The organism is Pseudomonas sp. A25(2017) (genome assembly GCF_002001065.1).
Taxonomy (GTDB): domain Bacteria; phylum Pseudomonadota; class Gammaproteobacteria; order Pseudomonadales; family Pseudomonadaceae; genus Aquipseudomonas; species Aquipseudomonas kilonensis.
Window position 1 is genome coordinate 56,011 of sequence record NZ_MUOA01000121.1, and the last position, 55,944, is coordinate 111,954.

The 55,944-nt window shown below is 61.0% G+C and carries 53 protein-coding genes and 1 pseudogene (2 of these 54 cut by a window edge); 17 read left to right on the top strand and 37 right to left on the bottom strand.

All coding sequences use genetic code 11. From position 1 onward, the window contains the following. A protein-coding gene (locus B0E42_RS27560; RefSeq protein WP_077508542.1) for a copper resistance system multicopper oxidase crosses the window boundary here: on the bottom strand, nucleotides 1-289 show its 5' end (the start). Its footprint begins 1,487 nt before the window's first position; the window shows 289 of its 1,776 coding nt (coding positions 1-289); it begins with the start codon at nucleotides 287-289; the stop codon falls past the left edge of the window. A 496-nt stretch (nucleotides 290-785) separates the two neighbouring features. Here B0E42_RS27560 and nadA point away from each other — a divergent pair, with 496 nt between their 5' ends. Next, the gene (nadA, locus tag B0E42_RS27565; protein ID WP_003205010.1) at nucleotides 786-1,844 is read left to right on the top strand and encodes a quinolinate synthase NadA; all 1,059 of its coding nucleotides are present in this window, start codon (nucleotides 786-788) and stop codon (nucleotides 1,842-1,844) included. A gap of 146 nt (nucleotides 1,845-1,990) precedes the next feature. Here the strand turns inward: nadA and B0E42_RS27570 are convergent, their stop codons facing one another. From B0E42_RS27570 to B0E42_RS27610, 8 genes are all read right to left on the bottom strand, one after another. Continuing rightward, entirely contained in the window at nucleotides 1,991-2,479 is a 489-nt protein-coding gene (locus B0E42_RS27570) for an RDD family protein (RefSeq protein ID WP_014339905.1), read from the bottom strand. 94 nt (nucleotides 2,480-2,573) lie between these two features. Further along, nucleotides 2,574-2,786: a cold-shock protein gene (locus tag B0E42_RS27575; RefSeq protein WP_003175786.1), complete on the bottom strand. Its 213-nt coding sequence runs from the start codon at nucleotides 2,784-2,786 to the stop codon at nucleotides 2,574-2,576. 396 nt (nucleotides 2,787-3,182) lie between these two features. Further along, nucleotides 3,183-4,307, bottom strand: a complete 1,125-nt coding sequence (gcvT, locus tag B0E42_RS27580; protein ID WP_077508544.1) for a glycine cleavage system aminomethyltransferase GcvT — start codon at nucleotides 4,305-4,307, stop codon at nucleotides 3,183-3,185. 39 nt (nucleotides 4,308-4,346) lie between these two features. Beyond that, nucleotides 4,347-5,723 (bottom strand): L-serine ammonia-lyase, encoded by a 1,377-nt coding sequence (locus tag B0E42_RS27585; protein WP_018614215.1) that lies wholly within the window; start codon nucleotides 5,721-5,723, stop codon nucleotides 4,347-4,349. Nucleotides 5,724-5,909: 186 nt separating this feature from the next. Then, complete coding sequence (gcvP, locus tag B0E42_RS27595) at nucleotides 5,910-8,759, bottom strand: aminomethyl-transferring glycine dehydrogenase (protein ID WP_077508548.1); 2,850 nt, start codon at nucleotides 8,757-8,759, stop codon at nucleotides 5,910-5,912. Nucleotides 8,760-8,769: 10 nt separating this feature from the next. Continuing rightward, nucleotides 8,770-9,153 carry a glycine cleavage system protein GcvH gene (gcvH, locus tag B0E42_RS27600; RefSeq protein ID WP_077508550.1) on the bottom strand — a complete coding sequence of 128 codons (384 nt, stop codon included), beginning with the start codon at nucleotides 9,151-9,153 and terminating at the stop codon, nucleotides 8,770-8,772. Nucleotides 9,154-9,581: 428 nt separating this feature from the next. Beyond that, on the bottom strand, nucleotides 9,582-11,090 hold the full coding sequence (locus B0E42_RS27605) for a sigma-54-dependent transcriptional regulator (protein WP_046062616.1): 1,509 nt from the start codon (nucleotides 11,088-11,090) through the stop codon (nucleotides 9,582-9,584). Between the two features lie 220 nt (nucleotides 11,091-11,310). After that, on the bottom strand, nucleotides 11,311-12,216 hold the full coding sequence (locus B0E42_RS27610; protein WP_018614206.1) for a LysR family transcriptional regulator: 906 nt from the start codon (nucleotides 12,214-12,216) through the stop codon (nucleotides 11,311-11,313). A gap of 115 nt (nucleotides 12,217-12,331) precedes the next feature. Between B0E42_RS27610 and B0E42_RS27615 the strand changes: the two genes are divergently transcribed. Both B0E42_RS27615 and B0E42_RS27620 read left to right on the top strand, forming a co-directional pair. After that, nucleotides 12,332-13,210, top strand: a complete 879-nt coding sequence (locus tag B0E42_RS27615) for an MBL fold metallo-hydrolase (RefSeq protein ID WP_077508552.1) — start codon at nucleotides 12,332-12,334, stop codon at nucleotides 13,208-13,210. Between the two features lie 201 nt (nucleotides 13,211-13,411). Continuing rightward, entirely contained in the window at nucleotides 13,412-14,026 is a 615-nt protein-coding gene (locus tag B0E42_RS27620) for an NAD(P)-dependent oxidoreductase (RefSeq protein WP_053181297.1), read from the top strand. Nucleotides 14,027-14,035: 9 nt separating this feature from the next. Here the strand turns inward: B0E42_RS27620 and B0E42_RS27625 are convergent, their stop codons facing one another. The 11 genes from B0E42_RS27625 to B0E42_RS27675 form a co-directional block, all read right to left on the bottom strand. Continuing rightward, the gene (locus B0E42_RS27625) at nucleotides 14,036-14,365 is read right to left on the bottom strand and encodes a GlpM family protein (RefSeq protein WP_168188548.1); all 330 of its coding nucleotides are present in this window, start codon (nucleotides 14,363-14,365) and stop codon (nucleotides 14,036-14,038) included. Between the two features lie 24 nt (nucleotides 14,366-14,389). Further along, entirely contained in the window at nucleotides 14,390-15,718 is a 1,329-nt protein-coding gene (locus B0E42_RS27630; RefSeq protein ID WP_018614199.1) for a sigma-54 dependent transcriptional regulator, read from the bottom strand. Continuing rightward, nucleotides 15,715-17,619, bottom strand: a complete 1,905-nt coding sequence (locus B0E42_RS27635) for a sensor histidine kinase (RefSeq protein WP_018614197.1) — start codon at nucleotides 17,617-17,619, stop codon at nucleotides 15,715-15,717. The genes B0E42_RS27630 and B0E42_RS27635 overlap by 4 nt, the downstream gene beginning before the upstream one ends. 172 nt (nucleotides 17,620-17,791) lie before the next feature. Beyond that, nucleotides 17,792-18,526 carry an amino acid ABC transporter ATP-binding protein gene (locus B0E42_RS27640; protein WP_018614195.1) on the bottom strand — a complete coding sequence of 245 codons (735 nt, stop codon included), beginning with the start codon at nucleotides 18,524-18,526 and terminating at the stop codon, nucleotides 17,792-17,794. Next, on the bottom strand, nucleotides 18,523-19,194 hold the full coding sequence (locus B0E42_RS27645) for an amino acid ABC transporter permease (protein ID WP_018614193.1): 672 nt from the start codon (nucleotides 19,192-19,194) through the stop codon (nucleotides 18,523-18,525). Before B0E42_RS27645 ends, B0E42_RS27640 begins: the two co-directional genes overlap by 4 nt. Next, nucleotides 19,194-19,940: an amino acid ABC transporter permease gene (locus B0E42_RS27650; RefSeq protein ID WP_018614191.1), complete on the bottom strand. Its 747-nt coding sequence runs from the start codon at nucleotides 19,938-19,940 to the stop codon at nucleotides 19,194-19,196. Before B0E42_RS27650 ends, B0E42_RS27645 begins: the two co-directional genes overlap by 1 nt. A 190-nt stretch (nucleotides 19,941-20,130) precedes the next feature. Next, the gene (locus tag B0E42_RS27655; protein WP_018614189.1) at nucleotides 20,131-21,045 is read right to left on the bottom strand and encodes a glutamate/aspartate ABC transporter substrate-binding protein; all 915 of its coding nucleotides are present in this window, start codon (nucleotides 21,043-21,045) and stop codon (nucleotides 20,131-20,133) included. 446 nt (nucleotides 21,046-21,491) lie between these two features. Then, complete coding sequence (gene glpD, locus B0E42_RS27660; protein WP_077508556.1) at nucleotides 21,492-23,030, bottom strand: glycerol-3-phosphate dehydrogenase; 1,539 nt, start codon at nucleotides 23,028-23,030, stop codon at nucleotides 21,492-21,494. Nucleotides 23,031-23,346: 316 nt separating this feature from the next. Further along, nucleotides 23,347-24,102: a DeoR/GlpR family transcriptional regulator gene (locus tag B0E42_RS27665; protein WP_003204973.1), complete on the bottom strand. Its 756-nt coding sequence runs from the start codon at nucleotides 24,100-24,102 to the stop codon at nucleotides 23,347-23,349. Nucleotides 24,103-24,187: 85 nt separating this feature from the next. Next, nucleotides 24,188-25,693 carry a glycerol kinase GlpK gene (gene glpK, locus B0E42_RS27670; protein WP_018614184.1) on the bottom strand — a complete coding sequence of 502 codons (1,506 nt, stop codon included), beginning with the start codon at nucleotides 25,691-25,693 and terminating at the stop codon, nucleotides 24,188-24,190. 73 nt (nucleotides 25,694-25,766) lie between these two features. Further along, the gene (locus B0E42_RS27675; RefSeq protein ID WP_053181288.1) at nucleotides 25,767-26,618 is read right to left on the bottom strand and encodes an MIP/aquaporin family protein; all 852 of its coding nucleotides are present in this window, start codon (nucleotides 26,616-26,618) and stop codon (nucleotides 25,767-25,769) included. A gap of 323 nt (nucleotides 26,619-26,941) precedes the next feature. On the opposite strand from B0E42_RS27675, the gene ybaK reads away from it, so the two are divergent. Together ybaK and B0E42_RS27685 are read left to right on the top strand one after the other, a co-directional pair. Next, a complete protein-coding gene (gene ybaK, locus B0E42_RS27680) occupies nucleotides 26,942-27,412 on the top strand; it encodes a Cys-tRNA(Pro) deacylase (protein WP_018614180.1) in 471 nt (156 codons plus the stop codon). 172 nt (nucleotides 27,413-27,584) lie between these two features. Further along, on the top strand, nucleotides 27,585-28,367 hold the full coding sequence (locus tag B0E42_RS27685) for a PhzF family phenazine biosynthesis protein (protein WP_024619180.1): 783 nt from the start codon (nucleotides 27,585-27,587) through the stop codon (nucleotides 28,365-28,367). A 172-nt stretch (nucleotides 28,368-28,539) separates the two neighbouring features. On the opposite strand, the gene B0E42_RS27690 is transcribed toward B0E42_RS27685, so the two are convergent. Beyond that, nucleotides 28,540-29,643: an ABC transporter ATP-binding protein gene (locus B0E42_RS27690; RefSeq protein ID WP_053181286.1), complete on the bottom strand. Its 1,104-nt coding sequence runs from the start codon at nucleotides 29,641-29,643 to the stop codon at nucleotides 28,540-28,542. Then, entirely contained in the window at nucleotides 29,640-30,560 is a 921-nt protein-coding gene (argF, locus tag B0E42_RS27695; protein ID WP_018614175.1) for an ornithine carbamoyltransferase, read from the bottom strand. The genes B0E42_RS27690 and argF overlap by 4 nt, the downstream gene beginning before the upstream one ends. A gap of 402 nt (nucleotides 30,561-30,962) precedes the next feature. Between argF and B0E42_RS27700 the strand changes: the two genes are divergently transcribed. The 3 genes from B0E42_RS27700 to grxD all read left to right on the top strand — a co-directional run bounded on the left by B0E42_RS27700 (nucleotide 30,963) and on the right by grxD (nucleotide 33,921). Next, entirely contained in the window at nucleotides 30,963-31,250 is a 288-nt protein-coding gene (locus B0E42_RS27700; protein ID WP_014339882.1) for a hypothetical protein, read from the top strand. A gap of 131 nt (nucleotides 31,251-31,381) precedes the next feature. Beyond that, a complete protein-coding gene (locus B0E42_RS27705) occupies nucleotides 31,382-33,490 on the top strand; it encodes a molybdopterin oxidoreductase family protein (RefSeq protein WP_077508558.1) in 2,109 nt (702 codons plus the stop codon). An 89-nt stretch (nucleotides 33,491-33,579) separates the two neighbouring features. After that, on the top strand, nucleotides 33,580-33,921 hold the full coding sequence (grxD, locus tag B0E42_RS27710) for a Grx4 family monothiol glutaredoxin (protein WP_018614171.1): 342 nt from the start codon (nucleotides 33,580-33,582) through the stop codon (nucleotides 33,919-33,921). Nucleotides 33,922-34,102: 181 nt separating this feature from the next. On the opposite strand, the gene bfr is transcribed toward grxD, so the two are convergent. Both bfr and B0E42_RS27720 read right to left on the bottom strand, forming a co-directional pair. Further along, nucleotides 34,103-34,576, bottom strand: a complete 474-nt coding sequence (gene bfr / locus B0E42_RS27715; RefSeq protein WP_018614169.1) for a bacterioferritin — start codon at nucleotides 34,574-34,576, stop codon at nucleotides 34,103-34,105. A 198-nt stretch (nucleotides 34,577-34,774) separates the two neighbouring features. Then, entirely contained in the window at nucleotides 34,775-34,993 is a 219-nt protein-coding gene (locus B0E42_RS27720; protein ID WP_003178704.1) for a bacterioferritin-associated ferredoxin, read from the bottom strand. A 313-nt stretch (nucleotides 34,994-35,306) separates the two neighbouring features. Between B0E42_RS27720 and B0E42_RS27725 the strand changes: the two genes are divergently transcribed. Beyond that, nucleotides 35,307-35,909 (top strand): peroxiredoxin, encoded by a 603-nt coding sequence (locus B0E42_RS27725; protein ID WP_018614166.1) that lies wholly within the window; start codon nucleotides 35,307-35,309, stop codon nucleotides 35,907-35,909. Nucleotides 35,910-36,126: 217 nt separating this feature from the next. Here B0E42_RS27725 and rnt read toward each other — a convergent pair whose 3' ends face one another. Together rnt and pyrC are read right to left on the bottom strand one after the other, a co-directional pair. Continuing rightward, on the bottom strand, nucleotides 36,127-36,804 hold the full coding sequence (gene rnt / locus B0E42_RS27730; protein WP_024619184.1) for a ribonuclease T: 678 nt from the start codon (nucleotides 36,802-36,804) through the stop codon (nucleotides 36,127-36,129). Further along, the gene (gene pyrC / locus B0E42_RS27735) at nucleotides 36,801-37,847 is read right to left on the bottom strand and encodes a dihydroorotase (RefSeq protein WP_053181280.1); all 1,047 of its coding nucleotides are present in this window, start codon (nucleotides 37,845-37,847) and stop codon (nucleotides 36,801-36,803) included. Before pyrC ends, rnt begins: the two co-directional genes overlap by 4 nt. Nucleotides 37,848-38,037: 190 nt before the next feature. On the opposite strand from pyrC, the gene B0E42_RS27740 reads away from it, so the two are divergent. Further along, complete coding sequence (locus tag B0E42_RS27740) at nucleotides 38,038-39,039, top strand: OmpA family protein (protein WP_077508560.1); 1,002 nt, start codon at nucleotides 38,038-38,040, stop codon at nucleotides 39,037-39,039. A gap of 128 nt (nucleotides 39,040-39,167) precedes the next feature. Beyond that, nucleotides 39,168-40,385: an argininosuccinate synthase gene (locus tag B0E42_RS27745; protein ID WP_003204943.1), complete on the top strand. Its 1,218-nt coding sequence runs from the start codon at nucleotides 39,168-39,170 to the stop codon at nucleotides 40,383-40,385. Between the two features lie 316 nt (nucleotides 40,386-40,701). Here the strand turns inward: B0E42_RS27745 and B0E42_RS31290 are convergent. Further along, nucleotides 40,702-40,959: pseudogene (locus B0E42_RS31290) on the bottom strand (hypothetical protein); the annotation flags it as partial. A gap of 470 nt (nucleotides 40,960-41,429) precedes the next feature. Between B0E42_RS31290 and B0E42_RS27755 the strand changes: the two are divergent. Further along, entirely contained in the window at nucleotides 41,430-42,056 is a 627-nt protein-coding gene (locus tag B0E42_RS27755) for a response regulator transcription factor (RefSeq protein WP_018613141.1), read from the top strand. A 55-nt stretch (nucleotides 42,057-42,111) separates the two neighbouring features. Here B0E42_RS27755 and B0E42_RS27760 read toward each other — a convergent pair whose 3' ends face one another. The 8 genes from B0E42_RS27760 to metG all read right to left on the bottom strand — a co-directional run bounded on the left by B0E42_RS27760 (nucleotide 42,112) and on the right by metG (nucleotide 48,914). Then, nucleotides 42,112-42,294 (bottom strand): PA3496 family putative envelope integrity protein, encoded by a 183-nt coding sequence (locus B0E42_RS27760; protein WP_014339874.1) that lies wholly within the window; start codon nucleotides 42,292-42,294, stop codon nucleotides 42,112-42,114. 107 nt (nucleotides 42,295-42,401) lie between these two features. Continuing rightward, nucleotides 42,402-43,040, bottom strand: a complete 639-nt coding sequence (nth, locus tag B0E42_RS27765) for an endonuclease III (RefSeq protein ID WP_018613139.1) — start codon at nucleotides 43,038-43,040, stop codon at nucleotides 42,402-42,404. Next, nucleotides 43,037-43,570, bottom strand: coding sequence for an Rnf-Nqr domain containing protein (locus tag B0E42_RS27770; protein WP_018613137.1), 534 nt, complete (start codon nucleotides 43,568-43,570; stop codon nucleotides 43,037-43,039). Before B0E42_RS27770 ends, nth begins: the two co-directional genes overlap by 4 nt. Further along, complete coding sequence (locus B0E42_RS27775; RefSeq protein WP_077508562.1) at nucleotides 43,563-44,174, bottom strand: RnfABCDGE type electron transport complex subunit G; 612 nt, start codon at nucleotides 44,172-44,174, stop codon at nucleotides 43,563-43,565. Before B0E42_RS27775 ends, B0E42_RS27770 begins: the two co-directional genes overlap by 8 nt. After that, nucleotides 44,171-45,157: an RnfABCDGE type electron transport complex subunit D gene (locus B0E42_RS27780; RefSeq protein ID WP_077508564.1), complete on the bottom strand. Its 987-nt coding sequence runs from the start codon at nucleotides 45,155-45,157 to the stop codon at nucleotides 44,171-44,173. The genes B0E42_RS27775 and B0E42_RS27780 overlap by 4 nt, the downstream gene beginning before the upstream one ends. Beyond that, entirely contained in the window at nucleotides 45,144-46,169 is a 1,026-nt protein-coding gene (gene rsxB / locus B0E42_RS27785; protein ID WP_077508566.1) for an electron transport complex subunit RsxB, read from the bottom strand. The genes B0E42_RS27780 and rsxB overlap by 14 nt, the downstream gene beginning before the upstream one ends. Then, nucleotides 46,166-46,738 (bottom strand): Rnf-Nqr domain containing protein, encoded by a 573-nt coding sequence (locus B0E42_RS27790; protein WP_077508568.1) that lies wholly within the window; start codon nucleotides 46,736-46,738, stop codon nucleotides 46,166-46,168. The genes rsxB and B0E42_RS27790 overlap by 4 nt, the downstream gene beginning before the upstream one ends. 130 nt (nucleotides 46,739-46,868) lie before the next feature. After that, nucleotides 46,869-48,914 carry a methionine--tRNA ligase gene (metG, locus tag B0E42_RS27795; protein WP_046062593.1) on the bottom strand — a complete coding sequence of 682 codons (2,046 nt, stop codon included), beginning with the start codon at nucleotides 48,912-48,914 and terminating at the stop codon, nucleotides 46,869-46,871. A gap of 342 nt (nucleotides 48,915-49,256) precedes the next feature. Here metG and apbC point away from each other — a divergent pair, with 342 nt between their 5' ends. Then, nucleotides 49,257-50,351 (top strand): iron-sulfur cluster carrier protein ApbC, encoded by a 1,095-nt coding sequence (apbC, locus tag B0E42_RS27800; RefSeq protein WP_003204921.1) that lies wholly within the window; start codon nucleotides 49,257-49,259, stop codon nucleotides 50,349-50,351. A 234-nt stretch (nucleotides 50,352-50,585) separates the two neighbouring features. On the opposite strand, the gene B0E42_RS27805 is transcribed toward apbC, so the two are convergent. Next, nucleotides 50,586-51,344, bottom strand: coding sequence for an SDR family oxidoreductase (locus B0E42_RS27805; protein WP_018613125.1), 759 nt, complete (start codon nucleotides 51,342-51,344; stop codon nucleotides 50,586-50,588). A 164-nt stretch (nucleotides 51,345-51,508) separates the two neighbouring features. Between B0E42_RS27805 and B0E42_RS27810 the strand changes: the two genes are divergently transcribed. The 4 genes from B0E42_RS27810 (at nucleotide 51,509) to groL (ending at nucleotide 55,012) form a co-directional block, all read left to right on the top strand. After that, nucleotides 51,509-52,240, top strand: coding sequence for a HugZ family protein (locus tag B0E42_RS27810; RefSeq protein ID WP_018613122.1), 732 nt, complete (start codon nucleotides 51,509-51,511; stop codon nucleotides 52,238-52,240). 66 nt (nucleotides 52,241-52,306) lie between these two features. Next, complete coding sequence (locus B0E42_RS27815; protein WP_014339863.1) at nucleotides 52,307-52,783, top strand: FxsA family protein; 477 nt, start codon at nucleotides 52,307-52,309, stop codon at nucleotides 52,781-52,783. 242 nt (nucleotides 52,784-53,025) lie between these two features. After that, complete coding sequence (locus tag B0E42_RS27820; RefSeq protein WP_003178744.1) at nucleotides 53,026-53,319, top strand: co-chaperone GroES; 294 nt, start codon at nucleotides 53,026-53,028, stop codon at nucleotides 53,317-53,319. Nucleotides 53,320-53,368: 49 nt separating this feature from the next. Next, a complete protein-coding gene (gene groL / locus B0E42_RS27825; RefSeq protein ID WP_014339862.1) occupies nucleotides 53,369-55,012 on the top strand; it encodes a chaperonin GroEL in 1,644 nt (547 codons plus the stop codon). Nucleotides 55,013-55,224: 212 nt separating this feature from the next. On the opposite strand, the gene B0E42_RS27830 is transcribed toward groL, so the two are convergent. Continuing rightward, on the bottom strand, nucleotides 55,225-55,944 hold the 3' portion of the coding sequence (locus tag B0E42_RS27830) for a phosphatase PAP2 family protein (protein ID WP_077508570.1). 24 nt of this gene lie beyond the right edge of the window; the window shows 720 of its 744 coding nt (coding positions 25-744); the start codon falls outside the window, past its right edge — the gene reads right to left on this strand; it ends in the stop codon at nucleotides 55,225-55,227.

A 55,944-nucleotide genomic window follows, 5' to 3' on the forward strand; every position in this document is an offset into this window, starting at 1 on the left:
TGGTGTCCTTCAAGCGATTGCGCACCCGCAGGGTCACGGTGTCGCCTTCACGCCAGCGCAGCAGCGGGCCGGGAATGCCGCCGTTGATGGTCTGGGCGGTACGTGGGTTGCCGGTGAAGTTGACCGGGCTTTCGCCGATGAACAGGTCGAACTCGGTGCCGCTCAGGACGTTGGGCTGGCCCGGGCCGGTGACCGCCCAGACAGGCGCGCGCCACAAGCCCAGGCCGCCGAGGATGCCACCGGCAGTCAGGCCCTTTACGAAGGTTCGCCGGGAAGTTTTTGTTTGCATACGATGGAAGTCCGTCAGTCGATTCGCAGCGAACACGGGGGCAATCCCCCGGCGTCGCTTTGAAAAGAAGATGACATAAGCCGGCCGGGCAGGTGATTACATTTCGGTCAGCTTGCCGGAGGCAGAAGCCACTATTGCCTTGGCTAACGCAAAACCTGTGGCGAGGGGATTTATCCCCGCTGGGCTGCGAAGCAGCCCCAAAGAAGGTGAATGCAACATGCCTGATACACCACGGTGTCAGGGTTTAGGGCTGCTGCGCAGCCCAGCGGGGATAAATCCCCTCGCCACAAGGTTTGTGTTCGACTCAACTGCCTGTGACAGGTTGGTCGGGCACAGGTCAGAATGATCTTTTGCATCGACGGGATATTCTGTAGCCTTGCCGGCTTCACGCTGTCCCGTGCCTGATTGATACCCACTTTCCCGGCGGTACCCGAGTGGTCCGGAGCCGGGTGTATACTCGACTTTCGCGCTAAACGCGCTTGCAGGTCTTGCGAACATGACGCAAATTTCCGAACGCCTTCTGGTCCAGGCCCACCTCGACGCCAAGCAGCCCAAGCCGCTGACCGCCGAGCAAGAGGCCTGGTACCGCGCCGCCATCGCCGCCGAGCTCAAGGCTCAGGACGCGGTGCTGGTCGCGCACTTCTACTGCGACCCGATCATCCAGGCCCTGGCCGAAGAGACCGGTGGTTGCGTGTCCGACTCCCTGGAAATGGCCCGCTTCGGCAATGCCCACCCGGCCAAGACCGTGGTGGTGGCGGGGGTCAAGTTCATGGGCGAGACCGCCAAGATCCTCAACCCCGAAAAACGTGTGCTGATGCCCACCCTGGAAGCCACCTGCTCCCTGGACCTGGGCTGCCCGGTGGACGAATTCTCGGCGTTCTGCGACCAGCATCCGGAGCGCACCGTGGTGGTGTATGCCAACACCTCGGCGGCAGTGAAGGCCCGGGCCGACTGGGTGGTGACGTCCAGTTGCGCGCTGGAAATCGTCGAGAGCCTGATGGACAACGGCGAGACGATCATCTGGGGCCCGGACAAGCACCTGGGCACTTACATCCAGCGCAAGACCGGCGCCGACATGCTGCTCTGGGACGGTGCCTGCATCGTCCACGAAGAGTTCAAGTCCAAGCAGTTGGAGGACATGAAGGCGCTGTACCCGGACGCCGCGATCCTGGTGCACCCGGAGTCGCCGACGTCGGTGATCGAACTGGCGGATGCCGTGGGCTCCACCAGCCAGTTGATCGCCGCGGCCCAGACCCTGCCGAACAAGACGCTGATCGTCGCCACCGACCGGGGCATTTTCTACAAGATGCAGCAGCTGTGCCCGGACAAGGTCTTCATCGAAGCCCCTACCGCCGGCAACGGCGCGGCGTGCCGCAGTTGCGCACACTGCCCATGGATGGCGATGAATACCCTGGAGCGCACGCTCAAGAGCTTGCAGGAGGGCGCCAACGAGATCTTCGTCGACCCGGCGCTGATCCCCCAGGCGATTCGCCCGCTCAAGCGCATGCTGGACTTCACCCAGGCGGCGCGGATGAAGCTGGCGGGCAATGCCTGATTGGAGGCGTGAGCTTGATCGTTCCCACGCTCTGCGTGGGAACGCCTCTGCGGACGCTCCGCGTTCGGCTTTTTGGGACGCAGAGCGTCCCGGGCTACATTCCCACGCAGAGCGTGGGAACGATCAAACCCACTGACGTGGTGTTCTTACTTGGTCTTCTTGGGAATCCGCACCAACTGCGTATCCGAGTAGATGTCATGCCAGCTGCGCTTGCGCTTGTCGAACAGCGCCCAGATGAAGCCCAGCCCCACCAGCAGCAGTGACGCAATCGATACCACGAACCGCAACAGCGCCTGCCACAGGCTGATGGCCGTGCCATCGGCGTTCTGTACGCGGATGCACCACACCTGCATGCCCAGGGTCTGGCCGTTGTGGGTCCAGAACTTGGCGAAGAAGCCGAACAGCACGAACAGCAGCACGGTGGACAGCAGCGGGTCACCGTCCAGTGCGCCAGCTTCGGTCAGGGCACGCATTTTTTCTTCGCCGATGATCGCCATCTGGATCATCTTGTAGGCGCCACTGGTGACGATCAGCAGCGCCGTGCACAGCAAGAAGTCATAGAACATCGCGGCCAGGCGACGGCCCAGGCCGGCGGGAGGAAAGTCGCCCTGGGGGGTGAGCAGGTGTTTCGGCATGACGGCCTCGGACGAAAAAAGAAGCCATTTTACGGATTTACGCCCATAAAAAAGCCCCTGATATCAATCAGGGGCTTTTTAGTGTGCGAAAGCCTTAGGCTTCTGCTTGAACCTCGTCAGCCTGCATGCCTTTCTGGCCTTGCACAGCAACGAAAGTGACTTTCTGGCCTTCTTTCAGGCTCTTGAAGCCGTTGCCCTGGATGGCGCGGAAATGCACGAACAGGTCCGGACCGCTTTCAGGCGTGATAAAACCAAAACCCTTCTCGTCGTTGAACCACTTGACGGTACCGCTCTGACGTTGAGACATTTTCTTATTTCCTTTGACGCTAAAATTGATGACAGCCTCTTTCGCATGAAAGAGTACTGGGGCTGGGTTGCAGGAAAGTAAGAGACGTCGAACGGGATGTAGCGAACTTCATAAGCTACTGCCCAGGTCACGATTCCAAGCGACCCATGCAAACACAGTGACCAAACTCTACGCCAACTACGAATGAAAAAACAACCCCCCGGGGAAGCCCCGTATTTGCTCAGCTTGCAAGCATTTACATACACCACCGGGCGGAGCTTATTCGATAGGCTAGTTCAATTGTTAGCGACCGTTATAAGCGTTGTTCAATGTCTAAAGATATGCACCTTTTTATGGCGGTTGCGTTACACATTAGTGCACGTATAACGCAATCGCGTTACTTATAGAAACAGTCAATCAACCGCGGTAGTAGCGCTGTGGGACGAATGGCATTTTGCTTACAAGTAAAGGCACCTTTTTCCCACGCACGATGGCCCAGACTGGCGTATCCAGTGCGACATAGGCGCTGTCCAGGTAACCCATCGCCAACGGACCGCCCAGGGTCGGGCCGAAACCGCCGCTGCACACCGTCCCGATAATCTCGCCCGCTTCGTTGACGATCTCTGCGCCTTCGCGCACCGGTGTGCGTTCCTGGGGCAGCAGGCCGACGCGTTTGCGCTTCACGCCGCCCTGTTGTTGGGCGAACACGCTTTCAGCGCCGGGGAAACCGCCAGCGCGGGCGCCGTCGGCACGACGTACTTTGGAAATCGCCCACAACAGGCTGGCTTCGATTGGCGTGGTCTCGGTGTTCATGTCGTGGCCGTAGAGGCACAGGCCGGCTTCCAGGCGCAGGGAGTCACGGGCACCGAGGCCGATGGCCGCGACTTCCGGCTCGGCCAGCAGGGCGCGGGCCAGTTTTTCCGCATCGGCGGCGGGTACCGAGATTTCGAAACCGTCTTCACCGGTGTAGCCCGAACGGCTGACAAAGCAGTCCATGCCCAACAGCGTGACGCGCTGGAACTGCATGAAGGTCATCTTCGCCACGTCCGGCGCCAGGCGTGCGAGCACGGTGACGGCGGCCGGGCCTTGCAGGGCGAGCAGGGCACGGGCTTCGAACAGTGGCTCGATGCTGCACTGCGCGCCAATGTGGGCCCGCAGGTGGGCCAGGTCCTGGTCCTTGCAGGCCGCGTTGACCACCAGGAACAGTTCGTCATTGCCCAGGTTGGCGACCATCAGGTCGTCGAGGATGCCGCCGTTCTCGTGGGTGAACATGGCGTAGCGCTGCATGCCCACCGGCAGGTCGATGATGTCCACCGGCACCAGGGTTTCCAGGGCCTTGGCGACGCCTGCGCCGGTCAGGCGGATCTGGCCCATGTGGGACACGTCGAACAGCCCGGCCTGATCACGGGTGTGCTGGTGTTCCTTCATCACGCCCAGAGGGTACTGCACCGGCATGTCGTAGCCGGCGAACGGCACCATGCGGGCGCCGAGTTCGAGGTGCAGCGCGTGCAGCGGGGTCTTCAGCAGTTGTTCGGTGGACATATCAGCTCCTGGAAAAAATGTAGAAGTGAGGCAAGCGCATCAGCATTCGATGATGTTGACCGCCAGACCGCCGCGGGCGGTCTCCTTGTATTTGCTTTTCATGTCGGCGCCGGTCTGGCGCATGGTGCGGATGACTTTGTCGAGGGAGACGAAGTGATGCCCGTCGCCGCGCATGGCCATGCGTACCGCGTTGATGGCCTTCACCGAACCCATGGCGTTGCGTTCGATGCATGGCACCTGCACCAGGCCGCCAATCGGGTCGCAGGTCAGGCCGAGGTTGTGTTCCATGCCGATCTCGGCAGCGTTTTCCACTTGCTGCACGCTGCCACCGAGCACTTCGCAGAGGGCGCCGGCGGCCATGGAACAGGCCACGCCCACTTCACCCTGGCAACCGACTTCGGCGCCGGAGATGGAGGCGTTTTCCTTGTACAGGATGCCGATGGCGGCGGCGGTCAGCAGGAACCGCACCACGCCATCCTCGCTGGCCCCGGGGATAAAGCGCATGTAGTAATGCAGCACGGCCGGGACGATACCCGCCGCCCCGTTGGTAGGTGCGGTGACGACGCGCCCGCCATAGGCGTTTTCTTCGTTGACCGCCAAGGCGTACAGGTTGACCCAGTCCAGCACCGACAGCGGGTCGCGCAGTGCTGCTTCGGGGTTCTTGCACAGTTGGCGGTGCAACGCCGCGGCCCGGCGCTTGACCTTCAGCCCGCCTGGCAGAATCCCTTCGTTGCGACAGCCCGCCGCCACGCAATCCTGCATCACCTGCCAGATTTTCAGCAGGCCGGCACGGGTCTCGGCTTCGGGGCGCCAGGCGCTTTCGTTGGTCAGCATCACCTGGCTGATGGACAGGCCATAGGTGCTGCAATGGCCCAGCAGGTCCTTGGCACTCTTGAACGGGAAGGTCAGGGGCGTGGCATCTTCGACGATGCGGTCGGCGCCAGCCGCGTCTTCATCGACGACAAAGCCGCCGCCGACCGAGTAGTACTCGCGGCTGCGCACTTGCAGTCCTGCGGCATCGAAGGCGCGGAAGATCATGCCGTTGGGGTGAAAGGCCAACGGCTTGCGGATCATCGCCAAGTGCAGCTTTTCATTGAATTCGATGGAGTGTTCGCCGAGCAGGTTCAGGCGACCGCTGCTGCGGATCGCTTGCAGGCGGGCGTCGACGGTTTCGGTGTCCACGGTGTCGGGATGCTCGCCTTCCAGGCCCAGCAGCACGGCCTTGTCGCTGCCGTGGCCCTTGCCGGTGGCGCCGAGCGAGCCGTAGAGCTCGACCTTGACGCTGGTGGTGCAATTGAGCAAGTCATCGCGACGCAGCCCTTCGGCAAAACGGGCAGCGGCACGCATCGGGCCGACGGTATGGGAGCTGGAAGGGCCGATACCGATCTTGAACAGGTCGAACACGCTTAACGACATGGTGTTTCTCCGGTTTCTTTTTATGAGGATCGACGATTTAAGGTCTGACATGGATCCTTGTGGGAGCGAGCCTGCTCGCGATAGCGGAGTGTCAGGCAACGTCTCTATTGGCTGTTACGCCGCTATCGCGAGCAGGCTCGCTCCCACAGGGGATTCGGAGGGCTGGAAGATCGCCCTCCGTTCAGGTCAAGCGTAGCTTTCGATCGACGGGCAGGCGCAGACCAGGTTGCGGTCGCCGAACACGTTGTCGACCCGGCCCACAGGCGGCCAGTATTTGCCTTCGATCAACGACGCTACCGGGTACACCGCCTGTTCGCGGCTGTAAGGGTGGGTCCACTCGCCGACGATTTCCGCCGCAGTGTGCGGGGCGTTCTTCAGCGGGTTGTCGTCCTTGTCCAGACTGCCGTTTTCCACCGCGCGAATTTCTTCGCGGATGCAGATCATGGCGTCGCAGAAACGGTCCAGTTCTTCCTTGGATTCGCTTTCGGTCGGCTCGATCATCAGCGTGCCGGCCACCGGGAACGACATGGTCGGCGCGTGGAAACCGAAGTCGATCAGGCGCTTGGCCACGTCATCGACGCTGATGCCGCTGCTGTCCTTGAGTGGACGCAGGTCGAGGATGCATTCGTGGGCCACCAGGCCGTTGCTGCCGGAGTAGAGCACTGGATAGTGCTCTTCCAGGCGACGGGCGATGTAGTTGGCGTTGAGGATCGCCAGTTGCGAAGCGCGCTTGAGACCGGCGCCGCCCATCATGCGGATGTACATCCAGGTGATCGGCAAGATGCTCGCGCTGCCGAACGGCGCCGCGCACACCGCGCCTTCCTTGCGTTCCATGTTGGCGTGGCCCGGCAGGAACGGTGCCAGGTGCGACTTGACGCCAATCGGGCCGACGCCCGGGCCGCCACCGCCGTGGGGAATGCAGAAGGTCTTGTGCAGGTTCAGGTGCGACACGTCGCCGCCGAACTTGCCTGGGGCGCAGAGGCCGACCATGGCGTTCATGTTGGCGCCGTCGATGTACACCTGGCCGCCGTTGTCATGAATGATGCCGCAGATTTCGCGGATGCCTTCTTCGAACACGCCGTGGGTGGACGGGTAGGTGATCATCAGCGCGGCGAGGTGTTCGCGGTGCTCGATGGCCTTGGCCCGCAGGTCTTCGATGTCGACGTTGCCGCGGGCATCGCAGGCGGTCACGACCACGCGCATGCCGGCCATGTTGGCGGTGGCCGGGTTGGTACCGTGGGCCGAGGACGGGATCAGGCAGATGTCGCGACGGTCTTCGCCACGGCTCTGGTGATAGGCGCGGATCGCCAGCAGGCCGGCGTATTCGCCCTGGGAACCGGCGTTGGGTTGCAGCGACACCGCGTCATAGCCGGTGGCGGCGCAGAGCATGGCTTCGAGCTCGTCGGTCAGTTGCTGGTAGCCAGCGCTCTGTTCGGCCGGGGCGAACGGGTGCAGGGCGCCGAACTCGGCCCAGGTCACCGGAATCATTTCGCTGGCGGCGTTGAGCTTCATGGTGCAGGAACCCAGCGGGATCATGGTGCGATCCAGGGCCAGGTCCTTGTCGGCGAGCTTGCGCAGGTAGCGCATCAGCTCGGTTTCGGAGTGGTAGCGGTTGAACACTGGGTGGCTGAGGATCGCCGATTGACGCACCAGCTCGGCCGGAATGCGGCTTTGCACGCTGGCGGCCAGTGCCGCGAAGTCCGGCAGCGCCTTGCCGTCGGCCAACACGTTCCACAGGGCTTCGACGTCAGTCTGGCTGGTGGTCTCGTCGAGGGACAGGCCCAGGCGTTCGGCGTCCACCACACGCAGGTTGATGCGCTGTGCGCGGGCCTTGTCGTGCAGGGCCGCGGTTTGCGCGTCGGTGCGCAGGGTCAGGGTGTCGAAGAAGTACTCTTGCTCGACGCTCAGGCCCAGCGCGCCCAGGCCCTTGGCGAGGATCGCGGTCAGGTGATGGATGCGATTGGCAATTTGCACCAGGCCCTTGGGACCGTGGTACACGGCGTACATGCTGGCGATGTTGGCCAGCAGCACCTGGGCGGTGCAGATGTTGCTCGTGGCTTTCTCGCGGCGGATGTGTTGCTCGCGGGTCTGCATCGCCAGGCGCAGGGCCGGCTTGCCGAAACGGTCCACGGAAACGCCGACCAGGCGGCCCGGCATGTCGCGCTTGAACGCATCCTTGGTGGAGAAATACGCCGCGTGCGGGCCACCGAAGCCCAGCGGCACACCGAAGCGCTGGGCGCTGCCGATGGCCACGTCGGCGCCGAATTCACCTGGCGGGGTCAACAGGGTCAGGGCCAGCAGATCAGCAGCCACGGCCACCAGGGCGTTGGCCGTGTGGAAGCGTTCGGTCAGTTCGCGGTAGTCGAACAGGTCACCGTTGCTGGCTGGGTACTGCAGCAGCGCGCCGAAGAAGCCGCTGACGTCGCTCAGTTCGCGCTCATCGCCCACCACCACGTCGATGCCCAGGGGCTCGGCACGGGTGCGCAGCACGTCGAGGGTTTGCGGGTGGCTGTGCACGGAGGCGAAGAACGCGTTGCTGCCTTTGTTCTTGCTCAGGCGCTTGCAGAAGGTCATGGCTTCGGCGGCGGCGGTGGCTTCGTCGAGCAAGGACGCGTTGGCGATCGGCAGGCCGGTAAGGTCGCTGATCAAGGTCTGGAAGTTCAGCAGCGCTTCGAGACGGCCCTGGGAAATTTCTGGCTGGTACGGGGTGTAGGCGGTGTACCAGGCCGGGTTTTCCAGCAGGTTGCGCAGGATCGGTGCCGGCGTATGGCAGTTGTAGTAGCCCTGGCCGATGTAGGTCTTGAACAGTTGGTTCTTGGCGGCGATGGCCTTGATCGAGGCCAGTGCGTCGGCTTCGCTCTGGCCGTCGCCCATGTCCAGCACGCTGGTGCCCTTGATGCTTTCCGGGATGACGCTGGCGCTCAGGGCTTGCAGGGAGTCGTAGCCCAGGCGCTCGAGCATGGCTTGCTCGTCGCTGGCACGCGGGCCGATGTGGCGGGCGATGAATTCGTTGGCGGTGCCGAGATTAACGGTCATATGGCGCTCCTCAGGCTTGGGCGTTGGCTTTGATCAGGCGATCGTAGGCGTCTTGATCCAACAGCTTAGCCACTGCGTCGACGTCGGTCGGTTTAAAGCGGAAGAACCAGCCTTCGCCCATCGGATCTTCGTTGACCAGTTCCGGGCTGCCGTCGAGTTTGTTGTTCACTTCGAGCACTTCACCGTCCAGGGGCATGTACACACCGCTGGCGGCCTTGACCGACTCCACGGTGGAGGCTTCGGCGCCTTTTTCATAGGCCTGCAGTTCAGGCAGTTGCACAAAAACCACGTCACCCAATGCGTTCTGCGCGAAAGCGGTAATGCCTACGGTGACGCTGCCGTCGGCTTCGGTGCGCAGCCATTCGTGATCTTCAGTGAAACGCAACTCGCTCATGGAAACTCCTGGGGCCAGAATCGTCTGGTGGACGCGAAGAAAGGCACGGGGCTTGGCCCGGCCGAATGCTAATACCCATAGCAAGAATGCGGCCAATGTTAATAAGTGCTTACATATCAATGGTTTGACTGGTTTTGTCGAAGCTTGGATCGACTTTGCTGTAGCGAAATCGCTACAGATGGGAGGCTGGAAAAAATCGTTGTGGGATCAAAGCCTTGCGCAGCGCTGCTTAGCGATGAGTGTAGCGATATCGTTCCGCTGTAGCGCTTTCAGTACAGGTGGAGGTCGTTTTTGACGCTACTTTCGAATGCAACACAAGAATCCCTGTGGGAGCGGGCTTGCTCGCGAAGACGGTGTGTCAGCTAATTGGATGTCGACTGGCACACCGCTTTCGCGAGCAAGCCCGCTCCCACATGGACCGAGTAAAACTAGGGCTTGTTGGAGATCCCGTACTTGCGCAACCGATGGGCAATCGCGGTGTGGGAAGTTTGCAGGCGGCTGGCGAGCTGGCGGGTGGAGGGGTAGTTGACGTAGAGGCTTTCGAGCAGGTGCTTCTCGAAGCTTTCCACGGCCTGTTCCAGGCTTTCGACTTCCACATCGCCCTGGCGCGCCACGGAGGTGCCGGCGATGTCCAGGTCGCCGATGTCCACCAGGCTGCTTTCGCAGATGGCCGCGGCGCGGAAGATCACGTTCTGCAATTGCCGCACATTGCCTGGCCAGCGGTTGCCCAGCAGGGCCGGGTAAGTGCCGGGGGCCAGGCGGCAGACCGGGCGCTGGATCTGCGCGCAGGCCTGCTGCATGAAATAACGCGCCAGCAGCAGGATGTCCTGGCCGCGTTCCCGCAGCGGCGGGACTTCGACATTGAGCACGTTCAGGCGATAGAACAGGTCTTCGCGGAACGAGCCCTCGCTGACCATTTTTTCCAGGTTGCGGTGGGTGGCGCTGAGGATCCGCACGTTGACCTTGATTTCCCGGTCGCCGCCCACTCGGCGGAAGCTGCCATCGTTCAGGAAGCGCAGCAGCTTGGCTTGCAGGTACGGCGACATCTCGCCGATTTCATCGAGGAATACCGTGCCCTGGTTCGCCAGCTCCATCAGTCCCGGCTTGCCGCCTCGTTGCGCTCCGGTGAAGGCGCCGGGGGCATAGCCGAACAGTTCGCTTTCCGCCAGGTTCTCCGGCAATGCTGCGCAGTTCAGGGCCAGGAACGGTGCGCCATGACGGGCGCTGATGGCATGACACGCCCGGGCCACCAGTTCCTTGCCGGTGCCGGTTTCGCCCTGGATCAGCAGCGGTGCATCCAGCGCCGCGACCCGCTGGGCCCGGGCCTTGAGGGTGCGGATCGCCGGGGATTCGCCCAGTAGCGCGTCGAAACCTTCGGCGTGATCGTGATGCAGTGCCGACAGGCGCTCGCCGATGCGGTTCGGCTGATACAGCGTCAGCAGCGCGCCGGCGTCGGTGATGGGCGTGGCGTCCAGCAGCAACGTCTGGCCGTTGACGGTGATTTCCCGCAGCGGCAAGCGGAAACCGTTCTCCAGCAAGGCGTCCAGCAAGGCCTCGTCACCGAACAGCTCGGCCACGCTTTCCCCGGCCGGTTCACGCCCGTACAGGGCAATCAGCGCCGGATTGGCCAGCAACACCTTGCCGGCGCTGTCCAGGGCCAGCACCGGGTCGGTCATGGCGGCGAGCAAGGCATCGAGCTGCAAGTGCCGACGCTGGCCCGGCAGGATGTCCACCACGGTGACCGCCTGCACGCCGCGCACGCTGAACAGCGCCTCGCGCAACTCGTCGAGCACTTGCGGACTGAGGGTCGGGGCGTCGATGTAGACGTTGGGCGGCACCATTTCCACCGCATCCAGATTGAGATTGCGCCCACCGAGCAAGGCCAGGACTTCCTGGGTGATGCCGACGCGGTCGATGAAACTGACGTGGATACGCATGGGGCGGTTTTGGGTTCTGGAGTGCGGAGGGTGGCCAGTATGCCTTGGGGCGGGCTGTTGGTGAAATCCTGGCGAAGAGACAAGGAATACACCGACCTCCACTGTGGGAGCGGGCTTGCTCGCGAAAGCGGTGTACCAGTCGACATTTGATTGGCTGGCACTCCGCCTTCGCGAGCAAGCCCGCTCCCACAGTGGCGGTCGGCGGTGAGGCGGCTATCGCTTATAGCCCCACATCCCACTCGGGCATCTCGGGAAACTTGAGCACCAAAAAATCCAGCAGGCTGCGCAGTGCCGACGGCATGTGTTTGCGTGAGGCATACACCGCGTACATGTTCATCCGGCGGGGTTCGGCGTGGGGCAGCAGGCGGATCAGTTCGCCGTTCTTGATGTGGGCGCCGGCCTGGTAGCTGGGCAGCATGGCCACGCCAGCGCCGGCTATCGTTGCTTGAAGCAATGTGCTGGCTTCGTTGGCGCTGATATTACCTTGCACCGGCACCGAGACCTGCTCGCCGTCCTGCTCGAAATGCCACAGGCTCTTGCCGACGTAGGAGTGGGTCAGGCAGTTGTGCCGGCTCAGGTCTTCCACGCGCAGCGGTGTCGAGTGCTCGCGCAGATACTGTGGCGAAGCGCAGATCACCGAGCGGCAGACCGTGAGGCGACGGGCAATCAGGTTCGGGTCCAGGTCGTTGCTCATGCGGATCGCCAGGTCGATGCGCTCATCCACCAGGTTCACGGTGCGGTCGAGCATTTGCAGGTCGACGCTCACCCCGGGGTAGCGCTTGACGTATTCGGCCATGGCGCTCGCCAGTTGGGCCTGGCCGAACGAGGTGCTGGCGCTGATGCGCAACATGCCCCGCGGCGCGTCGTCCGGGGTGCTGACGGCGGCTTGCATGTCGCCGGACAGCTCGAGCATCTGCCGGCAGCGCGGCAGGATCTCCGTGCCTGCGGCCGTCAGGCTCAGCTTGCGAGTGGTGCGGTGCATCAGCCGGGCACCGACCCAGTCCTCCAGCTCCGCCAAGTAGCGCGACACCACCGGCCGCGACAGGTCCAGATGCTCGGCCGCCGCCGACTGGCTGCCCAGGTCCACCACCGTGACGAACACCCGCATTGCTTGTAGACGATCCATGATTTGCCCGATTTCAGAAACAAACTATGTTCCAGCATCGCATTTTTTGTAACGAGTAAGGTAACTAAGCTCAATCCCCATTCCCCTGACGGGTTTTTGGACAACGGAGCACACCATGACCGGACTTATCCCACTCAAGCGCCTGCTGCTGGCAACCGCCGCCCTGGCCTTCACCGCCCAGACCTGGGCCGCCGACCTGACGCTGGACGTCTACAACCCCGGCGCGGCGGCGGTTTTCCCGGTGACTTCGGTTTTAGTCAGCGGTGAAAAAGAGGCAATCCTGGTGGACGCCCAGTTCGGCAAGACCCAGGCCGCCCAGGTGGTGGAAAAAATCCGCGCCAGCGGCAAGCGATTGACCACGATCTACATCAGCCACGGCGATCCAGACTACTATTTTGGTTTGGAAACCCTCACCGCCGCGTTCCCTGAGGCCAAGGTGCTGGCGTCCGCACCGACTGTCGAGCACATCAAGCACACCATGGACGGCAAGCTGAAATATTGGGGGCCGATCCTGAAGACCGATGCCCCGGCCAAAGCCATCGTGCCCCAGGTGCTCAAGGGCGACAGCCTGACCCTGGAAGGCCAGCGCTTGCAGATCGTCGGCCTCGATGGCCCGCAGCCGGACCGCAGTTTCGTGTGGATTCCGTCGATCAAGGCCGTGGTAGGCGGTGTGGTGGTGGCCGAGAACATTCATGTCTGGATGGCTGACACCCAGACGCCGCAATCCCACAAGGACTGGTTGGCGACCCTTGCCGGTATTGAAAAGCTGCAGCCGAACACCGTGATCCCGGGCCACTACCTGGGTGAAAGCGCCCGGTCCCTGGCCCCGGTGACATTCACCGCCGGCTATATCAAGGCCTTCGATGAAGAAACCGCCAAGGCCAAGGATTCCGCCGCGCTGATCGCCGCCATGAAGCAACGCTACCCGAACCTGGGTGAAGACAGTTCCCTGGAACTGAGTGCCAAGGTGGCGAAGGGCGAGATGAAGTGGTGAGACACAAATCTTGGGGGCGGTACTCCTTTGTGGCGAGGGGATTCATCCCCGCTGGGCTGCGAAGCGGCCCTAAAAAGGCTGAACGGGTTACATCAGGTTTATCACCAATGGCGCATTGGGACTGCTTCGCAGTCCAGCGGGGATAAATCCCCTCACCACAAGAGCATACATTTCGAACATCGCTAACCAATGGAGAACACCATGAGCAAAATCGCAATCATCGGCGCCACCGGTCGCGCCGGCAGCCAATTGCTGGAAGAAGCCCTGCGCCGTGGTCACAGCGTGACGGCCATTGCCCGCAACACCGCGAAAATCGGTGAAAGGGCCGGGGTGGTCAGCAAGCAACTGGATGTATTGGACAGCGAGGCATTGACGGCGGCGGTGACCGATCACGATGTGGTGATCAGCGCGGCCCACTTCGCCAGCGTGCCGGCCGACAAGCTCATCGCACCGGTGAAAGCCGCTGGGGTCAAGCGTTTGCTGGTGGTCGGCGGGGCCGGTTCGTTGCTGCTCCCGGACGGATCTCGTGTGATCGACAGCGATGGCTTCCCGGAGGAATACCTGGCCGAAGCCAGCGCCGGAGCATTGTTCCTCGATGTGCTGCGCCAGGAGCAAGACCTGGACTGGACCTTCCTTTCGCCTTCGGCAGAGTTCGTCGAAACCGAGCGCACGGAGCAGTTTCGCCTCGGCAAGAATCACCTGCTGTTCGACGATGCCGGGCGTAGCTGGATCAGCTTTGCCGACTACGCTATCGCGATGATCGATGAAGTGGAAACGCCGCAGTTTTCGCGCACGCGATTTACCGTCGGTTATTGATCACAGAGATCAGCCGTGAAGCCGTACCCAAGTGCTGACCAGCACCGTCGCCGCCATCAGCCAGGCGACGGCTGCCACGGCCAATGAGGCTTCGAGGCGCATGCGGTCGACCATCACGTACAGCGTTGCCAGATAGACGAAGTACGGAATGATCGACCACATCCCAAACACGATGGTGGTCTTCAGGTCGTCCACCGAGCGGCCCTTGCCGACGATGTAATGGGCGATCAGGGCGAAGGTCGGGAACAGCGGCACCAGCCCGGCGATGTAATAGTTTCTGGTCTTGGCCAGCATCGCCAGGATGACCACCACGGCTGCACCGAGCGCCGCCTTGAAAATCAGATCCACAGGTTTCCCGCCCAGTTAATGGCTCAGGCCATATTTTTTGACTTTGTCGAACAGCGTGGTCTTGGCCATGCCCAACTCCAGGCTGGCCTGGGTCAGGTTGCCACCGCTGCGTTGCAGGGCGTCCACCAGCAGGTTGCGCTCGAAGGCTTCGACGGCTTCGGCGAAGGCCAGGCCCTGGTTACCGCCGCTGGCACCGGCGCGCTTGAACGCCGGCAGGCCCAGGGCGTAACGCTCGGCGACGTTGCGCAGTTCGCGCACATTGCCCGGCCAGTCGTGGCTCATCAGGTTCGACAGGGTCTGGTTGTCCAGCTCCGGCACCGTGCGGTCGAAGCGCAGGGACGACTGCTGGAGAAAGTGCTTGAACAGTTGCAGGATGTCTTCGCGCCGCTCGCGCAGTGGCGGCAGTTCCAGGGTCACCACGTTGAGGCGGTAATACAAGTCGCTGCGGAACTGCCCGGTCCGGCCCATTTCGTCCAGGTCGGACTTGGTGGCGGCGATCACCCGGCAATCCACGGCCACGCTCTGGTTCGAACCCAGGCGCTCAAGGGTGCGTTCCTGCAACACGCGCAGCAACTTGATCTGCAAGGGCAGGGGCATGCTTTCCACTTCGTCGAGAAACAGCGTGCCACCGTCGGCGTGTTCGATCTTGCCGATCCGGCGTTTGCCGGCACCGGTAAAGGCATTGGCTTCGTGGCCGAAAATCTCGCTTTCGAACAGGTTCTCCGGCAGGCCGCCGCAGTTCAATGCGACGAACTGCTTGTCGTGGCGTCGGCTGAAGTCGTGCAGGCAACGGGCGACCAGTTCCTTGCCGGTGCCGGTTTCGCCTTCGATCAGCACGTTGGCCGAGGTGTCGGCGACGTTGGCGATCAGCGCGCGCAGGTGCTGCATGGCGGGCGAGCGGCCAATGATCCGGCCTTCCAGGGAATCGCGTTCGGCCAATTGCCGACGCAGCGATGACACTTCCCGGGCGAGGCTGCGCTGCTCCAGGGCACGGCGGGCGACGTCCACCAGGCGTTCAGGAGAGAAGGGTTTCTCCATGAAGTCATAGGCGCCTTTTTGCATGGCACCGACGGCCATGGAGATGTCGCCGTGGCCGGTGATCAGCACCACCGGCAGGCTGCGGTCCCGTGCCTTGAGGCGGGTCAGCAGCTCCAGGCCGTCGATGCCCGGCAGGCGAATGTCACTGATGACGATGCCGGCAAAGTTATCGTCGACACGCTCCAGGGCCTCTTCGGCGCTGCCCACGCCGATGCAGGGAATGTCTTCCAGGCTCAAGGCCTGCTGGCAGCCCAGCAGGACGTGGGGGTCGTCTTCGACGATCAGTACGCTCAGGTCGTGGTTCATAGCGGCTCGACAGGTGAAAGGCTTACCAACGGTAAACTGAGGACAAAGGTGGTTCCACTGCCCTCGACCGGGTGCTCGACGCCCAGGTATCCGCCCGTGGCGGCGGCCAGGCTGGCGGAAAGCGTCAGGCCCAGGCCCAGGCCTTGTTCGCCGGGTTTGGTGGTGAAGAAGGGTTCGAACAGATGCTTGCGTGCTTCTGGGTCAATACCGTGGCCGTTATCTCGCACACGCAGGCGATATTTGCCATCGCCGGCCTGGCCTTCGAGCCACAGTTGCGGTTCGGGTTGCGTCTGCATGGCGTCCAGGGCATTGCCGATCAGGTTCACCAGGATCTGCTCCAGGCGCGTCTGGTCAATTTGCACCTGGACGTCGTCGAAACTGGAATGAATCTGGATGTTCAAGCTTTCAAGACGAGCGCCCAGCAGTTGCAGCGCGGCCTCGATACCTTTGCCGAGGCTGGCCTGGCCCTGGTCGTCCCCACGCCGGGCAAAGGAGCGCAGGCTGGCGGTGATCCGGCCCATGCGGTCGATCAATTCGTTGATGGTCTTGAGGTTGGTGCTGGCGATGTCCAGTTGACCGCGTTCCAGGAAGCGCACGGTATTGCCGGACAAGGTGCGCAGCGCCGCCAGCGGTTGGTTGAGTTCATGGGCGATGCTGGTGGACATCTGGCCGATGGCCGCCAGTTTACCGGCCTGGACCAATTCGTCCTGGGCCCGGCGCAAGGTCTCTTCGGCCTGGCGCCGCTCGCGGATCTGGCCCTTGAGTCGTTCGTTGCTGGCGCGCAGGTCGGTGGTGCGTTCGGTAATCCGACGCTCGAGCTGGTTGTTGGCTTGCTGCAAGGCTTCCCGGGCCGCGAGACGGGTGGCGATGACCTTGCGTCGTTCGTTCCAGGCAATCAGCAGGAACGCCACCAGGGCGAAGGCCACGGCCACCAGGATGCCTTGGTTGATCGCCTGGCGACGCAGGTCTTCAAGTGGGGTCAGCAGGGTGAAATTCCACGGTGTATCGCTCAAGGGCCGGGTCTGCGACAAGTAGCTGATGGCGCGCTCGTCGGGCACCAGTTCGCTGTTGGCCGGGAACGTCAGTTTCTCCATGCCTTCGGCCAGGCGTTCCCGGGCCAGTGGCACCAGTTCATTGAGCGGGAACCAGTAGTACTGCAGGCTGCGGGCCAGGCGCTCCTTGGTGTCGTCGCTCAGGGGGCGAACCGACTTGAGCCGCCGCGCCGGGTCGCTGGACAGGATGATGATGCCGTTCTCATCACTGACAAACGCCTCCAGCCGCGCTCGTTGCCAGCGCTCTTCCAGGGCTTCGAGGCGCACCTTGACCACGGCCACGCCAATGATCTTGCCTTGTTGCTCCAAGCCATGGGCCAGGTAGTAGCCGGGTTCGCCGTTGGTGCTGCCGATGCCGTAGAAACGCCCCGGCTGGCCGCGCACGGCGTTCTGGAAATAGGCGCGGAAGGACAGGTCTTCGCCCAGGTAACTGTCGACATCGCGCCAGTTGCTGGTGGCCATCACCCGGCCGGTGGTGTCCATCACGTAGATGGCCCGGCTGCGGCTGCGGCGGTTCAGGCCTTCGAGGTATTCATTGACGGTCCTGCGGTGCTCGGGCGTCGGGTCGTCGAGCAGTTGCGAGACACTCGATTCAAGTTCCAGCAGGCTGGGCAGGTAGGTGTACTTGCTGATCTCGCTTTCGACCGCACGGGCGTGCAGCTCCAACTGGCGTTCGCCATTCTCGGCGAGGCCACGTACGCCATAGTGCTCGCTGATCCAGAAGCCGAGGTAACCCAGGCCGATCATCAGGGCGATGACCAGTGGCGGCAGGAACAGATGGCGGATCAGGCGGGGTTTCACGGCGAGTGATGGCGGCGCGGCGCGATAAAGGGTGGGGTCGCATTTCATCACAGAAGCCTTGGGTCAACCACAACACTTACTCAGAGTCACCACGGTCCCTTGTGGGAGCGAGCCTGCTCGCGATGGCGGACTTACATTCAACATTGATGTTGACTGTGATGGCCTCATCGCGAGCAGGCTCGCTCCCACAGGGGGTGTGGGGGCTTTCGCAAATGTGTTTTTAGTGCTGCAGGATTTTCTCAAGGAAATGCTGCGCGCGTTCGGAGCGGGCGCTGATGTCGCCGAAGAACTCTTCTTTCGGGCAGTCTTCGATGATCTGGCCCTGGTCCATGAAGATCACCCGGTTCGCCACTTTGCGGGCGAAGCCCATTTCGTGGGTCACGCACATCATGGTCATGCCTTCGTGGGCCAGTTGCACCATCACGTCGAGCACTTCGTTGACCATTTCCGGGTCAAGGGCCGAGGTCGGTTCGTCGAACAGCATCACCACCGGGTCCATCGCCAGTGCACGGGCAATCGCCACGCGCTGCTGCTGGCCGCCGGAGAGCTGGCCCGGGTGCTTGTGGGCGTGGGCCGAGAGACCCACGCGCTCAAGCAGTTGCAGGCCTTTCTTGGTGGCTTCTTCCTTGCTGCGGCCCAGCACCTTGATCTGCGCGATGGTCAGGTTCTCGGTGATGGTCAGGTGCGGGAACAGTTCGAAATGCTGGAACACCATGCCCACGCGCGAACGCAGCTTCGGCAGGTTGGTCTTCGGGTCGGCGATGGACGTACCATCGACCACGATGTCGCCTTTCTGGAACGGTTCCAGGGCGTTCACGCACTTGATCAGCGTGGATTTTCCCGAACCGGACGGCCCGCACACCACCACAACCTCACCCTTGCTGACCTCGGTGCTGCAATTGGTCAGTACCTGGAAGTCCCCATACCACTTGTTGATGTTCTTGATAGAGATCATACGGCGAACCTTTTTTGCAGACGCTTGACCAGCAGCGAGGCGGCAAAGCTGATTGTGAAGTACACGAGACCTGCGATGATCAGGAACTCATTGGAGCGGCCGATGATGTCGCCATTGGCCCGCGAAGCATTGAGGAAGTCCACCAGGCCGACCGTGTAGACCAACGAGGTGTCCTGAAACAGGATGATGCTTTGTTGCAGCAGCAGCGGGGTCATCTTGCGAAACGCCTGGGGCAGGATGATCAGGCGCATGACCTGGCCATAATTCATCCCCAGTGCCTGGGCGGCGCCCATCTGGCCCTTGGGAATCGCCTGTACGCCGGCCCGCACGATTTCGCAGAAGTACGCTGCCTCGAACATCATGAATGCCACGACGCAGGAGCCGAACGCGCCGATCGGCGTGTCTTCGCCGGTGATCCAGCGCAGCACGAACGGCACCGCCAGGTAGAACCAGGTGATGACCAGCAGCAGCGGAATCGAGCGGAAATAGTTGACGTAGGCGCCAGCGATATTGGAGACCAGCTTGTTGTGGGACAGGCGCATCAGCGCCAGGATGGTCCCCAGGATGATCCCGCCGACCACGCCAAGGGCCATCAGTTGGAGGGTCATCAGCATACCGTTCCACAAGCCGGGAATGGCCGGGATGACGCCAGTGAAGTCGAATTCCATTATTTACCCCCCACGGAGATCAGGCCGGGCACCGCGACTTTCTTCTCGACCATGCGCATGAGCAGCATCAGGCTCATGTTCAAGGTGAAATAGATCAGCGTCGCCAGGGTAAAGGCTTCGAACAGGTTGGCGGAGAACTCGGCGGTCTGCTTGGTCTGCGCGAGCAGTTCCATCAGGCCGATCAGCGAGGCCACGGAAGAGTTCTTGAAGACGTTGAGGAATTCCGAAGTAAGCGGCGGAATGATGATCCGGTAGGCCTGGGGCAGCAGCACGTTCCAGTAGATCTGCGGCAGCTTGAAGCCCATGGCGCGCGCGGCGGATTCCTGGCCACGCGGCAGCGCCTGGATGCCGGTACGCACCTGTTCGCAGACCCGGGCGGCGGTGAACAGGCCCAGGCACACCACGACGCTCAGGTAGGCCGAGGTGGTCGGGTTCAGGTCCTGCTTGTACCACTCCTGCATATCGGCGGGCAGCAGGTCCGGGACCAGGAAGTACCAGATGAACAGCTGAACCAGCAGCGGCACGTTACGGAAAAGCTCCACGTAGCACGTGGCGATACCCGACACCAGCCGGTTCGGCACGGTACGCATCACACCCAGGATCGAGCCCAGCAGCAGGGCAATGATCCAGGCGACGACGGCGATGGCGATGGTCCAGCCCAGGCCGGCCACGTACCAGTCGAGATAAGTCTCGCTGCCCACGCCGGTGGACTTGAAGAACACGCCCCAGTCCCAGTTGTAATTCATTAGGGTCTCCCCTCAGATCGTTCGATGTACAAATGCCTGCCTGGGGAAACTCCGTTCCCGCCCGGCTTGGAGGCCAGGCACACGCGATCGGCTCGACAGCCACCGGTTCGAGTGTTTCCAGAGTTGCCAGCAGGGAGTGACCATCCCCTGAAAGGGCCGGGCCCCTTCAGGAGATAAGGTTAGTCAGAAATCAGGATTTCTTGTCGTCAGCCGCTTTATCGGTCGGCTTGGCGATCAGTGCCTTGAGTTCTTCGCTCATCGGGAAGTTCAGGTTCAGGCCTTTTGGCGGAATAGGCTGCATGAACCATTTTTCGTAGATCTTGTTGATCTCGCCCGAAGCGTAGGTGGCCTTGATGGCGTCATCGACAGCCTTTTTGAACGGCTCGTCGCCTTTGCGCATCATGCAGCCGTAGATTTCGTAGGACTGTGGGGTACCGGTCACGGCCCAGTCATCGGCTTTCTTGGCCTTGGCGGCTTCGCCGGCCAGCAGGGCGTCGTCCATCATGAACGCAACGGCACGACCCGATTCCAGCATCTGGAAGGATTCGCCGTGGTCCTTGGCGGAGATGACGTTCATGCCCATCTGCTTGTCGGCGTTCATCGCCTTGAGGATGCGCTCGGACGTAGTGCCGGCGGTGGTCACGACGTTCTTGCCCTTGAGGTCGTCGAAATCCTTGTACTTGGAATCTTTCTTGGACAGCAGCTTGGTGCCGATCTCGAAGATGCCAACGGAGAAGTCAACCTGCTGCTGACGCTCGACGTTGTTGGTGGTGGAGCCGCACTCCAGGTCCACGGTGCCGTTCTGCACCAGCGGGATACGGGTTTGCGAGGTGACCAGGTTGTATTTGACCTGCAGGTTGGGCAAGTCCAGGTCTTTTTTCAGTGCTTCGACGACTTTCATCTGGATATCGTGGGAGTAGCCGACCGGCTTGCCGGAAGCGTCCGCGATGTAGGAAAACGGAATGGAAGCATCGCGATGGCCCAGCGTGACAACGCCGGACTCTTTGATCTTTTTCAATGTGCCGGTCAGTTCGGCTGCGAAAACCGGAGTGCTGATCAGAGCGGCAGCAATGGCTGCGCCCAGGAGATGGGGAACGATACGCATCGATGTTTCCTCGACATTGTTTTTTTTATTTCGACCGGTTTGTCGGCCCTGAGTACTTCGAAGTGCCTGGCAGCTCCTGGTGTGTTGGCTTACAGGCATTCGTCTCCAGGAGTGTAGAGCATGAGTCGTGCCAGGCCAGGGTTATCTGGTTAACTTGTTGTTTTAGATGGTAATTAATGTTTTGTTTCAGGTTTTATGCGGGCTGTTTTATCCGGTTAGCCGAACTGACTGGCGGGTCGTGTTCGGAAAACCGAATGGCTTGGAGCTTCATTAATCCTTGTGGGGGCGGGCTTGCTCGCGAAAGCGGTGTGTCAGCCACATTGATGTTGAATGTGCCGGCCTCTTCGCGAGCAAGCCCGCTCCCACAGGGTTCTGTGGCGGATTTCAGATAGCAAAAAGCCCCTGAATCGCAGGATTCAGGGGCCTTGGGTTCAGCGGGCGATCGTTCAGGCCGCTTCGATCTTGCGGCGGTTGTGCTCGACCTTGTCCAGGTACTGCTGCAGTTTCTCCTGCTCGACCGGGGTGGTGAACAAGCCCAGCTTGCTGCGGCGCCACAAGATGTCCTGGGCATCGACGGCCCACTCGTCGCTGCACAGATAATCGACTTCACGGGTATAGAGGCCGGCACCGATGTGCTCGCCCAGGTCGCTCAGGTTGTGCACGCCTTCGAGCATGCGCCAGGTACGGCTGCCGTAGGTGGTGGCCCAGCGGCGGGCAATGTCGGTTGGCAGCCAGTCGAACTTGTCGCGGATCGCCGAGCAAAGCGCCTGCGGGGTGGTCATGTTTTCGCCGCCGGGGAGGGCCTCTACGGCGGTCCAGCTCGCACGCATTTGCATGAAATACGGGGCCAGTTGCGCCATCGCCGATTCGGCCAGTTTGCGATAGGTGGTCAGCTTGCCGCCGAACACCGACAGCAAGGGGGCTTCTTCACTGCCGCCCGACAGCGCCAGGGTGTAGTCGCGGGTCACGGCCGACGGGTTGTCGGATTCGTCATTGCACAGCGGACGCACGCCGGAATAGCTGTGCAGGATATCGTCGCGGCTGATCTGCTTCTTGAAGTGGGCATTGACCACCTTCAACAGGTAATCGGTTTCGCCCTCGGTGATCGCCACTTTGGCTGGGTCACCGGTGTATTCGCGGTCAGTGGTACCGATCAGGGTGAACTGGTTCAGGTACGGAATGGTGAACACGATGCGCTGGTCTTCGTTTTGAAGAATGTGTGCATGCTCGCCTTCGTAGAGTTTCGGCACGATCAGGTGACTGCCCTGGATCAGGCGGATGCCATAGGGCGATTCCAGCTTCAGGTCATCGCGAATGAACTTGGCGACCCACGGGCCGGCGGCGTTGACCAATGCCTTGGCACGGATCGAGAACAGGCTGCCGTCGGCACGTTCCAGGTGCAAGTGCCACAGGCCTTTGCTGCGACGGGCGTTCACGCAACGCGTGCGGGTGTGAATATGCGCGCCTTTTTCCCGGGCGGCCATGGCGTTGAGTACCACCAGCCGCGCATCGTCGACCCAGCAGTCGGAATATTCGAAACCTTTGGTGATCTCGCTTTTCAATGCGCTGTCGGCACCGAACTTCAGGCTTTTGGAGCCGGCGAGCTGTTCACGCTTGCCCAGGTGATCGTAGAGGAACAGGCCGGCGCGGATCATCCAGGCCGGGCGCAGATGCGGGCGGTGAGGCAGCACGAAGCGCATTTGCTTGACGATGTGCGGGGCCTTGGTCAGCAGCACTTCGCGCTCGGCCAGCGCTTCGCGCACCAGGCGAAACTCATAATGTTCGAGGTAGCGCAGGCCACCGTGGATCAGCTTGCTGCTGGCCGACGATGTGTGGCTGGCCAGGTCGTCCTTTTCGCAAAGGAACACCGAAAGACCGCGACCGGCAGCGTCCGCGGCAATCCCCACGCCGTTGATACCGCCACCAATGACGGCGACGTCGTAAATCTCGGCGAGAGGGGGCGTAGGCAAGGTAGAAGTGGGCATCGGCTGGCCTCGGGCTCTTTTTCGCAATATTTGAATTCGAACATAAATGTTCATTTGCGAAAATACTAGCCCATAAACAACGCAACAGCCAGCGGGCTTCGATTGAAAATACTGATCAAAGGAAGCTAAAAGGAAAATTTTCGAACACGAAGAGAGATTGAAGCCGACAGAGAGGCAGTTGCGGCGAGGGGATTTGTGGGAGCAAAGCTTGCTCGCGAAACAGGCGCCTCGTTCTTTGTAGAAACCGTGTCGTCTTCATCGCGGGCAAGCCTTGCTCCCACAGCATTAGTCTTGCCACAGGGTATTGGAGAAGGCGTTAAACCACCTCCAGCCGAATCTTGTGCTGGCTCAGCAATTGCGCCAGGGCCGGCACGGGTTGCTGGTCGGTCACCAGGCAGTCGATCAGGCTGATAGGCCCCAGGCGGACCATGGCGTTGCGCCCGAATTTGCTGGAGTCCGCCGCCAGCAGCACTTGCCGGGCGTTGGCGATGATGGCTTGGGAGACCCGCACTTCCTGGTAGTCGAAGTCCAGCAGGCTGCCGTCTTCATCGATCCCGCTGATGCCCACCAAGGCGAAGTCGACCTTGAACTGGTTGATGAAGTCGACGCTGGCCTGGCCCACCACGCCGCCGTCACGCCGTACGTTGCCGCCGGCGATCAGGACTTCGAAGTCGTCCTTGGCGCTGAGGATCGAAGCCACGTGCAGGTTATTGGTGATGACCTTCAGATGGTTGTGATTGAGCAGCGCCCGGGCAATGGATTCGGTGGTGGTGCCGATGTTGATGAACAGCGAGGCATGATCGGGGATCTGGGCGGCGATGGCTTCGGCGATGCGTTGCTTCTCGTCGCGCATCTGATCGGCGCGCATGGCGTAGGCGGTGTTTTCCACGCTTGAGTCGTAGGCGGCGCCGCCGTGGTAGCGACGCAGCAGGTTCACTTCCGCCAGTTGGTTGATATCGCGGCGAATGGTTTGCGGGGTGACGACGAATAGCTGCGCCATTTCCTCGATGCTGACATAGCCGCGTTCGCGGACCAGTTCGAGGATTTGCTGCTGGCGGGGAGGCAGATTCATGGGGCTTCCTTTGGGCTGCCGTACAAAATTTGCCCATGATGCCGCAGGAATCCACTCCCGACCAGTTTCAGAACCTTATCAGGCCTTATTCAGCGTCTTCATGGGGTTCCCAGTCACGGGTGCGACTGACCGCCTTCTGCCAGCCGGCGTAGAGTTTTTCCTTCGCCTGCTCGTCCAGTTGTGGTTCGAATACGCGCTCGATCACCGCTTTGCCGCGCAGTTCTTCCAGGCTGCCCCAGAAGCCGCACGCCAGGCCGGCCAGGTACGCCGCGCCCAAGGCTGTGGTTTCACGCATTTTCGGGCGCTCGACCTGAGTACCCAGGATGTCGGCCTGGAACTGCATCAGGAAGTTGTTCGCCACCGCGCCACCGTCGACGCGCAGGGCCTTGAGGCGTTCACCCGAATCCTGCTGCATGGCGTCGAGTACGTCGCGGGTCTGGTAGGCAATCGACTCCAGCGCTGCGCGAATGATGTGATCGACGCGTACGCCGCGGGTCAGGCCAAACAGCGCGCCGCGGGCATAGGGGTCCCAGTAGGGTGCGCCCAGGCCGGTGAAGGCGGGCACCAGGTACACGCCGTTGCTGTCCTTGACCTTGTTGGCAAAGTATTCGGTATCCAGCGCGTCGTTGATGATCTTCAGTTCATCGCGCAGCCACTGGACCGTGGAGCCGCCATTGAAGACCGCACCTTCCAGGGCGTAGGCGACTTCGCCGCGCGGGCCGCAGGCGATGGTGGTGAGCATGCCGTGATTGGATTTCACGGCCTTTTTACCGGTGTTCATCAGCAGGAAGCAGCCGGTGCCGTAGGTGTTTTTCGCCTGGCCCGGCTCCACGCACATCTGGCCGAACAGGGCCGCCTGCTGGTCGCCGGCAATGCCGCCGATGGCGATGCCGCTCTTGGTGCGGCCATAGATCTCCGAGGACGATTTCACTTGCGGGAGCATTTCGCGAGGGATGTCGAGAATGTCGAGCATCTTCGCGTCCCATTCCAGCGAGTGGATGTTGAAGAGCATGGTGCGCGAGGCGTTGGTGTAGTCGGTGACGTGGACCTTGCCGCCGGTGAATTTCCAGATCAGCCAGCTGTCGACGGTGCCGAACAGCAGTTCACCGTTGCGCGCACGCTCGCGGCTGCCTTCGACGTTGTCCAGGATCCACTTGAGCTTGGTGCCGGAAAAGTACGGGTCGGTGACCAGGCCGGTGGTTTGGCTGATGTATTGCTCGTGGCCATCGCGCTTGAGCTGCTGGCAGATTTCGGTACTGCGGCGGCATTGCCAGACGATGGCGTTGTAGATCGGCCGGCCGGTGGTCTTGTCCCAGACCACGGTGGTTTCACGCTGGTTGGTGATGCCGATGGCGGCCACCTGGTCATGGTGCAGGCCAGCCTGGGCGAGGGCTTCGACCATGACCGCGCTCTGGGTGGCGAAGATTTCCATCGGGTCGTGTTCGACCCAGCCGGCCTGTGGGTAATGCTGGGCGAATTCGCGCTGGGCGGTGCAGACCACGTTGGCGTCGCGATCGAAGATGATCGCCCGCGAGCTGGTCGTACCCTGGTCGAGGGCAATGATGTAGTTCTTGTTCTGGATATCGGTCATGTCGATTGCCTTGGGACGTAAAAGGAAGAAGCCACGGCGCAGGTTCGATGGGCAAGAGCCTGCACCGACTGTTTCAGGATGTTCTGGGCTTGCCATCAATGGCCGTTTTTGCATCCTTTGTAGCCGTTGTGGCGCTGGGCAGGTGGCGGGCAATCAGCCCGCGATAGGCCGCAGCACCGAGGCAGGCACCCACGATAGGTGCAAAAATCGGAACCAGGAAGTACGGGATGTCGCGTCCACCCGTGAGGGAAATTTCACCCCAGCCAGCGAAGAAAGTCATCAGTTTAGGACCGAAGTCCCGCGCCGGGTTCATCGCAAAGCCTGTCAGGGGCCCCATGGAGCTGCCAATCACCGCAATCAGCAGGCCGATCAGCAGTGGCGCCAGTGGGCCGCGAGGCAAGCCATTGTTGTCATCGGTCAGGGACATGATCACGCCCATCAGGATGGCCGTGATGATCACCTCCACGAGGAAGGCCTGGCCGGTGGACAGCGCTGCGTGCGGGTAGGTGGAAAACACCGAGGCCAGTTCGAGGCTTGCTTCGGTGCCGCGAATCATGTGCCGGGACTGTTCGAAATCGAAGAATAGGTTGCTGTACAGCGTGTAGACCAGGAGGGCACCGCAGAAAGCACCGGCCAACTGGGAAAGCATGTAGAGAGGCAGTTTGCGCTTTTCGAAGTCAGTGAAAATGCACAGGGCAATGCTGACGGCGGGGTTGAGATGGGCGCCGGAAATGCCCGCGCTCAGATAGATCGCCATGCTGACGCCAACGCCCCAGATAATGCTGATTTCCCACAAGCCGAAGCTGGCACCCGCAACCTTGAGCGCCGCGACACACCCCGTGCCGAAAAAAATCAGCAGGGCAGTGCCCAGGAATTCAGCCAGGCATTGGCTGGACAGGGACGGCTGTTGTAAAGCAGTTGTCATTCAAACCTCGGGTTTTTGTTGTTTTGCTGCGCCTTCGATAAAGCTCGATGGCGCGATCTCCACCGAAGCAGGATCCTCATCCTGATCTCGTGTTGTTGCTTGAGACCTGCGATATGACTTTCAGTTTCGAAAAAATATAGACAAGAAACGCTGGTGTCAAAGGTCGAAAGTGAACCGTCGGTCACATTTCAACTATTCGTGGCGTGAATGACTCTTCCATTGGCGGTGGATCACCGGAACACGCGACGCCCTCCCAAGCCTTTTCGCTGACGATGGCTTAGAATCCGGCCACTCTTTTTTTCATTTCCTTGTCAGGAGCAGTCATGACACCCGCGTTGGATCTGCTTAAGAAAGTGCGCGCCGAACATCGCATCCACAGTTATGAACACGATCCCAAGGCCGCGTCCTACGGCCTGGAAGCGGCGGAAAAGCTCGGGCTGGATCCGGCGCAGGTGTTCAAGACGTTGTTGGCGGCCAGCGAAAAGGGTGAACTGTTGGTGGCGGTGGTGCCCGTGGCCGGAAGCCTGGACTTGAAAGGCCTGGCCCATGCCGCCGGGGTGAAAAAGGTCGAGATGGCCGACCCGGCGGCCGCGCAGCGTTCGACCGGTTATTTGCTCGGCGGGATCAGCCCACTGGGGCAGAAGAAGCGTTTGCGCACTTTCATCGACAATTCCGCACAGCCGCTCGCCAGTATGTTTGTCAGTGCGGGGCGCCGCGGCTTGGAAGTCGAGTTGGCGCCTTCGGTTTTGAAGGAGCATACCGGGGCGGCGTTTGCCGATATTGGGCGGGCTTGATAGCCGGGTGGCTGCTGCGCAGCCAAGCGGGAGCAAGCTCCCTCGCCACAGGGGCGTAAGTCTGGAGTTTCAGAGATGGCCTGCGCTGTAGGGTGAAAATTCTGCTGATCTGTCACTGGATAACCCGTGCCGCTGCACCGCATGCTGGCGCATCATAAAAAGGAGAAGTGTCATGCAGCTTGCGTTTCATCAGGTCGATGCGTTCAGTGACCGGCCGTTCGGCGGTAACCCGGCGATGGTCTATCGGCTCGACGGCTGGCTTGCCGATGACTTGATGCAGAAGATCGCCGCCGAACATAACCTGGCTGAAACCGCGTTTCTGGTGCGTGAAGGTCAGCATTGGCATATCCGCTGGTTCACGCCCACCACCGAAGTCCCGCTGTGCGGGCACGCTACGTTGGCCGGCGCTTATGTACTGTTCGAGGTCTACCACGAAACCGTCGAACGACTGGATTTCATCTGCAAGTCCGGCTCATTGAGCGTTACGCGCGAGGGTGATCGGCTGTGGCTGGATTTTCCGGCCGTCGTGCCTGCCGAGTTGGGCGCGTCCTTGGCCGTCCAGAATGCCTTGGGCGTCGAAGCGGTGGATGTGCTGAGTTCCAACGAACTGTTCGTAGTGCTGGAGTCGGAGCAAGCGGTGCTCGATTGCAAGCCGGACATGGCGGCCCTGGCAAAACTGCCCTGGCCCGGCGCTATCGTCACCGCGCCGGGGAGCAAGCATGATTTTGTCTCGCGCTATTTTGCCCCGGCGATCGGCATCAACGAAGACCCGGTGACCGGCTCGACTCACTGCAGCCTGATTCCCTATTGGTCCAAGCGCTTGGGCAAGCACGGCCTGACGGCTTACCAATGCTCGGCCCGGGGCGGGGCGCTGTTTTGCCGGCTGGAGGGGGAGCGGGTGAAGATCGGTGGGAATGCGACGTTGGTGGCCAGTGGGACGTTGATGCTGGGGTGATGGCATTCCCCGCTGGTTTGCGCCCAGTAGGAGCTGGCGAAGCCTGCGATCTTTTGATCTTTTGATCTTTTGATCTTTTGATCTTTTGATCTTTCGCTTGAGATTCAAGTGGCTGGGGAAAGATCGCAGCCTCGTTGCACTCGACAGCTCCTACACAGCTCCTACACAGCTCCTACAGGCTATGGCGCCGCACACCGCTGTCCATCGGAGGGATGTGCGCCGCGGTGCTGCCCGAGGCCTGGAACAGCACCAGGTGTTCAGCCGCCACGCGGATGCCGACACGGTCCCCAAGCTGATGGTCGGCGTGGCTGGGGAAGATCGATTCCAGTTGCGCGCCTGTGGGCAATTGCAGGCGATACAAGGTTGAAGCGCCCTGGAAGGTCTTGCCGACAATGCTGGCGGTGAGCGGGCTGTCCGGTGCGTAGACGATATCGTCCGGGCGCAGCAACACATCCACCGCTCCGCCGATGGGCCAGGTGTAGGCCCGGTTACCGCGCAGGGTGCCCAACTCGGTCTGCACCGATTCCGGGCTGTCGAGCCGGCCGCGAATGAAGTAGCCCTGGCCAATGAAGCTGGCGACGAATGGCGTCAGCGGTTCGTGATACAGGTTGTAGGGCGTGTCCCACTGTTCCAGTCGACCTTCCTTGAATACCCCGACATGGTCACTGACGGCGAAGGCTTCTTCCTGATCGTGAGTGACCAGGATCGCGCTGGTGCCGCGGGCCTTGAGAATATCCCGCACTTCATGGCTGAGCTTGCGTCGCAACTCGCCATCGAGGTTGGAGAACGGCTCATCGAGCAACAGCAGTTGTGGTTCCGGTGCCAGCGCGCGGGCCAGGGCCACACGCTGTTGCTGGCCGCCGGACAGTTCATGGGGAAAGCGCTTGCCCAGGTGCTTGAGGTTGACCAGTTCCAGCAACTCTTCGACGACGCGGTCCTTGTCTGGATGCTTGCGAATGCCAAAGGCAATGTTCTCGGCCACGCTCAGGTGGGGGAACAGGGCATAGTCCTGGAACACCATGCCGATACGGCGTTTTTCCGGGGCGAGGGTGAAACCGGCGCGGGAAATGGTTTCCCCGGCCAGTTGGATTTCACCCTCGTGCACCGGTTCGAAGCCGGCAATGGCGCGCAACGTGGTGGTCTTGCCGCACCCGGACGAACCGAGCAGGCAACCGATATCGCCGGCATTGAGGTGCAGGTTGAGGTTCTGCACGACCCGCTGGTTTTGGTAGCCGCAGGCCAGGTTTTGCAAGTTCAGCAGCAGCGAGTGGCTCATGCGTGGCGATACGCCGGCTCGACAAGGAACTCGAGCAGCGCCTTTTGCGCATGGAGACGATTCTCTGCCTGGTCCCAGGCCACCGAACGCGGGTCGTCGAGCAAATCGAAGCTGATCTCCTCGCCGCGGTGGGCCGGCAGGCAGTGCATGAACAGCACCTCGGCATCCGCCAGGTCGAGCAAGGCCCGGTTGACCTGCAGCGGCGCGAACAACTCGAGGCGCTTGGCGGTTTCTTCTTCCTGGCCCATGGAGGTCCAGACGTCGGTACTCACCAGGTGCGCGCCGGCCACGGCCTGTTTCGGATCACGCACGATGGTCACCCGGTCCCCGGCCTTGGCGAGCAGTTCGGCATTGGGGTCAAAACCTTCAGGGCAGGCAATGCGCAGCTGGAAGTCGAATTGCAGCGCCGCTTCTATATAGCTGTTGCACATGTTGTTGCCGTCGCCGATCCAGGCCACGGTCTTGCCCTGGATCGAGCCGCGATGCTCGAGGAAGGTCTGCATGTCGGCCAGCAACTGGCAGGGGTGCAGGTCGTCGGACAGGCCGTTGATCACCGGTACGCGGGAATGGGCCGCGAACTCGGTCAGGGTGCTGTGGGCAAAGGTACGGATCATCATCGCGTCGAGCATGCTCGACATGACGATGGCGCAGTCGCTGATCGGTTCGCCGCGGCCCAGTTGGGTGTCACGGGGCGACAGGAAGATCGCCTGGCCGCCCAGTTGGATCATGCCGGCTTCGAAAGAGATACGGGTGCGGGTCGATGACTTCTCGAAGATCATTCCCAGCACGCGGTTTTTCAAGGGCTCGAACAGTACGCCGCGGTTACGCAGGTCTTTGAGCTCCACGCCTCGACGGATCACGCCGAGCAACTCATCGGGCGTTAAATCCATCAGGGAGAGAAAGTGCCTTGCGCTCATGATTGACTACCTTTTTGTAACTGACCGCAGATGCTCAAAGCCTTGTTTAATGAAAAAACGGGCGAGACCTGCGGCAAAAGCCGCACGGGGCGACGAAATAGGGGAAGGCGCGATCTTATAATTAAATGTCGCGTCTTACCAATAGGGCTACGGTTTTTGGGGATTTCAGCGAGGCCATCACGCGAATGCGATGGCATATTTGTGGCCGGTTTCCTGACAGCAGCGACCCATTTGTACACTGGCGTTGCTGGGCTTGGCAATCAAGCGTGGCGGGCGCGCCATGGATGAGGGGTGGTTTGCACCGTGGCCCCCAGCCTTTCGCCTGTCTGCTGGTGGTTGTGAAACATTTCCTAATGCAAAGGCCTGGGTTATAAATGAGCCACAGCGGCACAGGAGCCCGAAATGGATTCGAAAGAGCAACAATTGATGGAATTGCTGGGGCTGACTGCACGCTCGCTGACGCACCTGACGGCTTCGGTGACTTCCATGTCATTCGAATTGCTGCGCAGCGATGACGAGGTGACCAAAGCCGCGGGTCGCCGGATGATCGATCGCATGGCCACCATCAGTAACGGGCTCGACGAGCATTGGCGGCTGATCGGCGAACTCACGGGTGTGCCCATTGCCCAGGAACAGGTGGAAACCGTCGAAGAAATCCAGCTGCTGGCGCCGCCTCCCGACCAGCCTTGACGCCCGGTCATCGGTGGGCCTGATGCCCGGCAATTCACAGGACGAACGTCGCTGGCGCTGCCGGGAATCACGCGCCATAGTTTTGTTCCCGCGGCCGAAAACGCCCGCCACGAATAAAACAGAGACTGGCCATGACCAAGACTCTCCACCACCGTGCGTGCCATCTGTGTGAAGCCATCTGCGGCTTGACCCTCGAAACCACCGAAACCGACGGCCAGGGCCTGGCGATCACCTCGATCAAGGGCGATACGCTGGACACCTTCAGTCGCGGTCACATCTGCCCCAAGGCGGTGGCTTTGCAAGATATCCAGAACGATCCGGATCGCTTGCGCCAGCCCATGCAGCGCGTTGGTAATGAATGGCAACCCATTGCCTGGGACGACGCCTTTGCGTTAGTGGCCGAGCGCCTGGCGGATATCCAGGCGCGCCACGGCCAGAACGCGGTGGCGGTCTACCAGGGCAACCCCAGCGTGCATAACTATGGGCTGATGACCCATAGCAACTATTTCCTGGGCCTGTTGAAAACCCGCAGCCGTTTCTCGGCGACCTCGGTGGACCAACTGCCCCATCACCTGACCAGCTACCTGATGTACGGTCACGGCCTGCTGCTGCCGATTCCGGACATCGACCATACCGACTTCATGTTGATCCTGGGCGGCAACCCGCTGGCTTCCAACGGCAGCATCATGACCGTGCCGGACGTGGAAAAGCGCCTCAAGGCGATCCAGGCCCGTGGCGGCAAGGTGGTGGTGGTCGATCCGCGCCGCAGCGAAACGGCGGCCATTGCCAACCAGCATGTCTTTGTACGACCCGGCGGCGATGCTGCGCTGCTGTTTGGTTTGCTCAATACATTGTTCAGCGAAGGCTTGACCCGTGACAGTCACCTGCCGGTGGACGGCCTGGACGAGGTGCGTGAGGCCGTTGCCACGTTCACGGCTGAAGCCATGAGCCCGCTCTGTGCGGTGCCAGCAGCGCAGATCCGGCAATTGGCCCGGGACTTCGCCGGCGCGCCGTCAGCGGTGTGCTACGGGCGGATGGGGGTGTCGACCCAGGCGTTTGGTACGCTGTGCCATTGGCTGATCCAGGTGATCAACCTGGTCACCGGCAATCTTGATCGGGTGGGCGGGGCGCTGTGCACCGAACCGGCGGTGGACCTGGTCGCTACCACCTCGGGCGGGCATTTCAATCGTTGGCAGAGCCGGGTGTCCGGGCGTCCCGAGTACTCAGGGGAGTTGCCGGTGTCGGCCCTGGCCGAGGAAATACTCACCGAGGGCGAAGGCCAGATTCGTGCGCTGGTCACCGTGGCCGGCAACCCGGTGCTGTCCACACCCAACGGGCGGCAACTGGAGCAGGCCCTGGACGGGCTGGAGTTCATGGTCAGCGTCGACTTGTACATCAACGAAACCACGCGTTATGCCGACCTGATCCTGCCCTCGACCTCGGCTCTGGAAAACGATCATTACGACACCACGTTCAACCTGTTCGCGGTGCGCAACGTGACCCGTTTCAACCGGGCGATCCTGCCCAAGCCCGAGGGCGCGCTGCACGATTGGGAAATCTTTGTCGGCCTGGCCAAGGCCTTCGCTGCCCGGACCGGCAAGGAGCTCAAGCCGACCATGCCCCCCGCGAAAATGATCGATTTTGGCCTGCGCAGCGGGGCGTATGGCGACGCCTCGACGCACAAGTTGTCCCTGGCGACCCTGTTCGACCATCCCCATGGCATCGACCTCGGCGCACTCAAGCCCAACCTGGCTGCGCGCCTGAAAACCGAAAACCAACGTGTGCAGGCTGCGCCAGCGGTGATTCTTGCCGACCTTGTGCGCTTTGCCGCGTTGCAGGCGCCAAAACCGGACGAGTTGCTGATGATTGGCCGTCGCCATGTGCGCAGTAACAACTCCTGGATGCATAACTTCCATCGACTGGTGAAGGGCAAGCCGCGTCATCAGTTGCTGATGCACCCGGATGACCTCGCCAGTCGCGGCCTTGTCGACGGGCAACGCGTGACCGTCAGTTCGCGGGTGGGCGTCATCGAAGTCGAGGTGCTGGGCAGCCTGGACATGATGAAAGGCGTGGTCAGCCTGCCCCATGGCTGGGGCCATGCCCGACCGGGCGTGCAGATGACCATTGCCAGCGGACAGCCGGGCTCCAGCGCCAACGACCTGACCGATGATTGTCAGCTCGATGAGTTGTCCGGCAACGCGGCGCTTAACGGCGTACCGGTGAAGGTGGCGGCTGCGTAAAATTGTCTCTGGAGCAGGTTCGGCTTTCCGTTACAATGCGTCACCGTGTCGACAACTTAAGTCGCAAAAGTTTTAAGCCGAGGTGCTCCATGGATATCATCGAAACGATTAAAGACCAGATTGCCAACAACACCATCCTGCTTTACATGAAAGGCTCGCCGAACGCGCCACAGTGCGGTTTCTCGGCCAAGGCTGCTCAGGCGGTGATGGCGTGTGGCGAGAAGTTTGCCTACGTGGACATCCTGCAGAACCCGGAAATCCGCGCCAACCTGCCCAAGTACGCCAACTGGCCAACTTTCCCACAGCTGTGGGTGGGTGGTGAACTGATCGGCGGTAGCGACATCATGACCGAGATGGCCGCCGACGGCTCTCTGCAGGCCACGATCAAGGCAGCTGTGGAAGCAGCAGCGGCGAACAAGACCGAAGCCTGATTTGTGGGAGCGAGCCTGCTCGCGATGAGGCCGTGTCAGTCAATACGATTGTGACTGATACACCGCTATCGCGAGCAGGCTCGCTCCCACAATGGATTTCAGTGGTTTGGAATTCGGGCACTAAAAAGCCCCGCCTCTCGAAAGAGGGCGGGGCTTTTTAGTGGCTTGCTTTCGGGGAAGCTTACTCTTCACCCATCTGCGATTGCAGGTAGTTCTCAAGACCGACTTTGTCGATCAGGCCCAATTGGGTTTCCAGCCAATCGATGTGCTCTTCTTCGGACTCGAGAATGTCTTCCAACAGTTCACGGCTGCCGAAGTCACCAACGCTTTCGCAATGGGCGATGGCGACTTTCAGGTCCTTGTGGCCTTCGCGCTCGATTTTCAGGTCGCACTCAAGCATCTCGCGGGTGTGTTCGCCGATGTGCAGCTTGCCCAGGTCCTGGACGTTCGGCAGGCCTTCGAGGAACAGGATGCGCTTGATCAGCTTGTCCGCGTGCTTCATCTCGTCGATGGATTCGTGGTACTCGTGCTTGCCCAGCTTGTTCAGGCCCCAATCCTCGTACATGCGCGCATGCAGGAAGTATTGGTTGATCGCGACCAGCTCATTGGCAAGGATCTTGTTGAGATGCTGGATGACTGTAATGTCGCCTTTCATGATGAGGCCTGCCCTGTAATAGCTGTGTATAAGGCCGAGTTTGAGCCGCGCATTTACGAGTGTCAAACCTAAGTTATTGAATAATAAATGAAAATTAATCGGAATAAGAATGTTTGTGTTCCGCGTCTGGACGCTAAGCATTTGATTTGCAGGCATAAAAAAACCGGACATTGAGTCCGGTTCCTTGAAAACTGTCTATTACGCCGCGGTAAATTCTACCGGGTAGGGGATCGAGGCCTGTGCCGTTTGCACTTTGGCGAGGGTTTCACGAACCACTTCCTTGGCCAGGCAGGCACATTTGCCGCATTGGCTGGCTACGCCGGTGGCCTGGCGGACTTCGCGATAGCTGCAGCAACCTTCGTAGATCGCTTCGCGGATTTGCCCGTCGGTGACGCCAGTGCAGAGGCATACATACATAAGTGAGAACCGTCGCTGGTTGTGACTCAATTGGGACGGATCTTAATGTTAACGAGAATGATTGTCAAAGTGGTTTCTCAAGGTCTTGCGCCAGAGCGTTGCCGGGCTGACGAACGGTTTATCCAGGACGACTGATGCGGCATGAAACCGGACGGCGATTTTTCGATGCCACCGAAAAACCGTTGAAGACAGTCCAAATGCGCGGTGTATGATGATCGGCCCTTGCAAGCGGGTTCGTGTCACAGGGCTGTCGCCTGAGGGTGGCAGGCTGGCCCGGACCTTGTTTTCACGCTATTACATCAGGAGATATCCAATGAGCGTACTCGTAGGCAAACAAGCCCCAGACTTCACCGTTCCAGCCGTCCTCGGCAACGGCGAAATCGTCGACAGCTTCACCCTGTCCTCGGCCATCAAAGGCAAATACGGCCTGGTGTTCTTCTATCCACTGGACTTCACCTTCGTCTGCCCGTCCGAGCTGATCGCACTGGATCACCGCATGGATGACTTCAAGGCGCGCAACGTTGAAGTGGTCGCTGTTTCGATCGACTCGCACTTCACCCACAACGCCTGGCGCAACACCCCGATCAACAATGGCGGTATCGGTCAGGTGAAATACACCATGGCTGCCGACATGAAGCACGAAATCGCCAAGGCCTATGACGTTGAGTCCGAAGGCGGCGTGGCCTTCCGTGGCGCGTTCCTGATCGACGACAAAGGCGTTGTCCGTTCGCAGATCATCAACGACCTGCCACTGGGCCGTAACATGGAAGAACTGATCCGCCTGGTCGACGCGCTGCAATTCCACGAAGAGCACGGCGAAGTCTGCCCGGCCAACTGGAAAAAAGGCGACAAGGGCATGGACGCATCGCCTGAAGGCGTGGCCGCTTACCTGACCGAGCACGGCGGCCAGCTGTAAGCGCACCGAGGCATAAAAAAAACCGGCCCATCATGGGCCGGTTTTTTTATGGGTGTTTCAAACCGAATGATCGGCAGAAACGCAGAACCCTGTGGCGAGGAAGTTATCTGTGGGAGCAAGGCTTGCCCGCGATGGCAGCGATGCGGTCTTCAAAAACCGAGTCGCCTGTGTCGCGAGCAAGCTTTGCTCCCACGGGCCGCCACAATGGCTCTACTAGTCAGTCGTCGAAATCATGCCAGCCACCCATCTCTTTCCACCGGTTGACGATGCCGCAGAACAGCTCGGCGGTCTTCTCGGTGTCGTAGCGGGCCGAGTGGGCTTCACGGCCATCGAAATCGATGTCGGCCGCCTGGCACGCCTTGGCCAGGACGGTCTGGCCGTATGCCAGGCCAGCCAGGGTCGCGGTGTCGAAGCTGGAGAACGGATGGAACGGGTTGCGCTTCATGTCCAGGCGCGCGACAGCGGCGTTGAGGAAGCCCAGGTCGAAGCTGCTGTTATGGCCGACCAGGATCGCTCGCTTGCAACCGTTGGCCTTAAGCGCCTTGCGCACGCCACGGAAGATGTCGGTCAGGGCCGTTTCTTCGCTGACTGCCATGCGCAACGGGTGATCGAGCTTGATCCCGGTGAATTCCAGGGCCGCGGCTTCGACGTTGGCGCCTTCGAACGGTTCGACACGGAAGAAGTAGGTGTGGTCAGGGAACACAAAGCCTTTTTCGTCCATGCCGATGGTGGTCGCGGCGATTTCCAGCAAGGCGTCGGTGGCGGAGTTGAAACCGCCGGTTTCTACGTCGACGACGACCGGCAGGTAGCCACGGAAGCGGGCGGCCATCGGGTGACGGGCGCCGCCCGAACCACCGTTGCCGTCCAGTTCGTCGTCGAAATGATCTTCACTCACGCGTTTTCCTCCAGCAGGCGCCAGCGCAGTTTTTCACCGGCGCGCAGCGGGATGACGGTCTGCTCGCCGAAGGGCAGGCTGACGGGGGCGGTCCATTCGTCACGGACCAGGGTAATACGATCGGTGTTCACCGGCAGGCCATAGAAACGCGGGCCATGCAGGCTGGCGAAGCCTTCGAGTTTGTCCAGCGCGTTGCGCTGTTCGAATGCCTCGGCGTACATCTCGATGGCGGCATAGGCGGTGTAGCAACCAGCGCAACCGCAGGCCGCTTCCTTGGCGTGCTGGGCGTGGGGTGCCGAGTCGGTGCCGAGGAAAAACTTGGCGCTGCCGCTGGTGGCGGCGTCCAGCAAGGCTTCCTGGTGGGTATTGCGCTTGAGGATCGGCAGGCAATAGAAGTGCGGCCGGATCCCGCCCACCAGCATGTGGTTGCGGTTGTACAGCAGGTGATGGGCGGTAATGGTCGCGCCAACGTTGGCCGGGGCCTCGTTGACGAACTGCACGGCATCGCCGGTGGTGATGTGTTCGAACACCACCTTAAGGGTCGGGAAGCGCTCCACGACGCGGCGCATGTGCTCGTCGATGAAGATTTTCTCGCGGTCGAACACGTCGACGTCGCCCCGGGTGACTTCACCATGGATCAACAACGGCATGCCGACTTCGGCCATGGCCTCCAGCGCCGGGAAGATCTTGTCGATGCTGGTGACGCCGGAATCGGAATTGGTGGTCGCTCCGGCCGGGTACAGCTTGGCGGCGTGGACGAAGCCGCTGGCCTTGGCCTCGCGGATCTCTTCGGGCTGGGTGCGGTCGGTGAGGTACAGCACCATCAGCGGTTCGAAGCGGCTGCCAGCCGGGCGTGCGGCGAGGATGCGCTGGCGATAGCCGTCGGCCTCGGCGGCGTTGCGCACTGGCGGAACCAGGTTAGGCATGATGATTGCGCGCCCGAAGGTGCGCGCGACATCGGCGACGGTATGGGTCAACACAGCACCATCGCGAAGATGAATATGCCAGTCGTCGGGACGCAGCAGGGTCAGGCGGTCGGACATTGGGGGGCTTCCAGGCGGGTCAAACTGTGGGAATGCTACCGGAAAAGACCGATTCAGGCACCCGCTATCAAGTTCTGCCGCAACTTACCGATAGCTCCTACAGGTGTGCCACGAATCCGTGCAGTGCCCCGGACAGGCGTCATACCCCTGGTATGCGTCGATCTTTGTATAAAAGTCAGTGGAGCCTCCCGTGCGCCAGCGTTATCTAGCCTTGCTCAGTGTGTTTGCCAGCCTCCCCGCCATGGCGCTCACTTTCCAGACCCGTCTGGAGAGCATTGAGTGGACGGTCGAAGGCGACAAGTTCGAGTGCCGGCTGAGCCAGCCGATTACCGATTTCGGCAGCGGTGAATTCGTGCGCCGGGCGGGCGAGCAGGCCACGTTCCGCCTCAAGAGCTATAACCCGATGCTGGGCGGCGGTTCGGCCACCTTGCTGGCGGCCGCCGCACCGTGGCAACCGGGGCGGGGCGATATCAACCTGGGTTCGGTCAGGATCGGCAGCGGCGATGTGCTGTTCGACAGTTCCCAGGTACAGGCAGGCCGACTGATCAGCGGATTGATGGAAGGTCGCAGCCCCGTGGTTCGACGCAACACCGAGGATGGCCGTGTTTCTGAAGTCCGGCTGCTGCCCGTGCGCTTCAACAAGGCGTTCAACGATTACCAGGGTTGCGTGGCGAAACTGTTGCCGAAGAACTTCGAACAGATCAAGCAAACCCAGATCGGCTTCCCCGGCGAGGGGATTGAGCTGGACGCTCGGGCCAAGGCTCAGTTGCAGGTCATGCTCGACTTCATCAAGGCAGACCCGAGCGTCAATCATGTCGAACTTGATGGCCATTCCGACAACAGTGGCAACCGCCTGACCAACCGTGAGCTTTCGCGCCGCCGTGCGCTGGCCGTCATGGACTTCTTCAAGGCCAACGGTTTCCAGGAGTCCCAGTTCACCGTGCGCTTCCACGGCGAGCGTTATCCGCTGGTCGCCAATACCAACGCAGCCAATCGGGCCAAGAACCGTCGTGTCGTCGTAAAACTGGAGCGGGTGGCGGCCACCCAGGCCCCGGCTCCACAGCCGCCAACACCCGCGGCAACACCCGCGCCGCCTGCCGTGGCGCCCGCTGTAGCGCCGGGCAAGACGGCGGCGCCGGTTGCCCCGCCCAAGGCGGCGGTGCCTGCTACGGCGGCTGCGCGCACTTCCTGATCCCGCCCGGATCGTCGCGCAATCGACATAATCTGTCGCTTCGTCGTCATAAGCTGTCGCGCCCCTGTAAATTATCCGCGCTGGACGTTAGACTTCCCGGCTTTCCGTACAACCCGTGGAGTGATGGCATGGCGGACGTAAACAAGGTCGTTCTGGCGTATTCCGGCGGCCTGGACACTTCGGTGATCCTCAAGTGGCTGCAGGACACTTATAACTGCGAAGTGGTGACCTTCACCGCTGACCTGGGGCAGGGCGAAGAAGTCGAGCCTGCACGCGCCAAGGCCCAGGCCATGGGCGTCAAAGAGATCTACATCGATGACCTGCGCGAAGAATTCGTCCGCGACTTCGTGTTCCCGATGTTCCGCGCCAACACCGTTTACGAAGGCGAGTACCTGCTGGGTACCTCCATCGCCCGTCCGTTGATCGCCAAGCGCCTGATCGAAATCGCCAACGAAACCGGCGCCGACGCCATTTCCCATGGCGCCACCGGCAAGGGCAACGACCAGGTGCGTTTCGAACTGGGCGCCTATGCCCTCAAGCCAGGCGTGAAAGTCATTGCCCCGTGGCGCGAATGGGACTTGCTGTCCCGTGAAAAATTGATGGACTACGCCGAGAAGCACGCGATTCCGATCGAGCGCCATGGCAAGAAGAAATCCCCGTACTCGATGGATGCCAACCTGCTGCACATCTCCTATGAAGGCGGCGTGCTGGAAGACACCTGGACCGAGCACGAAGAAGACATGTGGCGCTGGACCGTCTCCCCGGAGAAGGCTCCCGATACCCCGCAATACCTGGAACTGACCTATCGCAACGGCGATATTGTCGCACTGGATGGCGTTGAGATGAGCCCGGCCACTGTGCTGGCGACCCTGAACCGCATCGGTGGCGAACACGGCATCGGTCGTCTGGACATCGTCGAGAACCGCTATGTGGGCATGAAGTCTCGCGGCTGCTACGAAACCCCGGGCGGCACCATCATGTTGCGCGCCCACCGGGCGATCGAGTCGATCACCCTGGACCGCGAAGTGGCTCACCTCAAAGACGAGTTGATGCCCAAGTACGCCAGCCTGATCTACACCGGCTACTGGTGGAGCCCAGAGCGTCTGATGCTGCAACAGATGATCGACGCCTCCCAGGCTCACGTGAATGGCGTGGTACGCCTGAAGCTGTACAAGGGCAACGTGATCGTCACCGGGCGCAAGTCCGACGAGTCGCTGTTCGATGCCAACATCGCGACCTTCGAAGAAGACGGCGGTGCCTACAACCAGGCTGACGCGGCCGGCTTCATCAAGCTCAACGCCCTGCGCATGCGCATCGCGGCGAACAAGGGTCGCAAGCTGTTCTGACCCTGGCGATATGAAAACGGCCTGCCATGAGCAGGCCGTTTTTTTTGCCCTTTTTTTGTGTGGCCTTTGCTGCGGCGCTGCCCTCGATCGCTCATTCATCCTGCCCGTGCGTTGCCAGGCCTGTGTTGCTGTAGATGACGTACACGACGATGCCGGCGTGCTTCAACTGTCTTGATCGACAGGTTTCGATCGGACGTTTCGATTGGCTGCATACGATACAAAGGGTGTCTGGTTCGCGCCTGCGTCGATGAAGACGTATCACCAGCAGTTCCTTGACGTCGTCCGCCCGACGTAGCTGTCGTTTGCGTCGACAGGGCGAATCATCCATGGTCTTTATGAAGTGTTTGTTCTTGCGAAAATCCGAAGGTGAATACAAGGAACGATAATTGAAGTTGAGCGTTATGAAAAAAAGCAGCAATAGATAAAAAGGAAAGCTGATCAGGAACCACAGATAGTATTCACGATCCTGGTCATCCAGAAAGGGCAGGGAAATCGCTGCGGAAGTTTCGGATAAAGTGGCGAATATGGCGATGAGGGTCATGGGGTTGGTTATAGTCTTCAAAGGTTTGTTCATGGTTAATACTCATGGAATACTTGTGCTCGGTGAGTGGCTTGAAAAGTGGTTGTCCATGCCGAATGAAATATAGGCACAGTCGCAATGGCTGCCCATATTGGATATCGGGCGCCTGAGTGAGTTTTATATATGAATTTCCCTGCCTTAAGTGAGTGAATGGCAGTTTTAACAGCAAATAATTCAGTTACTTTCTATGAGTGAAGAGCTTTTCAATGGGCTGTCCACGGGTGGGTGTGGCGGTGAAAGAGCGCATTGTTCATAGGGTTACAGGATTGTTAAGAAAGGTCATTCCTTCTCTGTAAAAAAATCCATGACACATTTTTTCCGGGGCGAATTGTAGGAATTTTCTGTATAGCTTGTAGGTTCTGTCTCTCGGTGCGAGCGTTCAGGGGGGGGCAGCATGCCAAGGTAGAAATGACTAGGCTATTGTGCGTGCTCTAAAAATTCGAACAGCGAAGTTGGATTTGCTCATGAATAAAGTGCTGATCGTGGATGATCATCCCGTCATTCGTCTTGCTGTACGTTTGCTGATGGAGCGTCACGGTTATGAAGTCCTTGCCGAAACCGATAATGGCGTCGATGCGTTACAACTTGCTCGCGAACTTATGCCCGATATCGTCATTCTCGATATTGGTATTCCGAAGCTGGACGGGTTGGAGGTCATTGCCCGCCTGACGACCATTCCTTCGCCCATGAAAGTGTTGGTGCTGACTTCCCAGGCACCGGGACATTTTTCGATGCGCTGCATGCAGACAGGGGCAGCCGGGTATGTATGCAAGCAACAGGATCTTACTGAGTTACTGAGTGCAATCAAGGCAGTACTGTCCGGTTACAGTTACTTTCCCAACCAGGCATTGCATACGGTGCGGTCGAGTCTGGGCAATGCCAGTGAGTCCGATATGGTTGATCGATTATCGGGGCGAGAAATGATGGTCTTGCAACAACTGGCGCGCGGAAAGACCAACAAGGAAATCGCCGATGGAATGTTCTTGAGCAACAAGACCGTCAGTACCTACAAGACGCGCCTGTTATTGAAGCTCAATGCCCGTTCGCTGGTCGACCTGATCGAACTGGCGCAGCGCAATGGCTTGGTGTGAGTTTTCGGGTTACGCGTACTCAGTAAAAAGCCTCCATCAGGGAGGCTTTTACGTGTCAGAGGTCAAAGTCATAATCGGCCAATTGCTTCTGCAGACGGCGCTCTTCCAGCAGGTTATCAATGGTGCGGCGCTTGCTCAGGTTGGTTTTCGCCACTTCCACGACCACAGGTTCGACGTCGTCGGACTCAACGGCGATGAATTCGTCTTCTACATCCAGTTGTTCTTTGCCAGCACTCATGGGTTCGACTCCAGGCTAAGACTGCCATTGGCGCTCCTTATATCGATAAACCACGGGCGGGTAAAAAAGATTTTTTCAATCGATGGATCGATAAAAGCAATAGCGCCTCAATCGTCGGAGGTCTTGTGCTTGTATTCGCATAAATCTTCGATTCGGCAGCTGCCGCAGCGGGGCTTGCGCGCCAGGCAAACGTAACGGCCGTGCAGGATGAGCCAGTGATGGGAGTCCAGCAGGAATTCCTTGGGAACAAATTTCATCAATTTCTTCTCGACCTCCACCACGTTTTTGCCGGGGGCCAGCCCGGTGCGGTTGCTGACGCGGAAAATGTGGGTGTCGACCGCCATGGTCAACTGCCGAAACGCTGTATTGAGCACGACGTTGGCGGTTTTGCGGCCGACTCCCGGAAGGGCTTCCAGCGCTTCGCGCGTCTGCGGGACTTCACTGTCGTGGCGCTCGATCAGCAGACGGCAGGTCTCGATCACGTTTTTGGCCTTGCTGTTGAACAGCCCGATGGTCTTGATGTATTCGGACAGTCCTTCGACGCCCAGGGCGTAGATCGCCTTCGGCGTATTGGCCACCGGGAACAGTTTGGCCGTGGCTTTGTTGACGCCGACGTCGGTGGACTGGGCTGACAGAATGACCGCGATCAGCAACTCGAACGGCGAGGAATAGGCCAGTTCGGTTTTCGGTTCCGGGTTGTCCTCGTGAAGGCGACGAAATATTTCCAGGCGTTTTGCGGCATTCATGGGCGCGGCGTTTCCTCAACGGATGAATGGGGTTTGGCGGCCGTCCAGGCTTGTCGGGCCGCCAACAGCAGTCCGAGCAGAATGAACCCGCCGGGGGCGAGCAGGGCCAGGGGCAGGCCGCTGCCGATCAGCCCACGCACGGCGCCCAGGCTGATCATCAAGAGGCCAAACAGCCCGGCCAGCCTGAGGCGTTCGGGCCAGCGAGCTTCAACGAAGAAGCCTTCCTGCTCCAGCGCTACGCAACTCAGGGCGATCCAGCCAACGTAAAGGCTCAACGGTCGATACAATTCCAGTGCCCAGGCCTGGACGACAAGGCCAATGCAGGTGGTCAGGGTCGCGGCCAATATGATGGAGGCGAGCAGCCGTTGACAGGCTGCCAGGTGTTGCCGCACAAGCCCCATTGCCAAGCCATGACTGAAAAGAACCAGGGCCCAGGCCAGCCATAACCCCAGCGCGCCAACCAGCGAATCGCTCGCGCCAATCAATGGAACGAGCAGCAGGCCGTGTGTCAGTCCCCATGGTTTATTCATTGGCCGCCACCCCCGTCAACTGAGCCTTGTGCTCGTCGAAGTAACGCAGCGCATCGTGAACAGCCTGGAGGACCGCTCGGGACGTCACTGTCGCGCCTGCCAGTTGATCGAACTGGCCCTGGTCCTTTTTCAAGGCCCAGCCGCTGTCATCAGGTGCCTGGCGTGATTTACCCGTGAAGGTCTGCAACCAGGCGTTCGGCCAGCCGGCGATCGCCGCGCCCAACCCGGGTGTCTCGGATTGGCGCAGGGTCTTGACGCCCAGCAACCGGCCCTGTGGATCGATGGCGACCAGCAATTCGATGCTGCCTTCATAGCCCAGCGCCTGGCTACGCAGCAGCACGGCGCTGGGCTGGCCACTGCGAGTCGCCAGGTAGCCACCCAGCAGCGTGCTATGGGCCAGGGGCACCGAGGCTGTGACAACGGGGTGCGCCAACGGCTGGTTATCGTAGTGGTCGGTGGGCAGCACCTCGAGCAAGGCCCTGTTCGCCAGCGCTTGCTGCTGGGCCTCGATACGCCTGGCGGTGCCGAGGTGCGTGAGGTAAGTGGCACCGATACCGAGGCCGATCAACACGGTCAGGATTGCCACGCCGACGGGGTTGTTCATGTCAGTGGCCGCCGTTGTCGCGCCTCGGCAAACCGGTCCAGCGCCGGCACGCCGAGGTTCATCAGCAACACCGCGAACGCCACGCCGTCGGGGTAGCCACCCCAGGTGCGTATCAGATAGACCAGCAATCCCATGCCCGCGCCAAACAGCAGGCGGGCGAGAGGAACCTTGGCACCCGAGACCGGTTCGGTCGCGATAAAAAACGCGCCGAGCATGGTTGCGCCGCTGAACAGATGAAACAGTGGCGAGCCATGGGAGTCGGAGCCCGAACCGTTCCAGCACAGCAGGCTGACGACGGACAGGCTCAGCAGCATGCCCACCGGTGCATGCCAACTGAACACCCGTTGCTGCAGCAGAAACAGACCGCCCGCCAGGAAGGCCAGGTTGACCCATTCGATACCCCGGCCACCGAAACGCCCGAACGCCGGATCGTTGGCGAACAGTTCATCGACGGTCAGGCTCGTGTTGATTCGCAGGCTGTCCAGTGCGGTCGCCCCGGCCCAGGCATCGGGCGCCGGATGAGCGCCGAATACCTGCTGCAAGGCTTCGGACAGGCCCATGCCGTGGAGCGCTGGCCAGTGACTCATCTGGGACGGAAACGCCACCAGTACCAGGGCGTACCCGAGCATTGCCGGGTTGAACGGGTTGCTGCCGACGCCGCCCCACAGGTGCTTGCCCAACAGCAAGGCGCAAGCGGCCGCCGTGACGGTCAGCCACCAGGGGCAATAGGCCGGCAAGGCCAGGGCCAGCAGCGTGGCGCTGACCAGCGCGCTGCCATCGTTCAGCTCGGGTTTGAATGGCCGGCGGCGTAAACGCAACACCGCCGCTTCGACTGCCAGCGCAGTGAGGCCGGACAACAGCAGGTTGAGCGCCACGCCCCAGCCATGGAACCACAGCAACGCCAGCACGCCGGGCAGCGTCGCCAGCAACACGCGCGTCATTGCTTGGCGCAGCCGTTCGTCCACTGGCTCAAGAGGCGGCATGGGCGTCCACCTGGCGTTCGGCATCCTTCACCGCTTGTTCCAATGCCAGCAGTTGTTCAGCCGATGCTGTAGCTGCCCGGGCTTTGCTGAGTTCGGCGCGGCGCATCGCCAGTTGGATCTTGGCTCGCTTCAGCTCGGCGTTTTGCGTCGGTGCCGGGGCTGGCGCTGCCACGGGTGCGGGCGCGGCGTTTTCCAGTTGGCCCAGCGCCTGTTCGGCCGCTTCGAACTGGCGTTGCAGCACGATCAGTTGCGACTGCTGCTCGAAGGTTGGCGGGTGGCCGAACGCTTTCAAGGATTTGTTCAGCTGCGCCCGGCTCATGGCCAGGTCGACCTTGGCTTTTTTCAAGGCGGCATCGGCGGTGGCGGCTTTTTGCGCGCGCACGCGCTCCAGTGCGGCTTGTACGGGGTCGAGTGCCGGGTCCTGGGGTTGAGCCTGGGCCTGCGCCGCCCGTTGGGTTCGAGCCAGGCGTTCGGCCTGGCGCTGCTCTTCTTCGCGGCGCAGGCGCACATTGCGTTGTTCGAAGCGGCGCCGGGCATGATTGCGCTTGGCGGTTCGCGCCTGGTGTTCTTCGGTGTTGAAGGCCAGGCCGCCGACGATCGGCAGCACGTTTGCCGTCGGCAGAGGACGCATTTCGATGCAATCGACCGGGCAGGGCGCCACGCACAGATCGCAGCCTGTGCATTCGTCGATGAGGACGGTGTGCATCAGCTTGGCGGCGCCGACAATCGCGTCCACCGGACAGGCCTGGATGCACTTGGTGCAACCGATGCATTCGGCTTCACGGATAAAGGCGACTTGCGCCGGGGCCACGCCGCGGCTGGTGTCCAGCTCCAACACCGGTATTTTCATCAGCTCGGCCAGGGCGGCGATGGTTTCGCGCCCCCCGGGCGGGCATTTGTTGATCGGCTCGCCCTGGGCGATGCCTTCGGCGTAGGGCTTGCACCCGGGATGGCCGCACTTGCCGCATTGGGTCTGCGGCAGCAGGGCGTCGATACGTTGAATCAGGCTCATGTTTTGACCAGCCCACGCAATCCGAGAAAGGCCACTGCCATCAGTCCGGCGCTGATCAACTGAATCGGCAGGCCCCGAAAGGGCAGGGGAATATCATTATTGAAGGTGCGCTGGCGCAGATCGTCGAACAGGCTCAGCACCAGCCAGAACCCCAGCCCGGCACCCAGGCTCAGGGCGATGGCGTGGCCCAGGCCTCGGTCATCCTGGTCGTTGAGCAGCGTGACCCCGAGTATGCCGGCATTACCCAGCAACAGCGGCCACAACCCCTCGAACGGCATTGCCGGCCGCCAGCGTGCCAGCAGGCGCAGCAAGGGGCCGATCAGCAACACGCTCAAGGACAGCCAGGCCAACAGGCGCAGCGAGACCAGGTTGGTCGGTGCCAGCAGCCCATGATCGATCAGATGGCCCAGGGTGCCGACGATCAGCATCAGGCATGCCGTCGCCAGGCCCACGGCGTGTACCTGCCCCCTACCGTTGGCCGCCAGCAGCGGATCGACGCCCAGCGGCCAGTGCAACACCAGGTTGTTGATCAGGGCAGCGCTGAACAGCGTGAGGACGATTTCGGTCATGGGTGTGTTGGCGACAAAGGGCCTGTTACAAGATTAGGCATTATCCGGCACGCCGGGGGCGTGGGCCAGATATGAAAATCCCACAGCCACCTGCAAGGCGGCTGTGGGATCGGTACAGCAAGCGGTCGCGTTACTTGATCCGCTGGCCCGGCTTGGCGCCGCTGTCAGGGCTCAACAGGTAGATTTCCTCGCCGCCGGGGCCTGCCGCCATCACCATGCCTTCGGAGATACCAAAGCGCATTTTGCGCGGCTTGAGGTTGGCGATCATCATCGTCAACCGGCCTTCGAGCTTGGCCGGGTCCGGGTAGGCACTCTTGATGCCGGAGAACACGTTGCGTTGCTCGTCGCCAATGTCCAGGGTCAGGCGCAGCAGCTTGTCGGCGCCTTCGACGGCCTCGGCCTTGACGATCAGCGCCACGCGCAGGTCAACGGCGGCAAAGGCGTCGAATTCGATTTCCGGCGACAGCGGGTCCTTGGCCAGTTCGCCGTTCCCGGCAGGCGCGCCGGTGTCGGTCTGGCTGGCGGCCAGGTCTTCCTTGGAGGCGTCGGTCATGGCTTGCACCTTGGTCGCGTCGATACGGGTCATCAACGGCTTGAACGCGTTCAACTGATGGTTGCTCAGCAGCGTCTGGTGATCGTTCCAGGTCAGTGGCGCGACGTTGAGGAACGCCTCGGCATCGGCGGCCAGCAGCGGCAGCACCGGCTTGAGGAAAATCACCAGTTGGCGGAACAGGTTGATGCCCAGGGCGCAGATCGCCTGGACTTCGTCCTGTTTGCCTTCCTGCTTGGCCAGCGACCAGGGCGCCTTGTCGGCGATCCAGGCATTGGCGCGGTCGGCCAAGGCCATGATTTCGCGCATGGCACGGGCAAAGTCGCGGGACTCGTAGGCTTCGGCGATGCTTGGCGCGGCCGCCAGGAAGGCGTCGGTCAGTTCCGGCGCGGCATTGCCGGCGACCAGGACCCCGGCGTTGCCCTTGTGGATGAACCCGGCGCAACGGCTGGCAATGTTGACGACCTTGCCCACCAGGTCGGAGTTGACCTTTTGCACGAAGTCTTCGAGGTTCAGGTCCAGGTCGTCGACGCCGCGGCCGAGCTTGGCCGCGTAGTAGTAACGCAGGTATTCCGGGGACAGGTGGTCCAGGTAGGTCCGGGCCTTGATGAAGGTGCCGCGGGACTTGGACATTTTCTGGCCGTTGACGGTCAGGTAGCCGTGGACATTGATGCCGGTCGGCTTGCGGAAACCGGCGCCTTCAAGCATTGCCGGCCAGAACAGTGCGTGGAAGTTGACGATGTCCTTGCCGATGAAGTGATACAGCTCGGCGGTGGAGTCCTTGCCCCAGAACGCGTCGAAGTCCAGCTCCGGCGTGCGGTTGCAGAGGTTCTTGAAACTCGCCATGTAGCCGATCGGAGCGTCCAGCCACACGTAGAAATACTTGCCGGGCTCGTCGGGGATCTCGAAGCCGAAGTACGGCGCATCGCGGGAAATATCCCACTGCTGCAGGCCGGCATCGAGCCATTCGGCGATCTTGTTGGCGACGGCGTCCTGCAGGGTGCCGCTGCGGGTCCAGGCTTGCAGCATCTGCTGGAAGTCCGGCAGCTTGAAGAAGAAATGCTGGGAGTCCTTGAGCACCGGCGTCGCCCCGGAAATCGCCGATTTCGGGTCTTTCAGGTCGGTCGGTGCGTAGGTGGCGCCGCATTTTTCGCAGTTATCGCCGTACTGGTCTTCAGTGCCGCATTTCGGGCAGGTGCCCTTGATGAAGCGGTCGGCCAGGAACATTTTCTTTTCCGGGTCGAAATACTGGGTGATCGAACGGGTGGCGATGTGCCCGGCGTCACGCAGTTTCAGGTAGATCTGGCTCGACAGCTCACGGTTTTCTTCGGCGTGAGTGGAGTGGAAGTTGTCGAAGTCCACCAGGAACTCGGCAAAGTCGGCGCTGTGTTCAGCCTGGACGTTGGCGATCAGTTGTTCCGGGGTGATGCCTTCCTTTTCTGCGCGCAGCATGATGGCCGAACCGTGGGCGTCGTCGGCGCAGACATAGATGCATTGGTTGCCGCGATGCTTCTGGAAGCGCACCCACATATCGGTCTGGATGTACTCCAGCATATGGCCGAGGTGAATCGAACCATTGGCATAGGGCAGGGCGCTGGTGACGAGGATCTTGCGTGGCTCGGACATGGGGCTCGGCTACTTGATGAAACGGAGGTCGGCCACTATAAAGCGCTGGCGGCTTTTTTTCACCCTTCGGGGCTGTTTCGGGATGTATTGCTGGGAGCAGCGCAAGGATTAAGCCAGGCACAAGTTGCGGGAGGGGATTGTGGGAGCAAAGCTTGCTCGCGAAACAGGCGCCTCGATTCCTGAAAGACCGCATCGCCTGCATCGCGGGCAAGCCTTGCTCCCACACAGCGGGAGCAAGCTCCCTCGCCACAAGCGCATTCGTCGCCCTTAATCGGGTCGCCACAACAGCATGCGCGGCGTAGGATAGCGGCCTGTTTTCAAGTCTTGCTATCGGAGTTGCCCATGAGCGCCGTCAATCGCGCAGCGGTGGAAGCCGTCCTTCGCCAGTACACCGACCCTTATCTGAACCAGGACCCGGTCAGCGCCGGATGCGTGCGCGCCATCGACATCCAGGGCGATCGCGTCAGCGTCCAGCTGGAAATCGGCTACGCCGCCGACCTGTTCAAGAGCGGCTGGGCGCAGATGCTGCAAATGGCGATCGAGGCCCTGGACGGGGTGAGCGCCGCCAAAGTCGACATCACCAGCGTGATCGCCGCCCACAAGGCCCAGGCGCAGGTGCCGGGGCTGGCGAACGTCAAGAACGTGATCGCCGTGGCCTCGGGCAAGGGCGGCGTGGGCAAGTCCACCACCGCGGCCAACCTGGCCCTGGCCCTGGCCCGTGAAGGGGCGAAGGTCGGGATTCTCGATGCAGACATCTACGGCCCGAGCCAGGGCATCATGTTCGGTGTTGCCGAGGGCACCCGACCGCAGGTCAAGGACCAGAAATGGTTCGTGCCGATCCAGTCCCATGGCGTGGAAGTCATGTCCATGGCCTTCCTGACCGATGACAACACGCCGATGGTCTGGCGCGGGCCGATGGTTTCCGGTGCCCTGTTGCAACTGGTTACGCAAACCGCCTGGGGCGACCTGGATTACCTGGTGATCGACATGCCTCCGGGCACCGGCGATATCCAGCTGACCCTGGCGCAGAAAGTCCCGGTGGCCGGCGCGGTGATCGTCACTACCCCTCAAGACCTGGCCCTGCTGGATGCACGCAAGGGTGTGGAAATGTTCCGCAAGGTCAACATCCCGGTGCTGGGTGTGGTGGAGAACATGGCCGTGCACATCTGCTCCAATTGCGGGCATGCCGAGCACCTGTTCGGCGAAGGTGGCGGGGAAAAACTGGCGACCCAATACGGCGTCGAATTGCTGGCTTCGCTGCCGCTGTCGATGCTGATCCGCGAACAGGCCGACGGCGGCAAGCCGACGGTCATCGCCGAACCGGACAGCCAGATCGCCATGGTCTATCAGGAACTGGCCCGCCACGTGGGCGCGCGGATCGTGTTGCAGGAAGCGGCCATGCCGGCGATGCCGAACATCACTGTCAGCGACGATTGATCGGCTGAACTGCGATCTATGTGGGGAGCAAGCCTGTAGGAGCAAACCCTATAGGAGCAAAGCCTATAGGAGCAAACCCTGTAGGAGCAAAGCCTGTGGGAGCATAGCTTGCTCGCGATAGCGGTTTTAAAGCCAACAGAGATGTTGGGTGTGACGCCGTCATCGCGAGCAAGCTATGCTCCCACAGGCTTTGCCCCCCACAGGCTTGCTCCCACATTTTGTTAGGCGGTGGGTTTAGATCCGCAACCCGCCATCCATCTCCAGGATCCGACCGGTGTAATAGTCGTTCTCGAAGATATACGCTGCCGAATGCGCAATCTCCTCAGGCTTGCCCATGCGCTTGAGCGGAATCCCCGAGGTCATTTTTTCCAGGGCCTCGGGCTTCATGCCCAGGGTCATCTCGGTTTCGATGAAGCCCGGGGCGATGCCGGCGACACGGATGCCGTAGCGCGCCAGTTCCTTGGCCCAGGTCACGGTGGCGGCAGCCACACCGGCCTTGGCGGCCGAGTAGTTGGTCTGGCCGACATTGCCGGCGCGGGAGATCGACGAGATATTGATGATGGCGCCGCTGTTCTTCAGCTCGACCATTTTCGCCGCCACTTCACGGGTGCACAGGAATACACCGGTGAGGTTGACGTCGATCACGGCCTGCCACTGGGCCAGGCTCATCTTGGTCATTTCGCCATCCTTGACCTTGAGCAGCAGGCCGTCACGCAGGATCCCGGCGTTGTTGATCAGGCCGTGGATCGCGCCGAAGTCCTCGGCGACCCGGGCGACCATGTCGCTGACCTGCTCCTCATTGGCAACGTTGCACAGGTACGCCCGGGCTTCGACGCCCTTGGCTATACACGCGGCAACCGTCTGGTCGAGTTTTTCCTGGTTGAGGTCCACCAGGGCGAGCTTCGCACCTTTGCCCGCGAGATACTCGGCCATGGAGCGGCCCAGGCCCTGGCAACCGCCGGTGATAATGATTACTTTGTCAGTGAGTTGCATGCTCATGTCCAGATGGCGCAGCGGTGGAGGGGGCCTTTTGGGAGGTCTCTCGATTGGCGACGGTGTAGCCCGGCTGCACACGAGAACTGTCCCATAGGCGTACCGGAACATTACTCCAGTCACCTGACCGTTTTCTAGACGGTTTTCATAAAAGGAGTCATAAGTTGAGCGTTGAAGCTGCCAAGCATGCCCGGGAACTGCTGCTCAAGGAATACCGTGGAGTGCTCGCCACTCATTCCAAATCCATGCCCGGCTTTCCGTTCGGCTCCGTGGTGCCCTATTGCCTGGACGAACAAGGCCGGCCACTGATCCTGATCAGCCGTATCGCCCAGCACACTCATAACCTGCAAAAAGACCCCAAGTGTTCGATGCTGGTGGGCGAGCGCGGTGCCGAGGATGTGCAGGCCGTGGGGCGCCTGACCTACCTGGCCGAGGCCCGCAAACTCGAAGACAGTGGCGCCATCGAGGCTGCCGCCGAGCGTTACTACCGCTATTTCCCTGACTCGCAGAACTACCATAAGGCCCATGATTTCGATTTCTGGGTGCTCGAGCCGGTGCGCCATCGCTACATTGGCGGCTTTGGCGCCATCCACTGGATCGACCAGCTCACCCTGGCCAATCCCTTCGCCGGCAAAGCCGAAGCCAGCATGGTCGAGCACATGAATGCCGATCACGCCAAGGCCATCGCCCATTACGTGGAATTGACCGGTCTGCCGAAAAGCGAACCGGCACAACTGGCGGGCATCGACAGCGAGGGCATGCACTTGCGCATTGGCCAGGGCCTGCACTGGCTGGCGTTTGCGACGCCTTGCAACACGCCGACACAAGTGCGCGAAGCCTTGGTTTATCTGGCTCACGCCGAGCAATGGCCAAAAAATGCGGAAGTCGACGCTTGAATTCACGAAAGGGCGACGTCATTTAGGTTTTCATAGCAAGGCATTCTTGCGTTGAGGAACCATTTGATGCGCCCTTTTTTGTTGCTCTTTCTGCTGTTCCCGGTGTTGGAGCTGTTCGTATTCGTCAAGGTCAGCGGTGCGATCGGGTTTTTCCCGGCCCTGCTGCTGGTCATTCTCGGCTCGATGCTCGGCGTGTTCGTGCTGCGCATTGCCGGCCTCGCCACGGCATTGCGGGCCCGTGAAAGCCTGAACCGTGGCGAGCTGCCCGCCCAGACCATGCTCGAAGGCCTGATGCTGGCCCTGGGTGGCGGTCTGTTGATCCTGCCCGGCTTTATCAGCGACGTGCTGGGCCTGGTCATGCTGTTGCCGTTCACCCGGAGGCTGCTGGCCAATAAAATGCGCCAGCGCGCCGAAGAGCAGGCGATGCGTCAACGCGCCTTCGCCGATGACCTCCAACCCCGTGGCGGTCCGGCGCCGCGCGAGCCTGTGGGCCGCGAGCCCAACGTGATCGAAGGCGAATTCGAACACCGCGATTCCAAGTAAAACCATCAGCACGGCGCCTTCGGGCGTCGTGCTCGTTTGGGGTGCGCAAAGTAAAAAATTTCTGCCCCCACCCTTGTAATCCACTTGTACGCCCTTATGTAACGGTCACCGCAAGGTTTCCGGTGGTGACACCGGACAGACTTCCGCGGTTCGACTGACGAACCGCAACCGGCTCTGCCGGCTTTGTTAAACCCGCCGGGACTACACCGGCCGATGAAAACCACAATTAGGAGAGATCGACAATGAAGCTTCGTCCTCTGCATGACCGCGTCGTCGTCCGTCGCAGCGAAGAAGAAAAGAAAACCGCTGGCGGTATCGTCCTGCCAGGGTCGGCTGCCGAGAAGCCAAACCAGGGTGAAGTCCTCGCTGTAGGCCCGGGCAAGGCACTGGAAAACGGTGAAGTACGTGCGCTGTCCGTGAAAGTGGGTGACAAGGTTGTGTTCGGCCCTTACTCCGGTAGCAACACTGTGAAAGTTGATGGCGAAGACCTGCTGGTTATCGGCGAGAGCGAAATCCTCGCTGTTATCGAAGGCTGATTCCCCGCTCATTTTCCCGCGACTACAAAGTATTTAAGGAATATCGATCATGGCTGCTAAAGAAGTAAAATTCGGCGATTCCGCCCGCAAGAAAATGCTCGCCGGTGTCAACGTCCTGGCTGACGCAGTAAAAGCGACCCTGGGCCCGAAAGGCCGTAACGTGATCATCGAGAAGAGCTTCGGCGCTCCGACCATCACCAAGGACGGCGTTTCCGTTGCCAAGGAAATCGAGCTCAAAGACCGCTTCGAAAACATGGGCGCGCAACTGGTCAAAGACGTTGCCTCCCGTGCCAACGATGACGCCGGCGATGGCACCACCACCGCTACCGTCCTGGCTCAATCGATCGTCAACGAAGGCCTGAAGGCCGTCGCTGCCGGCATGAACCCGATGGACCTCAAGCGCGGCATCGACAAGGCGACCATCGCCATTGTCAAAGAGCTCAAAGCCCTGTCCAAGCCATGTGCTGACACCAAGGCAATCGCTCAGGTCGGCACCATCTCCGCCAACTCCGACAACTCCATCGGCGACATCATTGCCGAAGCCATGGAAAAAGTCGGTAAAGAAGGCGTGATCACCGTTGAAGAAGGCTCGGGCCTGGAAAACGAACTGTCGGTTGTAGAAGGCATGCAGTTCGACCGTGGCTACCTGTCCCCGTACTTCGTCAACAAGCCAGAGACCATGACTGCCGAGCTGGACGGTCCGCTGATCCTGCTGGTCGACAAGAAGATCTCCAACATCCGCGAAATGCTGCCAGTGCTGGAAGCCGTTGCCAAAGCCGGCCGCCCACTGCTGATCGTGGCTGAAGACGTTGAAGGCGAAGCCCTGGCGACCCTGGTCGTGAACAACATGCGCGGTATCGTTAAAGTCGCAGCCGTCAAGGCTCCAGGCTTCGGCGATCGTCGCAAGGCCATGCTGCAGGACATCGCCGTACTGACCGGCGGTACCGTTATCTCCGAAGAGATCGGCCTGAGCCTGGAAAGCACCACCCTGGAGCACCTGGGTAACGCCAAGCGCGTGATCCTGTCCAAGGAAAACACCACCGTGATCGACGGTGCCGGCGTTGAGACTGACATCCAGGCTCGCGTTCTGCAGATCCGTCAGCAAGTGGCCGACACTTCGTCCGACTACGACCGTGAAAAACTGCAAGAGCGCCTGGCCAAGCTGTCCGGCGGCGTTGCAGTGATCAAGGTTGGCGCTGGTTCCGAAGTTGAAATGAAAGAGAAGAAAGCCCGCGTTGAAGACGCCCTGCACGCGACCCGCGCAGCCGTCGAAGAAGGCGTGGTACCTGGCGGCGGCGTGGCACTGGTTCGTGCCCTGCAAGCCATCAGCGAACTCAAAGGCGACAACGATGACCAGAACGTCGGCATCCAATTGCTGCGTCGCGCTGTAGAAGCACCGCTGCGCCAGATCGTTGCCAACTCCGGCGACGAGCCAAGCGTTGTGGTCGACAAGGTCAAGCAGGGTTCGGGTAACTACGGTTACAACGCTGCTACCGGCGAATACGGCGACATGATCGAAATGGGTATCCTGGACCCGGCCAAAGTGACTCGTTCGGCTCTGCAAGCGGCTTCGTCGATTGCCAGCCTGATGATCACCACCGAGGCGATGATCGCTGAAATCAAGGAAGACGCTCCAGCTGGCGGCGGTATGCCAGACATGGGCGGCATGGGTGGCATGGGCGGCATGATGTAAGCCAGCCTTACCCCTGTAGCGAAAAACCCCGCCTGCGAAAGCAAGCGGGGTTTTTTATTGCCTTGGGTTTGCCCCAGCATTGAGTAGGGCCCGGCTGTCTCTGTGGGAGCAAAGCTTGCTCGCGATTGCGGTGGGTCAGCTTGCCAGGATGTTGAAGCTGCCATCGTAATCGCGAGCAAGCTTTGCTCCCACAGGGTTTGTCCAAGGCGCTTTCAGGCGTTGGCGGGCTGGCTCAACGCTGCGCGATCAGTCATGACGGCCGGTCGGTACAGAATGTAGTAGTAACACCCCAGGCAAATCAGCCAACAGAACACCGCTGTCCACACATTGTGGGAAAAGAAGTGCGCCCCTTGCATCATCCGCCCCAGGGAAAATACCGTGCCTAGCGTGAAGGTGAGTACCAAGGCCTGGCGGGCCAGGTGCGGGCGGCGGTCGCGCAGGACGAAGAATAGTGCAAACAACGTGAACCCCGTGGCGGCGTGACCGCCGGGCCAGCATCGACCGGGTTTGTCCGTGGCCGGGCGTGGGCTCAGCAGTTCGCTATAGGTTTCCTTGCCACCGAACTCCTTCAGGCTCCAGGGGCATTGCACCGCCGTCACCGCTTTCATCGGGGTGACGAAGGACGTCGCCAGTGCCAGGGACAGCACCAGGCAACCGAGCTCGCGCTTGAACGGTTTGAGCCGGGCGATGAAGAACGAGCTGATGAATCCCAGGACCGCCAGCACGGAGAACACGATGACCACCTCTTTGGCTCGATCGTGCAGGATGTCTTCCAGGAAAAAGCTGTGCCGGCCGATGAATCCACCCGCCATCGGGTCGTAAAACAGCTTGGCCACGTCCATGTCCAGCGTGGTCAATTCCAGCAACACCAGCGTCGCTGCGACAACGGCAGGCAGGCCCAGGACAACCCAGAAATTCAGGGGCCGGGAAAC

Bases quoted from the DNA above. Each gene is read 5' to 3' on its own strand.
- nadA (WP_003205010.1), top strand. From the start codon at position 786: ATGACGCAAATTTCCGAACGCCTTCTGGTCCAGGCCCACCTCGACGCC.
- B0E42_RS27570 (WP_014339905.1), bottom strand. From the start codon at position 2,479: ATGCCGAAACACCTGCTCACCCCCCAGGGCGACTTTCCTCCCGCCGGC.
- B0E42_RS27575 (WP_003175786.1), bottom strand. From the start codon at position 2,786: ATGTCTCAACGTCAGAGCGGTACCGTCAAGTGGTTCAACGACGAGAAG.
- gcvT (WP_077508544.1), bottom strand. From the start codon at position 4,307: ATGTCCACCGAACAACTGCTGAAGACCCCGCTGCACGCGCTGCACCTC.
- B0E42_RS27585 (WP_018614215.1), bottom strand. From the start codon at position 5,723: ATGTCGTTAAGCGTGTTCGACCTGTTCAAGATCGGTATCGGCCCTTCC.
- gcvP (WP_077508548.1), bottom strand. From the start codon at position 8,759: ATGACCGTTAATCTCGGCACCGCCAACGAATTCATCGCCCGCCACATC.
- gcvH (WP_077508550.1), bottom strand. From the start codon at position 9,153: ATGAGCGAGTTGCGTTTCACTGAAGATCACGAATGGCTGCGCACCGAA.
- B0E42_RS27605 (WP_046062616.1), bottom strand. From the start codon at position 11,090: ATGCGTATCCACGTCAGTTTCATCGACCGCGTCGGCATCACCCAGGAA.
- B0E42_RS27610 (WP_018614206.1), bottom strand. From the start codon at position 12,216: ATGGATCGTCTACAAGCAATGCGGGTGTTCGTCACGGTGGTGGACCTG.
- B0E42_RS27615 (WP_077508552.1), top strand. From the start codon at position 12,332: ATGACCGGACTTATCCCACTCAAGCGCCTGCTGCTGGCAACCGCCGCC.
- B0E42_RS27620 (WP_053181297.1), top strand. From the start codon at position 13,412: ATGAGCAAAATCGCAATCATCGGCGCCACCGGTCGCGCCGGCAGCCAA.
- B0E42_RS27630 (WP_018614199.1), bottom strand. From the start codon at position 15,718: ATGAACCACGACCTGAGCGTACTGATCGTCGAAGACGACCCCCACGTC.
- B0E42_RS27635 (WP_018614197.1), bottom strand. From the start codon at position 17,619: ATGAAATGCGACCCCACCCTTTATCGCGCCGCGCCGCCATCACTCGCC.
- B0E42_RS27640 (WP_018614195.1), bottom strand. From the start codon at position 18,526: ATGATCTCTATCAAGAACATCAACAAGTGGTATGGGGACTTCCAGGTA.
- B0E42_RS27645 (WP_018614193.1), bottom strand. From the start codon at position 19,194: ATGGAATTCGACTTCACTGGCGTCATCCCGGCCATTCCCGGCTTGTGG.
- B0E42_RS27650 (WP_018614191.1), bottom strand. From the start codon at position 19,940: ATGAATTACAACTGGGACTGGGGCGTGTTCTTCAAGTCCACCGGCGTG.
- B0E42_RS27655 (WP_018614189.1), bottom strand. From the start codon at position 21,045: ATGCGTATCGTTCCCCATCTCCTGGGCGCAGCCATTGCTGCCGCTCTG.
- glpD (WP_077508556.1), bottom strand. From the start codon at position 23,030: ATGCCCACTTCTACCTTGCCTACGCCCCCTCTCGCCGAGATTTACGAC.
- B0E42_RS27665 (WP_003204973.1), bottom strand. From the start codon at position 24,102: ATGAATCTGCCTCCCCGCCAGCAGCAAATCCTCGAACTGGTCCGCGAA.
- glpK (WP_018614184.1), bottom strand. From the start codon at position 25,693: ATGACCGATATCCAGAACAAGAACTACATCATTGCCCTCGACCAGGGT.
- B0E42_RS27675 (WP_053181288.1), bottom strand. From the start codon at position 26,618: ATGACAACTGCTTTACAACAGCCGTCCCTGTCCAGCCAATGCCTGGCT.
- ybaK (WP_018614180.1), top strand. From the start codon at position 26,942: ATGACACCCGCGTTGGATCTGCTTAAGAAAGTGCGCGCCGAACATCGC.
- B0E42_RS27685 (WP_024619180.1), top strand. From the start codon at position 27,585: ATGCAGCTTGCGTTTCATCAGGTCGATGCGTTCAGTGACCGGCCGTTC.
- B0E42_RS27690 (WP_053181286.1), bottom strand. From the start codon at position 29,643: ATGAGCCACTCGCTGCTGCTGAACTTGCAAAACCTGGCCTGCGGCTAC.
- argF (WP_018614175.1), bottom strand. From the start codon at position 30,560: ATGAGCGCAAGGCACTTTCTCTCCCTGATGGATTTAACGCCCGATGAG.
- B0E42_RS27700 (WP_014339882.1), top strand. From the start codon at position 30,963: ATGGATTCGAAAGAGCAACAATTGATGGAATTGCTGGGGCTGACTGCA.
- B0E42_RS27705 (WP_077508558.1), top strand. From the start codon at position 31,382: ATGACCAAGACTCTCCACCACCGTGCGTGCCATCTGTGTGAAGCCATC.
- grxD (WP_018614171.1), top strand. From the start codon at position 33,580: ATGGATATCATCGAAACGATTAAAGACCAGATTGCCAACAACACCATC.
- bfr (WP_018614169.1), bottom strand. From the start codon at position 34,576: ATGAAAGGCGACATTACAGTCATCCAGCATCTCAACAAGATCCTTGCC.
- B0E42_RS27720 (WP_003178704.1), bottom strand. From the start codon at position 34,993: ATGTATGTATGCCTCTGCACTGGCGTCACCGACGGGCAAATCCGCGAA.
- B0E42_RS27725 (WP_018614166.1), top strand. From the start codon at position 35,307: ATGAGCGTACTCGTAGGCAAACAAGCCCCAGACTTCACCGTTCCAGCC.
- pyrC (WP_053181280.1), bottom strand. From the start codon at position 37,847: ATGTCCGACCGCCTGACCCTGCTGCGTCCCGACGACTGGCATATTCAT.
- B0E42_RS27745 (WP_003204943.1), top strand. From the start codon at position 39,168: ATGGCGGACGTAAACAAGGTCGTTCTGGCGTATTCCGGCGGCCTGGAC.
- B0E42_RS27755 (WP_018613141.1), top strand. From the start codon at position 41,430: ATGAATAAAGTGCTGATCGTGGATGATCATCCCGTCATTCGTCTTGCT.
- B0E42_RS27760 (WP_014339874.1), bottom strand. From the start codon at position 42,294: ATGAGTGCTGGCAAAGAACAACTGGATGTAGAAGACGAATTCATCGCC.
- nth (WP_018613139.1), bottom strand. From the start codon at position 43,040: ATGAATGCCGCAAAACGCCTGGAAATATTTCGTCGCCTTCACGAGGAC.
- B0E42_RS27770 (WP_018613137.1), bottom strand. From the start codon at position 43,570: ATGAATAAACCATGGGGACTGACACACGGCCTGCTGCTCGTTCCATTG.
- B0E42_RS27775 (WP_077508562.1), bottom strand. From the start codon at position 44,174: ATGAACAACCCCGTCGGCGTGGCAATCCTGACCGTGTTGATCGGCCTC.
- B0E42_RS27780 (WP_077508564.1), bottom strand. From the start codon at position 45,157: ATGCCGCCTCTTGAGCCAGTGGACGAACGGCTGCGCCAAGCAATGACG.
- rsxB (WP_077508566.1), bottom strand. From the start codon at position 46,169: ATGAGCCTGATTCAACGTATCGACGCCCTGCTGCCGCAGACCCAATGC.
- B0E42_RS27790 (WP_077508568.1), bottom strand. From the start codon at position 46,738: ATGACCGAAATCGTCCTCACGCTGTTCAGCGCTGCCCTGATCAACAAC.
- metG (WP_046062593.1), bottom strand. From the start codon at position 48,914: ATGTCCGAGCCACGCAAGATCCTCGTCACCAGCGCCCTGCCCTATGCC.
- apbC (WP_003204921.1), top strand. From the start codon at position 49,257: ATGAGCGCCGTCAATCGCGCAGCGGTGGAAGCCGTCCTTCGCCAGTAC.
- B0E42_RS27805 (WP_018613125.1), bottom strand. From the start codon at position 51,344: ATGCAACTCACTGACAAAGTAATCATTATCACCGGCGGTTGCCAGGGC.
- B0E42_RS27815 (WP_014339863.1), top strand. From the start codon at position 52,307: ATGCGCCCTTTTTTGTTGCTCTTTCTGCTGTTCCCGGTGTTGGAGCTG.
- B0E42_RS27820 (WP_003178744.1), top strand. From the start codon at position 53,026: ATGAAGCTTCGTCCTCTGCATGACCGCGTCGTCGTCCGTCGCAGCGAA.
- groL (WP_014339862.1), top strand. From the start codon at position 53,369: ATGGCTGCTAAAGAAGTAAAATTCGGCGATTCCGCCCGCAAGAAAATG.